The sequence below is a fragment of the Halorientalis regularis genome, from assembly GCF_023698535.1.
Lineage (GTDB): Archaea > Halobacteriota > Halobacteria > Halobacteriales > Haloarculaceae > Halorientalis > Halorientalis regularis.
In genome coordinates this window covers 1-57,252 of the sequence record NZ_JALJCL010000005.1, presented here as the reverse complement: position 1 = coordinate 57,252, position 57,252 = coordinate 1, and the positions used below count along the sequence as shown (strand labels likewise).

Sequence of the window (57,252 nt, the reverse complement as noted above, 5' to 3'; positions counted from 1 at the left end):
ACGGTCCGCGGATGGCCTCGGACCTGGACGTGTTCGTCCCGCCAGAGGACGCCGTGGAGTTCTGTCGGGCCGTCGCGCAGACGTTCAAGGAACTGGGCGACCGGTCGAATCGGGGCGTCTGCCGGATGCGCTACCTCGTCGAACAGCTCGGGGCCGAGGCGTTCGAGGACGCCGTCCGGGACCGTTGTGCCGTCGCCCTCCCCGAGCGAGGGGCCGACCTGACCGAGGGATACCGCGGTGACCACGTCGGCGTCCACGACCAGCGCGAGGACGGGCTCCGGTACGTCGGGTTCAACGTCGTCGGCGGTCGGATGGGCGGCGACGAGTTCGCTGCCGCCGCCCGCGCCGCCCGCGAGTACGGCACCGACGAATCGACCGTCCGTCTGGCTACCGACCAGAGCTTCCTGCTCACCCACGTCCCCGAGGCGAACGTCGACGACCTGCTGGCGGAGCCGTTCGCCGCCGACTACCAGCCCGACCCCGGCCCGTTCGCGCGAGGCGCGGTCGGCTGCACGGGGAGCGAGTTCTGCAACTACGGCATCGTCGAGACGAAAAAACGGATCAAGCGGTGGGCGCGCGAACTCGACGAGCGCATCGACACCCCCGAGGACCTCGACGTGGTGCGGATGCACCTGTCGGGCTGTTCGGCCTCCTGTGCCCAGCCACAGATCGCCGACATCGGGTTCCGGGGCGAGACGGTGCAGGTGGGGCGTGAGCCGCGAGACGGGACCGGCGATTCGGCCCCGGACGAAGACGACGACATCGTCGAGGGGATGGACTTCGGCCTCGGCGGGAGCCTCGGGTCAGACAACGCCTTCCTCGACTGGGTGGAGACCGCGGTGCCAGCCGACGCCGTGATCCCCGCGCTCGAGGAACTGTTCGCGGCCTACGTCGACGAGCGCGAGGCGGGTGAGCGATTCTACGAGTGGACCCGTCGCGTCGGGAACGACCGCCTCCGGGGGATCATGCAGCGAGCGGACGCGAACGTCGCCGGCGGCGTCGCCCACGAGGAGGGGACTGCCGATGACTGACGACGCCGAGCCGCCCGCCGACGCCGCGCCCGAACTGGCCGAGGACGCGGCCGGCCGTGACGGTCCCCTCCCCGGCGTGCCCGGGGGTGGCGACGCCCATCGGAGCGACGGCGACGACTGCTGTACGACCGGCGAGTGTGGGTGTGGACGGTCGGCGGACGCTGCCGCGACCGACGGCGCGTCACCACGCCGGGCGGACGGCGGTGCGACGCCGGCCAACGTCGACGCCGACGGGAGCCTCGGTGACGTCGAGTTCACCGACCCCGCAGAGGGCGTCAGCCAGGACGTGGAGAACGGGCCGCCGGACGAGCGCGTGAACCCACCGGCGGGTGCCGAATTGGACACGCCCGGGTACGGCGTCCGCGCGGAGATGAACGACATCGAGACGCCCGACGAGAAGACCTGGTTCATGGAACTGGACGAGGCGGTCATCCAGGACGGCCGCTGTATCCAGTGTGGGACCTGCGTGGCGGCCTGCCCCTCCGACTCCATCGGCGTCGGCGAGGACGACCTGCCCGAACTCGTCAAGATGTGTACCGGCTGTTCGCTGTGCTGGGACTTCTGCCCCCGCGGCGGCCTGCGCTACGAGCGCCAGTGGAAGATCACCGGCGGCGAGGACAACGTGAAAGGCGCGGGCGACCCGATCACGGAGTTCTCCGCGCGAGTCGAGGACGACTGGCGGGCGGACGCACAGGACGGCGGACTGGTCACGTCGATTCTGATTCACCTGCTGGAAGCCGGCGAGATCGACGGCGCGTTGATCGCCACCGAGTCGGCGGACGAGCCCTGGAAGGCCGAGAGCTTCCTCGCGACGACGCCCGCGGAGTGCATCGCGAACGCCGGGAGCTTCTACAACCAGACGCTGGCGCTCGGCAACCTCGACCTCGACCGCTGGGCGCACAAACTCGACGTGCCCGTCGATGAAGCCTCGCTCGCCCTCGTGGGCACGCCCTGTGAAATCGAGGGGATCCGCGCCCTGCAGGACTTCGAGTGGGACTACGCCAGCCAGGAAGCCGGCGTCCGCGCCGTCGAGTACACCATCGCGCTGATGTGTACGAAGAACTTCAACTACCACCGGCTCATCGGCGAGCAACTGGAAGAGAAGCGGGGAATCGCCCCCGACGAGATCGGCAAACTCGACGTGCTCGACGGGGAGATGCGGGTCTACGACCACGACAGCGGCGAGATTCTGGTCGAAGACGTGGAGAGTTTCCACGACGCCGCGCTCAAGGGCTGTGACGAGTGCGCCGACTTCACCGGCTACGCCGCGGACCTCACCGTCGGCTCCGTGGGGTCGAGCGACGAGTACTCCAGCGTCATCGTCCGGACCGAGCGGGGGATGGAGGCCTGGGAACTGACCGAACCCGACCTGGACTACCACGACCTCGAGGACCGCGGGGCCATCGGCGGCCTCCAGTCCTGGGACAAGAAGAAAGCCTTCGAGTCGCTGGAGCGGCCGTTCGACCCCGACGCGCCGCGGTTCATCGACTACACCGACCACGCGGAGCAGTACGGGACGACGGTGAATCCACACGAGAGCGACCACTGAACGGTGCCGTCCCCCGGAGGCGCCTATCGACACGCTCTCCCTAGACGTCGGCCTGCTATTGGCACAGTTCGATCAGCCTCCCGAGCGGGTCCGGGATTCTCGTTGCGCTGCCCCTGAACCGAAGCAGTACCCTCGACTGTCCAGTAAGTTTATATTAGATGGGGGATAGAAAATCGACAACTGGGGTCGCGTAACGTCGACGCCGGAACGGGGAACGATACATGGGACTACGGGCATGGCTCGGTCGACGGAACGTCGAGAGACTGTTCCTGCTCACGTGGGTGCTGGTGAGTGCGATGGTCGTCTTTACTGTGGGGGTATACACCTACGAGATCCGTCCTATCGTGCGGATGTTACAGGTGACGACCGTTCTCGGATTACTGGCGGGGACGCTCGGATTCGCCGTGGTCCTCGACGCGCTCGGTCTCGGAAAGGCGATGGCTCTGACCTACGCGCTGTCCATGGGGATATTCGCGTATCTGCTCCTGTTCTCACCGTCTGGGTCCGCACTCGTCGACGGTCTGGACCGGCTCGTGTTCACCTCGGGGCCGTTCCGGGGTGCCGAAGTCGTAAGCATCGGAACAATCATGCTTCTCCCGCCAGCGATTCTCGCAGTTGGATCTCTGCTCGTTCTGGTCGTCCCGTGGACCTCTTTCAGGTCGGTCGGAAACGGCGGCTCGATTGCAGGGGCCAGTATCTATGCGATTGCACTCATCGCGGTGTTTTACTTCCCGCTTCACGTCTTCTACCTGGGTGATATCGTCTGGGCTCCGGCCTGTCGACCCGTCTCTCAATCATGCTATCTGCACCTCACTCTCGAGGTGACGCTTATCGCCCACATCGTCTCCCTGGTCATCTCACTGCCCGGTCTCTTCGGAGTCCTGTCAGCCCCTTCTGGTTCGGGACCGTCCGACGACAGGGGATCCGAACCGACCACCACCGATGAAACCGTTGCGGACTGGCCGATGGCGGGCCACGATACGGCGCGGACGGGGGCCGTTCCCGGGAAGGTCGGTCCGGTCTCCGAACCCGGGACGGCCTGGCAACGGCTTCCGGACGGGGGATCGGTCGCCGAGGCACCCGTCGTCGACGACGGGACGGTCTACGCCGTCTGTGACGACGACAGTCTGCTGGCCGTCGATCTGGAGTCCGGTGCGGTCGAGTGGACCGTCGACCTCGACGGCGAGGCATCGACGCCCCCGGTCGTCACGGACCGACTGGCCGTCGTCGGGACCGACGACGGCGTCGTAGCGGTCCACACGTCCGACGGCGAGGAACAGTGGACGGCCGCCGGTGAGATCACGTCGCTCGTCGCCGCCGACGAGATTTACGCCGGAACGACCGAGTCCGTGCTGTCCCTCTCGAAACACACCGGGCGACAGCAGTGGCGGACGGCCCTCGACGCACGTGTGACCGACCTCGCAGTGGGTGACGGGACCGTCTACGCCGCGACGCGGGACGGCATCGTGGCGGTCCCTGACGGTGACGGCGACGCACGATGGAGCGCGGATGCACCCGGTCGGACGCCACGTGTCAGCCTGGGATCGGTGGTCGTCGCGTCGGGTCGTGACGGCATCCGGGCACTGGACCCCGAGACGGGGGACGAACGGTGGTGTGACGAGACGAGCAGCGGGTCCTCCACCGTCGCCGTCGCACACGGGCGGGTGTACCAGACGACTGTGGAGGCCGTGCGAGCGCTCGACGAGGGGACAGGCGACCAGGAGTGGCGGACGCTCGTCGATGCGACGACGGGCCCGTCGGTCGTCGGGGAGACCCTCTACGTCGGAACCGACGGTGATATGGTCGCGCTCGATACCGCCGACGCCGGTGCTTACGAGTTCACACACCCGGTGGCCGGTGCGATGTCGGCTCCCGCTGTTGTGGGAAATGCGCTCGTCGTTCACGCTGCCGACGGCTCTGTGACCTGTGCCACTGGCGAACTCGCCCCGGCCAGCACGGCCGATGCGACTGCGGAGACGACTGTCGAATCGGACGCCGACGGGTCAGACTCGGAGCAGCACGACGAGGATCGGGAGGCGGAACCAACCGACGCCGACCGGGGGGCCGAACCCACAGATACGGAGCGAGACGAGGCGCCAGCGGCCACCGCCGAACCGACGACGACGGCCGAGCGATTCGCCGACGACTGTCCGGCGTTCGAGTTGGCACGGGTCCTCGACGACGAGGGGCCAGTCCACTTCTACGACGGGCGCTTCGTGGACGAGGTCGGCGTGACTGACGCCGGAGTATACGTCCTCGCGCCCGATATCGCCGCCGACGAGGCGGCACGGTCGGCGTTCACGGGTGCGGTTCGAGAGTGGCAGAGCATAAGCAAAAACCCGCACATAGCGACCGTCTACGGGAGCGACACGGAGCCGCGACCCTGGGTCGCGTTCGATTCCGGGACTGCGAGGCTCGACGAAGCGATAACGGATCTCGACGGGACCGACCGGTTCGAGGTCGTGAGTGACCTCGCCGAGGCGATCCGGACGGCGGGACTGTACAACTTCGCCCACGGCGGACTCACACCGGAGGCCGTGTTCCTGACCGACGGGGAGGACCGACCGGAGGCCACTGTCGCCGGTTGGGGCGTGCTTCGGGATGTCCGAACGACCACGGACGGATCGGTTCCACCGACGCCCTACACCGCCCCCGAGCAACTCGACGGGGACGACGCCGGCTCCCGGACCGACGTGTATCGGCTGGGTGCGATCGCGACACAAGTACTCACGGGCGACCGGACGGGCGAGCGGGTCGATCACCTCCCGAGAGCGATCCGTGACGGAACGTTGTGGCCGTCCGACGATGCGGAAGCGTTCCTCTCACCGCCCGTTGCCGAGGCGATCCGCGAGGCGATGGCGGTCGACCCCGACGAACGGATCGCGTCCCCCTACGACTTCAAGCGGCAACTCCGCGCCGCCATCGAGGGATGACCCGTGATTCCCCGAGACGGTCGGTTCGAAGAATGTCGTGGGCTTCGGTGCGTCCGCCCGAAACAAAGTCTTTAACGAACGAACCGCGTAGGGGGTAGCAAATGGTACTCGACGATCTGGGGAGTTCGCTCCGGGGGACGCTCGACGATCTCCGGGGGAAATCCCGCATCGACGAAGCGGACGTAGCGGAGGTGGTCAAGGAGATCCAGCGCTCCTTGCTCCAGGCCGACGTGGACACGGAGCTGGTGATGGAGCTGTCGGACAACATCGAACAGCGGGCCCTCGAAGAGGAACCGCCCAGCAGCACTTCCGCCCGCGACTGGGTGCTCCGAGTCGTCTACGAGGAGATGGTCGATCTGGTGGGCGACTCCACGGAGTTGCCCCTCGAAGAGCAGACCATCCTGCTCGCCGGCCTCTACGGGTCAGGGAAGACCACCACCGCGGCCAAGATGGCCTGGTGGTTCTCGAAGAAGGGCCTGCGCCCCGCGGTCATCCAGACCGACACCGACCGCCCCGGCGCGTACGACCAGGCCAAACAGATGGCCGAGAACGCCGAGGTCGACTTTTACGGCGACCCCGACGCCGAGGATCCCGTCGAGATCGCCGAGGCCGGCCTGGAGGAGACCCAGGAAGCCGACGTGCGCATCGTCGACACCGCCGGTCGTGACGGTCTGAACCAGGAACTCATCGAACAGATCGAGCGCATCGACGACGCCGTGAACCCCGACCGGAACCTGCTCGTGATCGACGCCGCGATGGGCCAGTCCGCCAAGGACCAGGCCCGCGAGTTCGAGGAGGCTATCGGCATCGACGGCGTCGCCATCACCAAGCTGGACGGGACGGCGAAAGGTGGCGGCGCGCTGGCGGCCGTCAACGAGACCGGCTCGTCCATCGCCTTCCTCGGGACCGGCGAGACGGTGCAGGACATCGAGCGGTTCGAGCCCTCCGGGTTCATCTCCCGCCTGCTCGGGATGGGCGACCTCAAACAGCTCACGGAGCGCGTCGAGCGCGCCATGGAGGAGACCCAGGACGAGGAGGACTGGGACCCCGAGGACCTGATGGAAGGGGAGTTCACCCTCCGGGACATGCGCCACCAGATGAAAGCCATGGACAACATGGGGCCGCTCGACCAGGTGATGGACATGATCCCCGGCATGGGCGGCGGGCTGATGGACCAGTTGCCCGACAACGCCATGGACGTGACCAAAGACCGGATGCGCTCTTTCGAGGTCATCATGGACTCGATGACCGAGGACGAACTCGAACACCCCCGCTCCATCGGGCAGAGCCAGATCAAACGCATCGCCAGGGGCTCGGGGACCAGCGAGGACCGCGTCCGCGAACTGCTCGAACAGCACAAGATGATGGCCAAGACCCTCAACCAGTTCCAGGGCATGGGCGACGCCGACATGGAGCGGATGATGAAACAGATGCAACAGGGCGGCGGCGGCCCCGGCGGCCCCGGCGGCGGCATGGGCGGCATGGGCGGCGGTGGCGGGCCGTTCGGCGACTAGAGCGACCGCGTTTTTCCGACGCTCGGAGTCAGATGCCGTTCAATACGTCTCGGCTGGCACGTTTAGCGTCTCGAACCGTCGACGCGGTCGGTGAGAACGGCGTCGTCGAGGATGTCGGCCATCGCCGCGATGTACGCGTCGTTCGAACCGACGCCCGCGTTCCCGCCCGTCCGGTCGTCGGCCCCGGCGAGGAGTTCGCCGGCGACGCGAGCGACTCCCTCGTCCACCTCTATCCGTGGACACCCGAGCAGGCGGTTCCGCACCTCCGCTCCGCTTCCGCCGTATCGCGCCGTGCCGTCGCCACACCGTAGTACGTTTCGGCGACGACCGGCGTCGGCAGCCACTGCATCTCTCCCCGCTCGACCAGTTTTGTCGCCTTGGCGAACGCGTCCGGATCGCTCGTCAGCAGGTCGAACAGGTACGACGAATCGAGAATCACGAGTCTTCGCCCTCGCTCTCGAAGGCACCACGAGCAGCGTCGAATCGACCACGGTCACGGCCCTGGAGATCGGAAACTGCTTCCTTCGCTTCGTCGGCCTCGTTTTCGACAAGGATACCCGCTACGGCTTCGGGATTCGGGCCCCGCGTCATCCGCCGGAGCGTCTCCTCCATCGTCTCGTCGTCCCGCCTGTGGCCACGCAACCACTCGTGGTATTCCTCCGAAACCCGGATCGTCTCGACCATGCGTATATCCGAATGTACGAGTTCGCAGAATTGAATTTCGCCTCGCTATCCCTCGAACCCCTCCTCCGCGGTTCGTCCCCCGAACCGGAACACACCGTCCCCCTGCACGACCTCGCCGTCGACTTCGACCCGCGAGTCCGCGCTCGTCCCATCGTATCAACTTCGATATCGATTCCACTAGACCCCGAAGCTCTGGAGCCACGATTCTGCCGTCGGTGGCTCCACGGTGTCGAACGTATTCGAAAACGAAGACGTTCGGTGTTTTACCTCACGAGAGTCACGTTCGATAGTACTCCGATTTCCGTGACGCGGTGTCCGAGATCGGCGCCCGAGTCGCTCCAGCGTGGCTCTGCGGTGGTGGGCGTTATCGACGAGGAAGGTTACCTGCTCGACCTGCTGTTTCCCGCGGAGTTCACGGAGACACAGCACGGTCAGTGGCGTGATCCTGGCCTAAAACGGCCGAAAGCGGAGGAATTCATCGGTCTCGGGATCGACGGCGTACAGCCAGTGTCGTTCGCCGCCGACCTGAATCACGGTCCCGTCGACCGCGATCTGATTCGGAGCTCCGTCGCTGGCTGGCTGTAGATCGGCCCTCTGAACCCAGTCGTGAACGGCAGTGCGACTTCGGTCGACACCAGAATCATCAAGAAACCATTTAGTATCTGAGAGTGACAGTTCGGCAAGCTGGAGCCGAATACCCACTTCAACTGCTCGGGTGTCGGCTCGCGCCCCACGAACTCCGAGCCGATCCACCCGGTAGACTCGCCGAAGCGGTCTCACTCGGCCACAGGCATCCGAACCGACGACCGCCTCACTCCTGACTTACCACGGCCTGACAGAGACGAACAAGATTGATGAACGGAATCGCGACTCGGAACCGAGAGCTCGTTAACTGTCGTGGCGGTTGGCTCGACCGTCCTGTGGCGGGTCCACTCACTCTTCGATGCGAAGGGTCGCATCGAGGACACCCTCGCGCAGGGTTCGTTCTTCGAGTTCGACCAACTCGTCCCGTGGGGTGTCGAGTGTCGCGAAGTGGTTCCCGGCCAGTTCACCGGCTGGACTCTTGAAGCAGGTCGGGCCACAGGGAACGAGAATCTCCTGTTCGTTCCGGTAACCCGGGTACAGTAGGAGGTCGCCGTACGACGGGTAGACGGTGTGGTTCTCGCGCGGGATCTCGGGAAGGTCGATCTCGTCGATGTTGATCCAGGCGGCGTGTCCGCTCCATCGAACGTGCATCAACTCGGTGTCGAGCGGCGTGAACTCCCTGACTGCGGCGACCGACTCCGGTGCCGCCTCGGGAAGCAACGTCGCCGACAGCACGTCGCCGTCGACGACCAGTTCCAGTTCGCTCATGCTGGTCGCTCCGGCGAGTGCACGATGGAGTCTTCGACTTGCGATACGATCGCTCTGCTCCGAATATGTGGGGTTGGCGTCATCTGTTGTGTCATCGGTGATCGGAATCTTCGTCGCTCGCGAGCGTGTACAGTGCTTCGGTGAGCAGGCTGGTGGTGACGGCACAGTCGTGCCAGTCGGTCCACTCGAGGGGGTTGTGCGAGTGGCCGCCGTCGGACGGGGCGAACAACAGGCCAGTGTCGGTGACGGTGGCGACCTGCATCGTGTCGTGACCGGCCCCAGAGTGTACGTCGGCGGTTTCGACGCCGAGTGACTGGCCGGCCTCGTGGAGTGCAGTTCGGCAGGTCGCAGCCATCTCTGCTGGCGGGACGTCGTAGGGGCGGTCGAGTGTCGTCTCGACACCGCGGTCGGTTTCGAGCGCCGTTAGTGTCTCCTCGGCACGAGTGACGAGACGATCGATCACGGGTTTCTCGACGTCACGGATGTCGATGCTGAACTCGACCTCGCCGGGGACGACGTTGACGACGCCGGGGTCGACCGACAGTTCACCGACCGTCGCGACGGTCGTCCCGGTACTCTCGGCTGCGGTTCGCGCCGCTCGCTCCACGGCGAGGACGAACTCGCTCGCGGCCGCGAGGGCGTCGGTTCGATCCGCCATCGACGTCGTGCCGGTGTGATCGGCGGTGCCCTCGATCGTCCCGTGCAGCCGGGTCGACCCGGCGATCGTCGTCACGACGCCGGCCGTGACTCCCATCTCTTCGAGTCGGTCGGTCTGTTCGACGTGGAGTTCCAGCCACGCGTGCCAGTCGCTGGCGTCGAGTCGCTCCTCACCGTGGAAGCCGATATCCGTCAGTGCTTCCCGGAGCGTCTCCCCGTCGTCCGTGCGGTCCAGCGCCGTCTCCGTCTCCGTGAGGCCGGCAGCGACCGACGACCCGAGGACGCCGTCCGCGAACCGCGTTCCCTCTTCACCGGTGAACGAGACGACCTGGATCGGCCGGGTCGGCGTAACGCCGGCCTCCTGCAGCGCTCGAACCGCCTCGAGGCCCGCGTAGACGCCGAGCGGGCCGTCGAAGATGCCTCCGAAGGGGACCGAATCGAGGTGACTCCCGACGGCGACCGGCGCGGCGGTCGGGTCACACCCCTCCGGGAGCCACGTGCCGGCGACGTTCCCGACGGCGTCGACGGAAACGTCCAGTCCGGCGACGATCATACGGTCGACCAGGTGTTCCCGGGCCCGCTGGTTCGGCTTCGTCCCCGGAAGCACCGTCCGGCCGCGCCCCTCGTCGGTCGGGACGGCACCGAACTGCGCGTTGTCCTCTATATCGCGCCTGAGGCGGTCGCCATCGATCGGGAACCGAGACGCTATCATGGGGCCAACCCGGCGGCCGCGCTCGTGACCGCGTGGCGCTCGCCGATTCGAATCGGTTCGGCTCGTCCCATCGTGGCCCGAGTCCCTGTGACCGTCACTCCGTTAACTCCCCCTGTAGGTCGTGTACCCGCCGGGGGACAGCAGGAGCGGGACGTGGTAGTGTTCGTCGGCATCGTCGACGACGAAGCGTACCGGAACCGTCTCCAGAAACGTCGACCCACTCGAGCGCTCACTGTAGTAGGTCCCGACGTCGAACTCCAGTTCGTAGGTGCCGGGCTCGATCTCCGTCTCCGTCAGGAGCGGGTCGTCGAGACGTCCGTCGTGGTTGGTGGTCCCCCGACTGATCGTCTCTGGGTCGCCGTCGGACGGGAGCCGTGTGAGCGTCACCACGACGCCCTCGGCCGGTCCCTCGCGGCTCGTGTCGAGGACGTGTGTCGTCAACCCCGCGCTCATTCTTGTCCAGCCTCCTCGAGGTCGCTGTGGTCCATCGAGAACTGCTGGAACCCGGTGGGTCGGGGCGGCTCACGGAGTACCTTCGCGTCACCCTCCAGATCGTCGCGAACCTTCAGCCAGGTCCGATTGTTCGCCTCGAAGCTGACGGACTCGAGCTGGGGGAACCGTTCGAGCGTGCGCTCGCCGATCCGGTAGATCAGGTCCTGAATCGAGTTCACGTCGAACTCGTCGAACACCACCTGTGCGATGTCCGACACCTGCTCGGGCGGGACGTACCGCTCTGGCTCCTCACCCAGCGCGTCGGCGGGCTCGGCGTACGTCCAGTAGATATCCAGACCCACGTACAGCGTCCGGTTCTCCCGCTCGGGCAGGGTCGTGTACTCGTCCTGGACGTAGCCGGTGAAGGAGTTGTCCTTCACTTTCACGAGTTCGATATCGGTCACGCCGCTTTTCTGCTCCTCGACGACCGGGCCGTCGTCGCCGCGGCTGAGGACGACGTGCCCGAATCCGGACTCACCCTCGGCGACACGGAAGACGAGGTCGCTCGGCTCGAACCCGTCGTCGCCGGGGACCATCCGCTCCTCGAACGGGAGTTCGTCGGCCGAGACTTGGACGGTCTCCATCTGTGGATAGGTCTCCAGGAACTCCTTCCCGACGAATTCGAGGAATCCTTCGACCGTTGCGCCCTCGTACTCACCCATGTGGTGGTGGACGAAGTTCTTCATCGTGTCCGTCGCGACCACCGCGCTGTTGTCGCCCTCGCTGAACGACGGCAGGAACTCCTCCCCTTCGACCTGGACGCGAACCTCCATGCCCAAGAGGGTGTTGTCGCGACCGTCGAACTCCGATTCCGGAATGGTTCGCACACCCTCCAGCGCGGGGGCGTAAGTCCGATAGACCGCGACATGTTCCTTCCCGTAGTTCATCGTCCGTTCCTGACCGGAACTGGGTCCGTCGTCTGCCATCCGTTATCGACCCCTCCGGGCGCGTCCGACGTGCGCTTTGCCGCTGTGCCGTCGCTTCACAGTTTGCGTTCTGCCTACCGTCATTGTCCGGTTCGACCTGCCCACGCAGGGTACAAAATATTTTGTCTTGTCCGTCTATCACACTCTGATCGTCCACGTTGCACAAATAAATACACAGTATTCGCCACGCTGTGGCAAAGGAACCAAAGGAATCGACAGAAAGGGCTCCGACAGCGTGGCCTCGCTACTGTGCCCACGTCGGGCGCGGATAGGTCGTGTAATCCGGGGACGAACCGACCGCCGGGACGAGACGGGGGCCGTCGCCGGGGAACTGTGCTACGCGAGCAGTTCTTCGAGACGTAACCGTGCGATCCGGTGAACCTGGTCCAGGGCGGTCCGAAACTCCGCTGCTTCCGTGTTCTCGATCCGGTCTTCCATGGCCGCCTGGATCACGTCCGGTGACTCGTCTTTGACGGCCATGATGAACGGGAAGCCAAAACGCTCTCGGTAGGTCTCGTTGAGTCGCTGGAACGTCTCGTACTGATCTGGCGAGAGCGAATCGAGACCGGCCGATGCCTGCTCCGCCTCGGAGGCGTCGGTCATCTCGGTGCGGTCGCCGAGGTCGGGATGTGCGCGCAGGAGTTCGAGTCGCTTCGATTCCGGTGCCTCACGGACGACACTCCGCATGGTCTCGTGGAGGTCGTCGACGGAATCGAACGGTCGGTCCGACCAGCTCCGCTCGGCGACCCACGGCGAGGTCTCGTAAATCCCGCCCAAGACCTCCACGAAGGCTCCCTCGTCGAGTCCGTTCAGGTCCTCGATCGTATATTCACTCATCAATCGGTAGTGACCACCCACTCGCCACTTAATCACTCGCATCGGCCTCCACTCGTACCAGCATCGGTGTCGGCCGTGGTAGCTGTGGCACAGATGTGTGCGCCTGTGTGTCGAGAGACACGCCAGTCCGGCCACCGACGCGCGTCGGCTGTATCCGGGAGAGATATCGAAATTATTTTCATTCTTCGGCCAATAACCATACGTATGATTGAATCTGGAACGACAATCGAGATACACATTCGAATATTATGTGTATTACCGAAGGTTTGAAATAATCTGGTTTGACAGTAGTTCCCATGGCAGGTTCCGAAACGAACGAGGGTAGTTCGGTCGTGCTGTACGATATCGAGGATCGACCACCGCTCGGGGAGGCGATACCGCTCGGCATCCAACACGTACTGGCGATGTTCCTGGGGAACGTCGCGCCCCCGTTGATCCTCGCGGGCGCGGTGGGGTCCGTCACGGGCGAGACGACGTTCCTGGTTCAGATGGCGTTGATCGTCGCCGGTGTGGCGACGCTCATCCAGGCGTTCCCGATCGGACCGGTCGGAGCGAAACTCCCCATCGTCATGGGAACGAGCTTCGCGTTCCTGGGGCCACTCATCGCAGTGGGGAACCAGTACGGACTCGCGGCAGTGTTCGGTGCGGCACTGATCGCCGCACCCGTGGAGATGGTCATGGGCGTCTCGCTGGACCGATTCCGGGAGTACTTCCCACCGCTCGTGACCGGCATCGTCGTGATGCTCATCGGACTGACGCTGATCCCGACCGGCATGAACTACGCGGCCGGGGCGTCAGCCGGGCCGTCGGCACCCGGGTACGGATCCTTCACGAACCTCGGACTCGCAGGATTGGTCCTGGTCGTGACCGTCGTCCTCAATCAGTTCTTCGAGGGATTTCTCCGAGTCATCAGTGTCTTCGTCGGCATCATCGTCGGATACGTCACCGCACTCGCGCTGGGCGTCGTCGACCTGTCGGCCGTCTCGTCGGCCGGGTGGGTGACCGTCCCCGTGCCGCTGAAGTACGGAATCGCCTTCGAGCCCAGCGCGATCGTCACCGTGGCGTTTCTCTACGTGATCACCGGCATGGAGACCATCGGTGACATCTCCGGGACCGTCTCCGCCACGGGCCGGGACGCAACTCAAAAGGAGATGCGCGGCGGCCTCCTCGCCGACGGCGTGATGAGCGCGTTCGGGGCGATCTTCAACGCGCTCCCCAACACGTCGTTCTCACAGAACGTCGGGCTCGTCAACTTCACGGGCGTCGCGAGTCGCTACGTCGTCGGCATCGGCGGGGTCGTCCTGCTGGTGCTCGGGTTCGTTCCGAAAGTGGGCGCCGTGGTCTCCGCGATGCCCGACGCGGTCCTGGGTGGCGGCGCGTTGATCCTGTTCGCGATGATCTTCTCGTCGGGGGCTCGGATCATCACGCAGAACGTCACGCTCGACCACCGCAACTCGACTATCCTCGCACTGTCGATGGCGCTGGGCCTCGGCGTCGCGTTCCGACCCGAAATCCTCCAGCAGTTCCCCACTGAGATTCAGACGCTGTTCGGCTCCGCGCTCGTGACCGGCGGCTTCACCGCGCTGGTGCTCAACGTCGTGATACCCGGCGGTGGCGTCGGTTCGGGGCCGACCGAGCACACCACCGGGCTCGCGCCCGAGACGCCGACCAACATGGAGGAGGACATCCCCGACCCGGCGCCCTCCCCCGACGACGACTGAGTCCCGGCACACGGAGCACGACACCTCCGACACACCCGGACACGCCCGCTGTGTGGGTCGAAGCTATGAAGATTCACGATGGAGTTGGCTCCCCCTATGAGACCGATTCACGATGCAGACAGCGGGAACCGCGGTCAGGTGGCCGGCGTCGTCGGTCGCTCCCCCCGGACCGCTGTCGCTTTCGAGAGTCCCGTCGAGCGCACGTCCATTCCGGGAGCCGACCGAACGGGGCGCCACTCGTAACCGATGGCCGGCATCGATACGCTGCTCACCGGCGGGACGGTCGTGACGGCCGAGACCACCGTCGACGCCGCGGTCGGCATCGACGACGGGACTATCGTCGGCGTGGCAAAAGAACGCATCTTCCCCGAGGCGGACCGTCGGATCGACGTCGACGGCAACCTCGTCCTCCCCGGCATCGTCGACCCGCACGTCCACATCGCCGGCTACAACTCGATCGACTCGTACGAGACCGGCTCGAAAGCCGCCGCTGCCGGCGGCGTCACGACCTTCATGAACTTCGCGTGGCAAGGGTGGGACGACGGCGACTGGGACACGACGGCGTCCCTGTCCGATGCCGTCGAACGCCACCGCGATCAGGCGGCCCCCGTCATCGATTACGGTCTGCACCCCGTCATAACGCGAGAGACGGCTGCGGTCCTCGACGAACTGCCCGAACTCGTCGACGACGGCGTGACCTCGTTCAAAATGTTCACGACCGACGACATCCGGCTGTCCAACGGGTTCATCGGGGAGGTGTTCCAAACACTCGCGGACCTGGGGGCCGTTGGGATGGTCCACACCGAAGACTACGCCGTCTGTGAGCAGCGCACAGAGGCGGTGAAGTCGACGCCGTCCGGCGAGTCACCCGCCAGCTATCCACGGTCACGACCCGACTACGCCGAGGCGATGGCAGCCGACTCGGTCGCGCGACTGGCCGCCGCCGCCGACGCGAAGTACTACGGGGTCCACACGACATCGGAAGCGGCCGCCGACGCGATAGCGTCGGTACGGACCGACGGCTCGAACGTCAGAGCCGAGACCTGTACGCACTACACCGTCTTCGACGAGTCGCTGTACGAACGCCTCGGGAACCGCGCCATCATGTCCCCACCGCTCCGGACACAGCACGATATCGACGCCCTGTTCGAGCGCCTCCGGGACGGGACGCTCTCGGTCGTCTCGACCGACCACGTCCCGCTCCCGCGCAGTCGCAAGGAGGGCGGTCCCTGGTGGGAGAGTGCGTTCGGCGTCAACGGCCTCCAGCGCAGTCTCCCTGTGTTCCACGACGAAGCCGTCACTCGACGCGACTTCTCCTATCCCGAACTCGTCGAACTCATGTGTACCAACCCGGCGCGCACGTTCGGTCTCCCGAAGAAGGGCCGGATCGAACCCGGCGCCGACGCCGATCTCGTGGTGTTCGACCCCGACGAGACCTACACGATCTCGGCGGAGCGCAACCACTCGAACGCGGATTACTCGATCTACGACGGCCGGGCGGTAACGGGACGGGTCCAGCAGACGTTCGTCCGTGGAACGTTGGTCGCTGACGATGGCGAGATCGTCGCCGAACCGGGCCACGGTGAGTTCCGACGCCGTGTGCTACCAGGCTGGGACTGACGGAACCGCGGCTCAGTTCGACTGCTCTTTCATCTGTCTGGTGATGTACCCGGAGATACGGTTGCGGACGCGTCTGGACTCGACTTCGGTCAGGTTCGCCACACGGTGTTTGTTCTCCTCGAAATCGTCGGTGAACCGATCCGGGTGGCGCTGTATGAGCGTCTCTCCGATGTCGATGATCTCCTCGGAATCCAGCGTCACGTTCTTCGGTTGCTCGGCATCGCGGATAGTTCTTTCGCGTCGTCAAAGGCGGGGAACCGCCGGACGGACCGATTACTCGGCGTCGAGTGCGGCCCTGATCTTCTCGGCAGTGATCGGGAGGTCGTCGATGCGAACACCGACTGCGTCACGGATCGCGTTGCTCAACGCTGGCGGCACGCCGTTGGTCGGAATCTCGGCGACGGCTTTCGCCCCGAACGGCCCGCTCGGTTCGTGCGTCTCCACGAAGATGGGCGTCAGTGGCGGCTGGGTGTCGGCTTTCGGGATGCCGTAATCGCCGAACCCGACGACCTCGGGCTGGCCGTCGTCGTCGAACGAGAAGCCACTGCCCACGGCCAACTCGTAGCTCATGTGCATCGCCCCGGTCACCTGTCCCTCGGCGAGGTCGGGATTGATGACGGTCCCACAGTCGATGGCGTACACGAGGTCGTGGACCTCGAACTCCCCGGTCCGCTCGTCGACGGTGACGTCGGCGAACTGGGCGCCGAACGGTGGGGGTGATTCGGGCGTGCTGTGGCTCGCCTCGCCCATCACTTGCGCCCGTTCCTCGTCGCCGTAGATGGACTCGTATCCGATCTCCTTGAGCGAGACCGACTCGCCGGACCGCTCGGCGTACACCGCGCCGTCGCGGGCGGTGAGCGTCTCGCGGGGCTCCCCGAGCAGTCGTGCGGCGAAGTCGAACAGTTGTTCGCGGGCGTCCTGGGCCGCCTTCTTCACCGCCGTGCCCGTCACGTACGTCGTCGAGGAGGCGTAGGCCCCGTAATCGAACGGGGAGATGTCGGTATCCGAGGGCTGGACGAGGACGTCCTCGGGCGGGGCGCCGAGGATTTCGGCCGCGATCTGTGCCATCGCAGTGTCGGCACCCGTTCCGATGTCCACGGCACCCGTCTGGAGGATGAACGAACCGTCTTCGTTCATCTTGATGTGTGCGGCGCCGAGTTCGTCGTTCGGAACGCCGCTGCTCTGGATCGTCAGCGCGGCGCCGATGCCCCGGTGAAGGTGGGGCGCGTCCGGCTGTTCGACGTCGCCCCAGCCGATCGCCCGTTTCCCCCGTTCGATGCACTCGTCGAGACCACACGACCGGATCCGGCGGCCTCCGCCTCTGATCTCCCCGTCGCCTTCCTTGAGGATGCTCGAAGCGACGTCGAGGTCGCCTTCCCCGATGACGTTCCGGGCGCGGAATTCGAGTGGATCCATCCCGAGCTCACGGGCGACCGCGTCCATGTGTCCCTCCAGTGCGAAGTGGCCCTGCGGTGCGCCGTAGCCCCGCATCGCGCCGGCGACGGGGCGGTTCGTGTGCGCGGCGGTCATCTCGAGTCGGATGTTGGGTGTGTGGGTGTACAGGGCCAGCTGTTTCTTGCCGATGGCACCGGACGCCGTCAGTCCGTGGGACCCGTACGCGCCGGAGTTCGTGAGCACGGACATGTCGATCGCTTCGAGGTCACCCTCGTCGGTCACGACGCTGCGGACCGTGATCGAGGCGGGCCGACGGACCCGCATCGCGTGGAACTCCTCTTTCCGTGTCGCCTCCAGTTTGACCGGGCGGTCGATCGCCATCGTGAGCGCCAGCGCGATCGGTTCGAGGACGATGGACTGTTTGCCGCCGAAGCCGCCACCGATACGCGGTTTGGTCACACGGATATCCCGAATCGGCACGTCGAACAGCCGTGCCAGCTGTCGCCGTGCGTGATAGGGGACCTGCGTGCTCGTGACGAAGTGGTACCGGTCGTCCTGATCGCGCCGTGCGATGGTGGTGTGCGGTTCGCCGACGCAGTGGGACTGGTGTGGCGTCGCCCACTCCGTCTCGACGACCGTCAGGTCCGACCGGTCGGCCGCTGCCTCGAAGGCGCCATCGACGTCGCCGATCTCGCCCTCGGCGTGGGCCTCGATGTTCCGCTCGTAGTCGGCACCGGGCTGGTGGTTCTCGACGCTCTCGGGGTCGTGGATCCGCGGTGCGTCCGGTTCGATCGCCGCCTCGGCGTCCAGCACGGCGTCGCGTTCGTCGTAGCTGACCTCGATGGCCTGCACGGCGGCTCTGGCGGTCGCGACGTCTTCGGCGGCGACGGCGGCGATCGGATCGCCGACGTACCGGACCCGTTTGCGCAGGACGCGCAGGTCGTACGGTGACGGCTCGGGATAGGACTGGCCCGCCGAGGTGTAGGGATCGTTCGGCACCTCGGCCGAGTCGGGTGTGATGACGGCGTAGACACCGTCCATCTCCTCGGCGGCGCTCGTGTCAAGTTCCGTGACCACGCCGTGGGCGATCTCCGAGCGGAGTACTTTCCCTGCCGCGAGGTCCGGGAACTCCCGGGCGTAATCCGCCGTGTACTTCGCCTCCCCGGTGACGATCTTCCGCGCGTCGGCTTTCTCCTCGCGACTCGACACGGCGGTGAGTTCGTCGGGGCCCCGCCTGTTGTCCGGCCCTTCCTCGAACTCCACGGGTGGTGCGGCGTCGGTCTGGGACGCCCCGTCCGGCGTCGACTCCTCGTCTCCCTCTTCCGTCCGACTCATTCGCCGTCACCACCGGGACAGTCACTGCAGCCCACACACGATCGGTTCGACGAGACGGGACGGCCGCCGTCGGAGACCACCGCCCCATCGTTCGACAGCCGCATCGCGGCGTCCTGGACCGCGTCGACGATCTTCTCGTAGCCGGTGCAGCGACAGATGTTACCCGACAGTGCCTCCCGGATCTCCCGCTCGTCGGGCTCGGGATTCGATTCGAGTAACTGCGTCACGCGCATGATCATCCCGGGAATGCAGAAGCCACACTGCAGCGCCGCGTTGTCGACGAAGGCAGCCTGGACGGGATGCAGTTCGTCCTGCGTTCCCAGGTTCTCGATGGTCTCGACGGTCGCACCCTCCACGCGAGCGACCGGCTGGAGACACGACTTCACCGGCTCCCCGTCGACGGCGACGGTACAGAATCCGCAGTCACCCGTTCCACAGCCGCGTTTCGTCCCCGTGTAGCCGGCACCTCGAAGCGCGTCGAGCAGCGTGTCCGACTGGGCCGCGGTGAGCGTTACGTCTTCGCCGTTCAGCGTGAGTTCGACGTCCATGGGTGTCCCGTCAGCGACCCCCTTCGAGAGCGCCGTTGCGGTCTCGGTCGTGGATCGGGACACGCAGCGGGCCAACTCTTCCCGCCGACGTCGCGTCCGTACTCGATATTCCTACGTCTCTCATGGTACGCCGTACTCGTGAGAGGGTTTTCAATCTTAGCATCGAAAACAGGGACAAATCGCTTGTTTTTGGGCATATACTCATTTGTTTGTAAATCGTCGATCGATTCCGGCTGGGGATGCCGGCCCCCACCGGTGGGCAGGCATCGACGACGGTGACTCTCCCGAGAAGGCTATCCCACAGCGTGGGGTCCAGGGCTGACCGCCGCCACCGGTGCCACAATGCGGACACATCCGTGGATCCTGTGGCAACGTCGTGCCAGCGGTTCGTCGACTGGGCCACGATCGGGACACAGGGGCAAAGAGCGCCACGGCGGAGTGCCCACGACTCGGCAGTCACCCCTGACCGGATGGGCACGCGGACCGCAAATATACACCCTAAGTCCGTTAAATCACATCCCCCGACAGCACCACAGGAGCGACGGGTCGGGGACGGACCGTACACGGACCGTAACAAACTATATTAGCGGGCGGCGGATTGGACGAGACGATGACTACGGACGCTAGTTGCAAGGTCGATCGGGTGATCGAGACTTACGGACTCACGTCGGCCGATCCGGTCTTCGACTCTATCGACGAGGGGCTTCTGTCACGCTGGACGGGTGCCGGCGAGCGCTCGGCGGTCGGCTACCGATCGCTCACCGAGTGGTTCAACAAACGGCTGCTGAAGACGGTCTACGACGACCACGGCCGTGACACGCTCGGTGCGACCGTGGACAGCGACTACGAGGTCCTCCAGAGTGACGACGAACTGGTCGTTGCCGAACTGGCGGAGAGTCTGCGTGCCGATGGGATCGACGCCGACGACCTCCGGGGGGCCCTCGTCTCGTGGGGCACCATGCGAACGCACCTGCAGGACTGTCTCGACGGGCAAAAAGAGCCACAGACGGCCACCACCGACTGGGAGGTCGAGAGCGTTCGGAAGGCGATCGGGGTGACCGAATCCAAGGTCGAATCGGCGCTCTCTGCACTCGCCCAGAAGGAACGGCTCGCCGGCGGTGGCACTGCGGACATCGAGGTACAGGTGCAACTGGGGTGTGACGCCTGTCCGACCCGGGTTCCGTTCGACGTCGCGCTCGAGCGCGGGTACGTCTGTGAAACACACCACGCACAGCCGCTCTCACGGGACGCACGATGACCTGGAGGGTCGACGTCGAACGGATCGCAGGCATCCTCGCGGGCAGTGCGACGATCGACCCCGGCGTCAACGCCGTCCGGGGCTCGAACTGGCAGGGTAAATCGAGCTTCATCGAGGCCCTCAAGGCGGGATTGGGCACGTCGACGGAACTGACGGAGGGCGCCGATAGCGGGCGTGTCGAGCTACGGACCCCGGACGGGACAGTCACCGTCGACCTGGTTCGGGAGAACGGGAGCGTCGTCCGCCAGGGGACGCCGTACCTCGACGCCGAGTACGACCTCATCCGCGCGGAGCTGTTCGCCTGTCTGGACGAACGAAACGAGATCCGCCGAACGGTCCGACGCGGCGAGAACCTGGAGGACGTACTCATGCGCCCGCTCGACTTCCAGGATATCGACGAACAAATCGCCGATCTGAAACGCGAGCGCGAACAGGTCGACGCCGAACTCTCCCAGGCCGAAGAGGCCAGCAAGCGGCTCCCGTCGGTCCAGCGGACGGTCGAGAACCTCGAAGCGGAGATCGAGGAGTTGCGAGAGAAACGCGAGAAGATAGCGTCCGCCGACGAGGACCGAGACGACGACGGGTCGACCCAGCGTGCGCTCAGTCGGGCACAGACCGAACGCAACGAAGCCGAACAACGGGTCGAGCGACTGGAGGCGAGCATCGAACGAACCGAAGAGCGACTCGAGGACCGTCGCGAAGAACTGGCCGAACTGGCGGTGCCCGACGACGACGTCGAGGAGCGGCTGGTAGCGGCGCGAGAGCGACTCTCCGAACACGAACGCGACCTGGAGATCCTCCAGTCGCTGTACTCGGCGACCGAGCTGGTCCTCGACGAGAACCGGGTCGCCCTCGTCACGGACGTCCAGCGCGATCTCGTGGCCGACGAGCTCACCTGCTGGATCTGTGGGCAGGATACGACCCGAAGCGACGTCGAGTCACAACTGGACGCGCTGGGGGACGAACTCACGGACCGGAGAGCGACGACCGAATCGCTCCGGTCGGAAGTCGAGGACCTCGAGAACAGGCGCGAGGAAATCCAACAGCGGAAACGCCGGCAGGCGGATCTCGAAACCGAAATCGTCGATCTCGAAGACACACTCGCGGACCGGGAGGAGAGCCTCGAGTCGGCCCGGGAGCGACTGCGGGAAGGGACCACACGTGTCGAGGAGCTCTCGGAAGACGTCGACGAGACGATGGAGGAACTGTCCGACGTCGAGAGCGAGATCAAGTTCCGCGAAGCCGAACTGGACGATTCGCAGGCGGAACTGGAACAGCTCCAGGCCCGGGCCGACAGGCTCGACACGTTGCGGGCCGAGCGCGAGGACCTGACTTCGGAGATCGAGACGCTCCGGAACCGAAAAGACCGGATCCGACGCGAAGCCCGCGAGGCGTTCGACGAGACGATGCGGGAGATCATCTCGCGGTTCGACACCGGCTTCGAGACGGCACGGCTCACGGCCGATTTCGAGATCGTCGTCGCACGCGACGGGCGCGAGGCGAGCCTCGACGCCCTGAGTGAGGGGGAACTCGAGTTGATCGGGTTCGTGGCCGCCCTCGCGGGACGGGAATCATTCGACGTTGACGAGTCGGTGCCACTGTTGCTCGTCGACGGCGTCGGCGGCCTCGACGACGCGAACCTCCACACGCTCGTCGAGTACCTCCAGGACCGCGCGGAGTACCTCGTGTTCACCGCGTACCCCGAGTACGACGCGTTCGACGGCCACGAGATCGATCCGACCGAGTGGACCGTCGCGAACGAGGGCCGCGTCTCCATCGACTGAACGACCATCGAGACCCGAGAGATTGCGTAGCGGTCACCTCCGATTCACCGCTGTGCCCCGTCCCGCGACGCCGAGTCGCCCATCGCGAACGTCGTCACCACCACAGCCACCGTAGCTTTGTGGACGATCGTATTATTCTACTCCGAGTTTGTTCCAAATTCACATCGTAATTCGCAGAGTTGTAGAAGATATTGAGGAAAATATGGCCGAAGACAGGATATAATAGTATCACTGGCCTCAGGTACTGCACATGGCTGTTAGTAACGCCTTCGAAGAACTGTCGGCTGTGGTCGCCCGGCTCGAAGCGGCGGACGCCGATGTCCGCGCGGCGACAGTCCAGGAGTCAGAACTCGGTCCCGGTGGTGAATTGACCGCGAAACTCACGGTAGCGGTTCCACTCTTCGCCGCATCGTCGCTCGGCGACGGCATCACGATCGAGGCCGAGAATGCCGACGTACAGGACCAGCGCGTGTCGGTCGATCTCACGGTGACGGTCCCGGTGACCGACGACGACCCGGCAAACACCCTGGCGGGGCTGGTCGACCAGCCGAACTCGGCGGGCCGATCCGACAGTACGCCGGCGTACAAGGATCGCGACGCGCTGGCGACTGCGTACGCGGAGTGTGACACGTTCCCGGAGATGACGACGGCACTGGGTGTCGACGTGACGTCCGAAACCGTCCGCAGACACGCGATCAAGTACGGAATCCACGACCCCGACGACAGCACCCCGCGAGCGGGACAGGACGGCATCCTCGGCGAGGGCCAGGGCACCGAGACGGGCGAGGATGCCGAGGCGGCGGAACCCGGCGCCGTGGCCGGACCCACCGCCACGGGTTCGGGTGACTCGGGCACGGCGGAAGCGCCTCGGAGCGAGGACGAACGTTCAGCGGCGGACGAGACGGCCAATCAGGCTGGTGACGCCCCAGCGAACTCGTCAGAGTCGTCGGATCACGGTGCGCACGCGTCGTCGCAGGCTGCGAAGCCGGTGCTGGACTCGCCGCTCGCGGACCGTCCGGTCGCGGAATTCCTCTCGAAAACGGGCGAGAAGGACCAGGAGACCACCGCCGTCACCGACGGATTGGGTGTCTCGTCGGACCTGACGGTCGGGAAACTCACGACGGCGATCAACCGGTCACGCACGGTTCACGAGGCGAAACAACACCTCGACATGAGTGGGAACAACGCTCGCCAGTTGTTACAGCGACTCGATCTCGTACAGTTCGTGTCACACCCGCTGGCGACCGATCAGATCGAGGTCTCCCCGGAGGAAGTCGTGCGCCGCATCGACCCCGAGCGAGCCTGATCCCGTTCACGACCGACACGGTCGCTGACGAGTAGTGACGACGCCGGATCTCGACCGGGGACGACACGTTCACACCCAGAGACCGGTACCCAACACCATCACTCGTCGGTGATCGAGACGACGACGTTTTTTGTCTGTGTGTAGTTTTCCAGGGCCTGTTGGCCTTTGGCGCGGCCGATCCCGCTCTTCTTGTAGCCGCCCGACGGTGCCTGCTGGGAGGCAAAGAGGTACTCGTTGATCAGGACGGTCCCGGCTTCCAGTTTCCGCGCCATCCGGTGGGCGCGGCTCACATCGGTCGTCCACACGAGCCCGTACAGACCGTACTCGGTGTCGTTCGCGCGGCTGACGGCCTCCGACTCCGAGCCGAACTCGGAGACGGTGACGACCGGCCCGAAGATTTCGGTACAGGAGACCGGTGCATCGTCGGCCACGTCCGCCAGCAACGTCGGTTCGTAGAAGTACCCATCGCGATCGAGGCGAGCGCCACCGGTCAGCAACGTCGCGCCGTCGGCCAGCGCCGATTCGACGAACGACTCGACGCGGTCGAGGGCGGCCGCGTCGATGAGTGGTCCGATCGTGTTCCCGTCGATTCCCGGCCCGACGTCCATCTCCTCGACGGCCTCGACGAGCATGTCCGTGAACGAGTCGGAGACGTCTTCGTGGACGAAGATCCGGGTCGGTGCGAAGCAGGTCTGCCCGGTGTTCCAGAAGGCCTTCGCCGAGTCCGCGGCCGCCCGTGTCAGATCGGCGTCCGGGAAGACGACGTTCGGGCTCTTCCCGCCCAGTTCCAGGTGGACCGGCGTGATGTGCTCCGCCGCCGTCTTCATCACCTCCCTGCCGGTCTCCGTCGATCCCGTGAACTCGATGTGAGCGACGCGATCGTCGTCGGTGAGCTGGCGGCCAGTTCTCGCTTCACCACCGGTGACGACGTTGAACACGCCGTCCGGGATCCCGGCCTCCGTGGCGATCTCTGCGAGCGTGAGCATCGACAGCGGCGCTCGCTCGGGTGCTTTCGCGACGACCGTGTTCCCGGCAGCCAGCGCCGGCGCGACGCTGCGTGCGGTCAAGACCAGCGCGGCGTTCCAGGGCACGACGTGTGCCGTTACGCCGTAAGGCTCCCGTATGGTGTAGTCCAGCACGTCGCTGTCGCCGTGGATCGGGATCGTCTCACCTTCGATCTTGTCGGCGATGCCCCCGTAGTAGTCGAAGTACTGGGCCGTCTTTCCCGCCTGTGCCTCCGAGGCACCCAGCGACCGCCCCATCTCGAGGGTCTCGGTCCGTGCCAGCCGGGAGACGTTCGCCCGAATCCGGTCGGCGAATCGACCGAGCAGCTGACTGCGCTCGACCGGGTCGAAATCGGCCCAGGTGTCGGCCGCCGCGTCGGCCGCGGCGATGGCCGCCTCGACGTCGTCCGGTGTGGCCACTGCGACCTCGCCGATGGCCGCTTCGGTGGCGGGGTTCAGGATCTCGAACGTCGCTCCTGTCGTTCGCTCCGCACCGTCGATCCAGTTCCCGACGGTACCGAACTCCATGTTCGTCATTCGATGTTCGGTTCGCCTGGCGGTTTCATAGTGGTATCGGGGAAAAGAGACCACACACTTCGAATTGGATCCGGTCGTGGGAGCAGTACACGGCGATGTGGGGCACGGGGACTCAGTCCGGGTCGTCACACGGCACCGGCTCCGTCTCGAACGTCGATTCCACGTCGCCACTCGAAAAAAAGCCCAGCAGGCGGGCCGTCTCGGTTCCCGTGTTCCGGACCGAGTGCGGGACGTCGGCCGGGACGACGGCCAGATCTCCGCTCACAGCCGTCGTCGTCTCGTCGTCGACGGTCGTCTCGACGGTGCCGTCGATGACGTACACGAGTTCGTCGACGCCGTCCCGGTGCCGCCCGATCATCGTTCCCGGTTCGAGTTCGTTGTAGACGACGGTGTAGTCCGTCGCCTCCGCCACCGTCTCCCCTGGTCTGTCCGCGGTGAACGGGAACGTCCCCAGCCACCGGGCACCGTCGATGCCCTCCTGTTCGACCGCTTCGAGTGCGAGCGAATCGAGTCGCAACGGGTCCATACCCCATCGTTCTCGGGCCGGCTGTTATGCGTTCGGGTGCCACTGTGCCGGAGCCGGGTTTGGCACATCCGACACAGGTGTTGGAACGGATCCACGGCCGTCGTGGTCGGTGTCGACGTTCGTTCACGCCGCACACGTCCCGTGCCCCCCGTACTGTTTAGTCGCGGCCCGTCCCAGCGGGGATATGGAGACGCGTTGCACCTGCTGGGCGAAGCGTCGCGACTGCCGACCGAGCGCGTCGGCCCCGTCACCGCCACAGTCGAACGGGATGCCGAAGTGGTGTGCATGAGTGGGTACGAGTACGTCGTCGTCGGCGGCGGGTCGGCGGGGTGCGTGCTGGCGAACCGGCTCTCGGCCGACGGTGAGGACGTGTTACTGCTGGAAGCCGGGCAGGACTGGCGAGCCGACACCGTCGACGAGACGGTGCTGACCGGGAACTTCATGGACCTGCTGGCGGCCGACCGCATGGTGTGGCCGGAGCTCGAGGCCACCCTGAGTAGTGCGAAGCCGCCCGAACGGTACTACGTCGGGAAGGGGCTCGGCGGTGGGTCGGCGGTCAACGGACAGCTGTGGCTCTGGCCGCCGCTCGCCGATTTCGACCGGTGGGTCGCGGCGGGCTGTGCCGGCTGGTCGGCCGAGGAGATGGCCGGTCGCCTGCGACAGTGCGAGGCCGACGAACTCGGCGACCGGGCCCACCACGGACGGGACGGGCCCACGCCGGTCTGGCGGCCGCGACCGGAACGCGACGAGTGGGGGCCGGTCGATCACGCGTTCCGGGACGCAGCGGTGGCGCTGGGTCACCCCGTCGCGCCCGATTTCGACCTGAACGCACCCGACACGACGGGACTGGGGGCGACGCCGCGAAACGTCGAAGACGGAGTGCGGGTGTCGACCAAGCAGGCGTATCTCGACCCGGTCCGGGAGCGCGACAACCTGACCGTCCGGACGGGTGCGCTGGTCGACCGTGTCCGGTTCGACGGACGTGTCGCGACCGGCGTCGAGGCCCTCGTCGACGGGACCCGGCAGTCCTACGAGGCCGACACCGTCGTCCTCTCGGCCGGCGCGATCTACACCCCGACGATCCTGGTCCGGTCGGGGATCGGGCCGCGGGCGCAGGTGGCGGCGGTCGATGCCCCCCTGCGCTCGGCTCGACCCGGACTCGGTCGGGTGATCGATCACCCGCTCCTGGCGCTGTCGTTCCCACTGGAGCCGGACGCTCGCGTCGACGACCCGTCGGGATTTTTCGCGTCGACGATCCTCTTCTGGCAGGCCGACCTGCCCTACTCCCGACCGCGCGAACTCCACGCGCTCGCACGGAACTTCACCGAGACGAACAGGGAGGGAGCCCAGCGCGGTGGCCTGGTGATCGGGATGTTCGACACCCACTCGCAGGGACGGGTCGAGGTCACCTCGGCCGACCCGCGGGACGACCCAGCAGTCGACGTGGGGATGCTCTCGGATCGCCGCGACCTCGTCCGGCTCCGCGAAGGCGTCAAACACGCCGTCGAACTGCTGGACACGGAGCCGATGCGGTCGATCAGGGCCGGCCCACCGGTCCTGGAAACGCACGACGGGAGCGCCGAACCGATCGACGTCTCCGACGACGCCGCGCTCGAAGACCAGATCAAACGTAACGTCGCCCAGTACTACCACCCGGTCGGCACCTGTCGGATGGGTGCGCTCGACGATCCAGGTGCCGTGGTTACGCCGCAGTGTCAGGTCGGCGGCGTCGAGGACCTGTTCGTCGTCGACGCGTCGATCATGCCGACGACGGTGCGTGCCCACACCAACCTCGCGACGGTCGCGCTCGCGGAACGGGCCGTCGAGTTCCTCACCGTCTAGGGTCGGGGAGCGTCTGGAGTTCGGATGCGGTCGCCCTCGTCAGAGGGGGCCTTCCACCGGATCGTCCTCGGGGCCGAAGGGCGTCCGGAACCACTCGGAGAACACGTAGGTGTCGGAGACGGAGGTCAGTGCACGGAGACTGCGCACGCCGAGGTTGATGCTCGTCCCCCGCGCCGGCGTCTCGATCTGGATCGCCTCGCCGGCCTCCGTGTGGATCTTCCGGACCGTCGTGTGGGAGTACTCGTTCGAGATCGAGACCTCACCGCCCGAGTCGTCGGGATCACCGCCCGTGAGCGGGACCGGATCGGGGTCGTCCAGACCGCCGATCACGTCCGCGAGGACACCCCGTTCACGCTGCCAGGAGAGCCCCTCCAGCAACAGGGAGTCGAGTTTGATATCGTCGTCTCCGTCCGTGATCTCCAGTCGCTCGCCCTGCGAGACCAGCTTCTGGACCCGAACCGTCCCGTGCTCGTCGGTGACCGTCAGGTTGGCGTCCGCCGGTCGGTGGACACTGCTGTACTGTCGCGACATGATCAGAGAAGCGGGAGCGTGATGTTCTTCGTGTTCAACACGGTGTGGTCGAGGTACACCGTCCGGTCGGCGATCCGGAAGCCGTCGGCGGTCTCCCTGAGGACGGTGTGTCGCTGTGCGGACAGCAGGTCGTGGTCGGGTTCGTCACCGTAACTCCGGAACACGTGCTGGTTGTTCGAGACGGTCAGTTCGTCGCCCTCGGCGTCGAGGATCCGCACGTTGCCGACGACGTGTCGCACCCGGGACCGTGGGTTCTCGGACCAGGCGTACTCCTTCTGAAGCCGACCGACACGCTCTCGGATCCGTTCGATCCCCTCCCGGAGGTAGTACGAGCGCGAACTGAACTCGTCCTGTTCGGACCCGGGGTCTCGTGAGGCCCGGACCGGCACCGAGATCGTGAAGTCCTCCGCCAGGAGTTCGAGCCACTCCTCCAGTGCGAACGTGTCCAGCAGGTCCGTCTCCCTGTAGATGAACGACTCCGCGCGGTGACGGGTTTCGGAGTCCACCGCCGGTCGGGAGTGCTGGGTACTCATCGTTCACCCTCCGGGTTCGCGGCTCCGGACATCATCTCACACCACGCCTGGTAGAACATCCGCGAGTTCCGTTCGTCGAAGTAGCCGCCCTGCCAGGTCGTCTCTGCGGGCCCGTACACCGGATCGTCGACCGTCTCCGTCAGGTCCGTCATGTCACCCATCCCCTGTTGCATGTTCCCCTCGGTGCCGCGCAACTCGTGGGTCAGCGCGCCGCTGCTCTCGGAGATTCCCTCCCAGACCGTGAGGTCGTCAGACTCGAACGCACCCGCGGGGCTGAGGCTGTTCCAGCCGCTGTGGGAGTCGTCGAGGAATTCCTCGTCGTCGGCGAACTCCTCGGGGACCAGCCACCAGCTGATCGTCTCCGTCTTGCCACAGCCGCGGGGCTGCCACTTCCGGAGACAGACCCACGGCCCGCCCCACCCGCCCGACTGGATGCCGTGGATGTAGGAGGTGTTCGGGAAGATCGTCCCGAAGTGGAACACCGACCGGGCGAACAGGTCCCGCTGTTCCTGAGTCAGATCCTCGTGCATGCGCTCTTCGATCTCCTCGGGGTAGCCCATGTACGTGTCCGGGTCTTCGGAGAGGTAGTAGGCGGCACAGTGGGAGTCGGTACAGCTGAGATACGCCGCTTCGAGGTAGTCGTCGAGTTCCTCCCACGGCCCCAACTCGAGTTCTTTCGTCTCCAGGGAGGCCTGGTGGGTCGTGAGGACGTGATAGGAGTCCCCGGAGAAGTTGTCGGCCGCGGTCTTCCAGTCGTAGTCGGCTTCCCACCGGTGGGGTTCGCCCACGACCGTCAGCCCGCCCTCCGTCGCGTTGAACAGCACGTCCAGGTACCAGGTGAAGTCCCCGAGATACTCCGTCAGCGACGGCCCCTCGTCGGCGATGCGACCGAAGATGAGGCCGTGATACGTCGCCAGATTGGCCTCCTGTAACTGGATCTCTTCCTCGTCCAGGTCCTGATAGGCCTCGTTCATGTGGGGCATCCCCTGGAGCGTGCCGTCGTTCTTGTAGGTCCAGCCGTGGTACGGACACCTGAAGTGAGACGTGTTCCCCGTCTCCGCGGTACAGAACTGTGCGCCGCGGTGCATACAACTGTCGAGGAACGCGTGCATCTCCCCGTTCTCGTCCCGGGTGACGATGAAGGGGTCCTCGCCGATGTACCGGCGGGCGTAATCACCGGGCTCTTCGAATTCGGATGTGTGACCGAGGTACACCCAGGCGCGAGCGAACACGCGCCGGAGCTCCGCCTGATACACTTCCTCGTCGTTGATGATCTCCATCGGGAACCGCCCGCTGTCGAGCCCCGACTCCGTCCGCTCGACGAGCCGGTCCGTTCGACTGGGGTCCGAAGACTCAGTTGCCATCACGGTGTAAAAATTTTACAGGATACTTATTACTTCTCGTCGCAAACTCGACCAATAGTGCAAACAAATCGGGGCTGTTTCCCGCAATAGGTTGAATAACAGAACCGAGCCGGACACACTCACTGTGGCAACCCGACCGTGGGAGGCACGTCGACTCGGGAGGATGAGTCGTGGGCGGACCAGTGTGCCGCTTGTGGCGTGGCGACACGCGGCCCGACACAGCGATATACGGTCCGCCGGGAGATACCCGGCCAGGGGAGCACGCTCGTTCGGCTTCGAACGCACAAATTCGACGAATTTGTGTATTCACTCGGTTTCCGCAAAGGTACGTTTATTGTCGGCCGGCAGGAAGCCACGTCCAGACAGACGATGACAGAAGTACTCGTAGCAGGCGGCACAGTGGTAACTGTCGACGACGAGAGTACGATCTACGAGGACGGCGCCGTCCTGGTCGCGGACGACGAGATACAGGATGTCGGACCGACCGCGGAACTCGAATCGAAATACGACGCGGACGAGACCGTCGACGCCACCGGACAGGTCGTGATCCCGGGGCTGATCAACCTCCACGTCCACTCCGGCTTCATTCGGGGGCTCGCCGAGGACATGCCGGTCTGGGAGTGGCTCGTCGAACACGTCGACCCGACACACCGCGCGCTCCGCAGGGAGGACGCCCGGGCAGCCTACGAGCTGTGTTACGCGGAGATGGCGAAAGCGGGCATCACGTGCACGCTGGACATGTACCGGTACATGGAGGAGGCCGCCGAGGTGGTCGACGACTACGGGCTCCGGGCGGTCCTCTCGCCGTACGTCGCGGACCGGGACGGGTTCGAGTACTTCCCCTCCGTCCAGGACAACGTCGACCTCGTCGAACGGCACCACGACACCGCCGACGGCCGGGTGAAGGTCTGGTTCGGCCTGGAACACATCGAGTACTGTACCGAGGCGGCCTACCGGCGCGTCGCGGACCTGGCGGCGGAGTACGGCGTCGGCATCCACACCCACGGCGAGGAGTCGCCGAAGAAGGCCCAGGAGTTGACCGACCGATACGGTATGCGCCCCATCGAAGTCTTCGAGGACTGGGGTATCCTGGGGCCAAAGACCGTCGTGGCCCACTGCGTGTGGCTCACGAACCGGGAGATCGAGGCGCTGGCGGAGACCGACACGAGCGTCGCACACTGTCCGACCAGCAACGAGAAACTCGCCTCCGGCGTCGCGCCGGTCCCGAAACTGCTGAATCACGGGGTCCCCGTCGGCCTCGGGACGGACGGCATCAAGGAGAACAATCGACTCGACGTGATCCAGGAGATGAAGAACGCGGCGCTCTTACAGAAGGTCCACCGGCTCGACGCGCGGGCGATCCCCGGCGAGCAAGCGCTCCGGATGGCGACGATGGGCGGGGCACGGGCACTCGGTCTCGACGACGAGATCGGCTCCATCGAGGCGGGCAAACAGGCGGATCTCGTCCTGCTGGATTTCCAGCAGCCACACCTGAGCCCGCACTTCGGCGCCGAGAACGTCGTCCCGAACCTCGTCCACGCCGCGATGCCGTCGGACGTGGAGACGGTGTTCGTGGCCGGCGATCGGGTCGTCGACGACGGTGACTTTCTCCACGGCGATCAGGACGCCATCATCGAGAACTACGACGAGAAGGCGAAAGCGCTGGTCGAGCGTCGCGACGACGAGGAGTGGGCCTGAGGGCCTGAGTTCTCGGCCCGTCGACTAGTCCGCCTCGCGACTGTACGCCTGAACGAGCGCCGCCGGTTGTGCGCTGTCGTCGTCCCGGCGCAGGACGATCGTCGCGACGAGGACGACGAGCGTGACGATGTAAGGGTACATCGACATGATCGCGGGGTTGAGCAGGAATTCGATCACCGGGTTGAGCAGGCCAGCCAGCGGCGACTCCGGACCGAGCGCGAGGTCGAGGCTCTGTGACCGGAGCCGAAGCGAGTTGAACAGGGCGAACAGGTACGCCCCGACCAGGAGTCGCCCCGGACGCCAGCGCGCGAAGATGACCAGTGCGACGGCGATCCAGCCCTGTCCAGCAGCGATGTTGTTCGTCCAGATACCGTTGAACGCCAGGGAGAGATGCGCACCGGCGGCTCCGGCGAGGAGGCCACCGATCAACACTGCGAGATACCGCATCCGAAAGACGTCGATACCCATGGTGTCGGCCGTCTCCGGATCTTCGCCAACGGAGATCATCTCCAGGCCGAGGTTCGTCCGCGTGAGCAACCACCAGACCGCGACGACGAGGCCGAGCGCGATGAAGTCGGTCGCCGGCCCCTCGAACACCGTCGGCCCGAGGAGCGGGATCTCCACGAGCAGGCCGCCGATCACTGGCAGGGTCCGGTCCGGGAACCCGGTGAACTGGGCGCTGGCCCACTGCTGTCCGAAGTAGGTCGTGACCCCGGTCCCGAGCAGGGTTAGCATGATCCCGCTGATCGCCTGGTCTGCTTTCAGTGAGATACAGAGGAACGCGTGGATGGTCGCCGTCAGGAGGCCACAGATCGAGCCGACGGCGAATCCGATCCAGTAGCTGCCGGTCATCACGGTCGCGACGACGCCCGAGAGCGCCCCGACGAGAATCATCCCCTCGACCCCGAGGTTGAGGATGCCCGCCCGCTCGCTGATGAGTTCTCCGAGGCCCGCCAGGATGAGGACGGTGCTCGCACTCACCGTCGCGTCGGCGAGTCCGATGAGGAACGAGGCGTCAGTCATCCGTGGTCACCTCGCTTCCGCGGATCGACCGACCGTCGTCTCTGCGGCCGATGGAGACGCTGAGTCGGTACCGCTGGAAGAACTCCGCCGTGATCAGAAACAGGATGACGAGCGCCTGGACGATGTCGATGATCGCCGACGGGACTTCCATGGCGACCGTGACCCGGTTGCCGCCGACGAACAGGAGGGCGAAAAACAGCGCCGCAAGCAACATCCGGAAGACACCGTTACGGCCCAGCAACGCGATCGGCACCGCGGTGTACCCGTAGCCCGGTGCGAACGACGCGTGCAGTCGGCTCTGGTTGCCCGCGATCTCGCTGATCCCCGCCAGCCCCGCGAGCGCCCCGCCGGCGACGAGCGTGAGCAGGTACACTCTGTACCGACTCATCCCGGCCTGTTCGGCGGCGTCCGCGTTCGACCCGACGAAGTTGACCCGGAACCCGAACCGAGTTCGGTTCATCGACACGTAGACCAGCACGACGATCAGCAGTGCGACGAGGAGGCCGACGTGCGCTCTCGTGCCCGGGATCGCCGGGAACTCGGCGGCCGCCGGGAGCAACTCCGTCTGTGGGAACCCGCCGGAGCCACCCTGCATCGGACCCCGGACGAGGTACAGCTGGATGTCCGCGGCGATGAACGTGAACAGGAGGGTAGTGATGATCTCGCTGATCCCCCACTTCGCGCGGAGCCAGGCGGGAATGAACGCCCACAGTCCGCCCGCGATGGCCGATCCGAGCAGTATCACGGGGATCACGAGTAACTGGGGCAGGGTGACGTTGATGGCGATCCACGTGCCGACGATCGCCCCCGCGAGCAGTTGCCCTTCCGCACCGATGTTCCACAGGCCCGCTTTCATCGGCAGGTAGACACCAAGCCCGACGAGTATGAGCGGCGTCGCACGCACGAGGACGTTCGAGATAGTCGCGACCGTTCCGAAGGGACGCAGGAACATCTCGACGTACGCCGCGATCGGATTCACGCCGATCGCGACCAGCGCGACGACACTGACGGCCAGTGCCGCCGCGATCGCGAACAGTGGCGTCCCGTAGGCGATCCAGGAGGGCGTTTGCTCCCGCGCGTCGATTTCGATGTCGACCAGCATCACTGCTCACTCCGGCCACCGTCGGCCGCGCGTCGCGTCGCCGCGTCCGCCGGGTCCGCGTCCGCCACGGCCACCTGAGCGTCGCCACCGCCGTTCATCTCGACGCTCACCTGTTCTCTGGTGGTCTCCTCGGGCGTCGTTCGCAGCACGATCTCGCCCTCGTAGATCACCAGCAACCGGTCGCTGAGATCGAACAACTCGTCGAGGTCCTCCGAGAACAGGAGGACCCCGGTGCCGCGATTCCGCTGTTCGAGCAGGCGCTCTCTGACGAACTCGATCGCGCCGACGTCGATCCCGCGAGTGGGCTGGTTCGCCACGAGTAGCTCCGGGTCCCGCGCCAACTCCCGGGCGAGGATGAGTTTCTGGAGGTTCCCCCCGGAGAGATCCTTCGCACAGTTTGCGGTCACGTCGCTGACACCACGAACGTCGAAGTCGTCGACGAGTTCCGAGGCGAAATCGCCCACACTGCCGTAGTCGAACAGGACGGAATCGCCGAACTGCTCGTCCCGGAAGTCCTTCATCACGGCGTTGTGCATCACCGACAGGTCACCGGCACAGCCGTGTTCGTGCCGGTCCTCGGGGACGAACGAGACACCCTGCGCGACGAACTCCTCGGGCGGCGCGTCGGCCAGCTCCTGACCGCTGATCTCGATCGTCCCGGCCGTCGGATCCCGGACACCGGCGACTGTCTCGGCGAGCTGTTTCTGCCCGTTGCCGCTGACGCCCGCGATTCCGACGATCTCCCCCGCGTCGACGCGGACGTCCACACTCGACAGTTTGTCGACGCCGCGGTCGTCGATGGCGCTGACACCGGTCGCCTCCAGCACCGGTTCGCCCACGGTCGTGTCCGGTTTGTCGATCTCGAAGAGCACGTCGCGTCCCACCATCATCCGCGCGAGTTCCGATCGGTCGACGGTCGCCGTCTCGACGGTGCCGATGTCCTCCCCTTCCCGAAGCACCGTCACCCGGTCGGTGACCGATTTGACCTCTTTGAGTTTGTGCGTGATGAGAATGACCGAGAGCCCGTCGTCGACGAGTCGCTCCAGCGTCTCGAACAGCCGCTCTGCCTCGACCGGCGTCAGTACGGCCGTCGGCTCGTCCAGAATCAACAGATCGACGTCCCGGTACAGCGCTTTCAGAATCTCGACGCGCTGGCGCTGCCCAACGTCGAGTTCCCTGACGGGCGCGGACACGTCGATGTCGAACCCGTACTGGTCGGCCAGGTCACTGATCCGTCGTTTCGGTCGGTCGAGACCGAGCGAGAACCGTGACGCGACCGCCTGCACGGGGCCGGAAGACCGGAGGGTCGCCAGCGGGCCATCCCCCAGGTTCTCCTGGCGGAACGGAGCCGCCGGCTCGCGGCTCCCGAGGACGATGTTCTCCGTGACACTCAACCGCGGGATCAGCTTGAAGTGCTGGTGGACCATCCCGATACCCGCGTCGATGGCGTCCTGTGGCCTGTCGAGGCGCAGTGGCTCCCCGTCGAACCGAATCGTCCCCTCGTCCGGCGCGTACAGCCCATAGAGAACCTTCATGAGCGTACTCTTGCCGGCACCGTTCTCGCCGAGCAGGCCGTGGATCTCGCCCCTGCGAACGGTGAGATCGACGTGGTCGTTGGCGATGACCCCCGGGAACGTTTTTACGATCGACTCCATTCGAAGAAGGTCGTCGGTCATGACGGTCACTGATGGCTGAATATACGACATCCACATATAATTTCTTCTGTTGGCAGAACCTTTGCGGTCAATATGTCTTCGTTTGTAGCGTGTTGTGCCGGAAACCACTACAAACTCTAGACAGGCCCGACGGTGTCGGGGTGATGCCGTGACGGCACAACACCAATTTCCGGCTCGCACGCTCACGATGCCGGACTTCGTCGACACCGTCACCGGCCGACTGAGTACAATAGACTGCCCCGATACGAGATGGGCTGTGAGATGGCGACCGTCTTCATTCGATCGCATCGTCGCGCACGAGAGCATCGATTACGGCGTGTCGAAGCCGACAGTTTCGATATCGTCAACCCCGCCGTCGAGATCTCGTGAGACGTGAGGAAAGGCGAGTTTCGAAACGAATGTCTCGGCGTTCCCGTACTCTGTCGGGTAGTGTGGGGCGACCAAACGGAGTGTGTCGCGGGTAGGCTTATTCCTCGCGGGCGGGGACGCTCGGTATGGACGTCGTCATCCGCGACGCGACGGTGCGAGACGAGTCACAGCCGGTCGACATCGGCATCGAGGGCGAGTACGTCGAGTCGGTTCGCCCGGAAATAGCGGCCACGGCACCGGTCGAGATCGACGCCGGCGGGGGGCTCGTCCTCCCGTCGTTCGTCGACGCGCACTCGCATCTGGACAAGGCCTACTTCACCGACCTCGCCGAGCCGCCGACGGACGGGACGCTTCCGGAACTGATAGAACTGACTGGGCAGATCAAACGGGATCTCACCGTCGCCGACGTCCGGGAACGGATCGAGCGAGCGACCCGCGCCGCCGTCGCGAACGGCACCACGAAGATCCGGACCCACCTCGACGTCGGCGACGTGTGGGAACACAGGAGCGTGGAGGCCGCACTCGACGCCAAAGCGGCACTCTCGGATATCGCGGACATCCAGACGGTCGCGATGCCCCTCGTCCTGAGCGGGGACCGAAAGGGGCTGACGGAGGCGGACATCGATCGCCTGGAGACGGCACTGGAGATGGGTGTCGACGCCGTCGGTGGCGAGCCGAACAAGGAGGACACGGCCGAACTCGAACGAACGACCATCGACGAGTACTTCCGACTGGCCCGGGCCTACGACGCCGAAATCGACCTCCACGCGGACGGCCTCAACTCGACCACGGCTCGGACTGCCGAGTACATCGCGCGGAAGACGATCGACGAGGGGATGGAGGGCCGAGTCCAGGTCGGCCACGTCAGTGCGCTCTCGTACTACGACGAGTGGCATCGCCGCGACGTGATCGACCTGTTCGAACGAGCCGACCTCGACGTGGTCACGACGCCGAAGGAAGACCAGATCGTCGCCGACCACGATACCACAGCCGTGACCGACCTGTTCGACGCAGGTGTCACGCTCTCTGTCGGCCACAACAACATCGCCGGGACGATCAGTCCCTTCGGGAGCCTGGACATGCTCGAACCCGCCTGGTTGCTGGCCCACGTCGTCGGGATGCGAACCCCGTCCGACGTGGGACGACTCCTCGATAGCGTCACGCACAACCCCGCGAGTGCACTGGGACTCGACGCGTACGGGCTCGCACCCGGGTGCAAGGCAGACCTCACGGTCTGTGCGGAGTCGGACCCCATGGAACTGTTGCGGACGCGCCGTCCCCGTCCAGTGGTTCTCAAAGACGGTGCCGTCGTCGCCTCCTCGTCGACCGCGACGACCGTCGGTCCCGACGGTGAGCACGAACTCTGAACGGACGCGAGGGACATACAGCAGGCTGATGTGTGGTCGACGAAAACGAATCCGCCCGGGAGTTCGATGGTGGACAAGAGTGGTGGACGTCCCGGGCTGGCTCGCGTCTCGGACGGCGATGGGTTCTCAGCTACTCGGAACCGACCCCTCCACGCCCTCCACGTAGCTGCCGACGTCCGAGAACAGTTCGGCGTCGCTCCAGCCCTCGAACTTCGTGCCGGTCCAGACGCTTCGCTCGCCGTTCTCGATCTCGGAGCGTTTCGTCTCGACGTCGCTCACGACGTCGTCGGGGACTTTCGGCCCGAAGTCGTCGATGTCGACGATGCCGGTTTCGAGGCCGCCCCACAGGGAGTCCGCGGTCCATTCGCCGTTACGAACGTCTTTGGCGGATTGCTTGTAGAATGGCTCCCAGTTGTTGATCTGGGCTGTCGCGTAGTACTCGCCGGCCTGTTCGGCCATCGACGTGTTGACGCCGAAATTGTACGCCTCTCGCTCGGTGGCGGCCTGGAGCGCGGCGGGCGTCACCATGTTGCTCCCGATCGCGTCGGCACCCTCGTCGGCGAGGGCGTTCACCGCCTGTCTGGCTCCGGACGGGTCGGCCCAGCCGTTCAGGAATCGAACTTTTGTCGTCGCGTCCTCGTTGACTGCCCGTGCGCCGACCGTGAACGCGTTGATCTGGCGGATGATCTGTGGAATCGGGATCGGGACGACCATGCCGAGCGTGTCGGACTCGGTGAGGTGGCCGGCGGCGACGCCACAGAGGTACCATCCCTGGTAGAACTTGCCCATGTACCGTCCCATGTTCTCCGCGGTCTCGAACCCGTTGCAGTGCTCGAAGGTGACGTCGGGATACTCTTCGGCCACCTGGAGCATCGGGTCCTGATACTCCGTCGTGCAGCCGTACACGATGTCGTATCCCGAGTTCGCGTACTGCTCGAAGACCGACCGGACTTCGTTACCCGGGACGCCGTCGGAGTACTCCGTCGTGATCCAGTCGAACGAGTCGTCCACGGCCAGCCGACCGTTTTCGTGGGCACGGGTCCAGCCGACGTCGCCCAGGTTCGTCTGGTACACGAACGCCGCCTGCAACTGATCGCCGTCCCCGCCGCCGCCGCCGGACAGCTGCGAACACCCGGCCAGCCCCAGCGCACCGAGTACGCCGGCCGACCTGATCGCGTTCCGTCGCGTTAGCTTTTTTCTACTCATTCGTTTCACTATATGGAGTTAGTTGCCCGCTATCTTCGCTCATATCTCTATTTGCTCCACACTCGCAACGATATTCGGAGATACATAAAAATATCTCAATATGGGTCGTTTCTGGCCGCGACACATCTCGAAGCACCCGTTCTGGCGCAAGTGGGCCACAAATGTGCGAACACTTGCCCAGACGGCGGTGGGAGCGAGTGCCACGTGTGTGCGGTGACGAGACAGTGGAAGCCGGTACAGATCGGTGTTGGAACTGGAGGCTACAGAGTGGCGAATTAGTGCGAGAGTGTTTGCTTTTTGCGATCAAATGTGGATGTTTGATTTGGTATCTTGCCCTCCGGCACGCTTTTGTACAGCATCGGTGAAACGAACGCTATACGATGAGCACACAAACGGTCAAGACGTTCGACGATATCGAGACCGTCGTCGATCTGGACTTTCATCTGGTGGAAAACGAGGAAGACGTGGTACCGTATCTGGAGGAGCCGTTCCAGGGACTGGTGACCCGGCCCGACGTCGAAGCGCCGAACAACTACAACATGACCAAGTTCTTCCTCGACGGGGTCGGCGGCGACATCGGGCCCGACGCCGCGGCCACGCCGGCGGAGATCAAGGCGGTCATGGAAGAGCTCGGAATCGACCGCGCGACGTTGAACCCGGGTCTCAACCTCAACCTGGTGACGGTCCCGCACGACCGGTACGCCGTCGCACTGGCCAGCGCCTACAACGAGTGGGTGACCGAGACGGTCCTCGACAGCGCAGAGGGGATGTACGGGACGATCCGGATCTGTCTCCGAGACCCCCAGCGCGCGGTCGCGGAGATCGAGAAGTGGCAGGATACCGACGAGATCGTCGGTGTCATGCTGGGCCCGCCGGGCTTCCGGAACCCGCTGGGCCACCCGCGGTTCGATCCGGTCTACGAGGCCCTCGAAGCGGCCGGGCTGCCGCTATTGATCCACAACTCCGTCCTGTCGCTCCAGCACGTGTTCCCAGGCCAGTTCGAGGGCATCAACACGTTCCTGGAGGCACGGGCCGTCGGCCATCCGATGGGGCAGATGCTCCACCTGGCACGGCTGATCGTGAGCGGCGTCCCGGAACGGTACCCCGACCTCGACTTCGTGATTCAGGAGTCCGGACTCGGCTGGATTCCCTACCTGATGCGCAGACTCGATTACTACTACTCCGCCCGTCGCGAGGACGCACCGTACCTCAAACGGCCGCCGAGTGAGTACGTCGACCAGAGTTTCTACTTCACGACACAGCCGATCGAAGGGGCCGAGGATCCGGAGTACGTTCAGCAGATAATCGAGTGGATCGGTCCCGACAACGTGATGTTCGCCTCGGACTACCCGCATTCGGATTTCGACAACTCGAACGCGCTGTACAAGGCGCTCCGGAGCGGATTCGAGCCGGCACAGATCGAGAACATCTACGGCAGTACTGCGCTGGAGGTCCTCGACTACTGACCCATGTCCCGCTCCGACTCCGGGGAGAGCGACCTCCCCCAGAACGCACACCACGTCGGCTCCGAAGCGGAACTGGAGAGGGGTGAGTCGATCCTCGCCGAAGTCGACGGGATCGAAATAGCGGTCTACCATACCGAGGACGGCTATTTCGCCATCAGCAACTTCTGTGTCCACCAGGGCGGCCCCCTCTGTGAAGGACCCGTCACTGGCACGCTCGGCCAGGACGACGACGGGAAACTGTGTTACGAGGAGGGGACACAGGTCGTGCGCTGTCCCTGGCACGGCTGGGAGTTCGACGTCGAGACCGGCGAACACCTCTCGCGACCGGAGTACAGCCAACCGACCTACGACGTCCTCGTCCGGGACGGAGAAGTGTACGTCCGCTGGTGAGGTGCGGATGACCCAGACCGACCCGGAGAGCGACGACGAGTCGAGACCGAAGTGGTGGCAGCGGGCGGTCGATCACTTCGAGGCCCACGATCTCGTCCCGTACCAGCCGCCGCGGTTCGAGGACGGGACGCTCAAGCACACCGTCGAAGCCGAACTCGAGCGGCGCTTCGGTGTGACGATCACGCTCCGGTGTAAGAACGCCGACGTCGGCGACGACTGGACGGTCCTGGTCGACGGTCGTCCCGTCGGGACCGTCGGTCGCTACCGGAGTCGTGACGGCTACACCGTGTACGAGATCGAACCCGACGAGTTCCGCGATCTGATCCGGAGCGCCGTCCACGACGAGTAAACCGGTCGTCGGTCGTGGCGACAGAGACTCGGCTCAGGCGATGTCCGCTCTGTCGACGAGGTTTTCTGCGGTAGCCGTCGCGTCCGCCAGGAACGCCCGGAGTGACCCGTCCAGGGTCAGTAGCTCCCGACCCTCGAGGAGGACGGTGCCGCCACAGAGCACCGTCTCGACCTCCGCGCCGCTGGCACCGTAGACGAGCGCGTGGACGGGATCGGGCGAGGGCGTGAGGTGTGGTCTGTCGAGGTCGACGACCGCGATGTCGGCCTGTTTACCCACTTCGATCGATCCGAGGTCGTCGGCCCGGCCGATCGCCGCGGCGGCGTCACGCGTCACCATGTCGAACGCCTGCTGCGCCGAGACGACACCCGAATCGCGATGGTAGCCCTTGTGTGCGGTCGCGACGGCGCCCGCGTCGGACAGCGGGTTGATCGTGTCGTTCAGGATCGAGTTGTCGGTGCCGATCCCGACGGTCACGTCTCGCGCGAGCATCGACGTGACCGGCGCGAATCCGGTCGCGATTCGCATGTTCGCACGGAAGTTGTGGACGACCGGGGTGTTCGTCTGTGCCAGTAGTCGCACGTCACGTTCGTCTGTCTGGACGCAGTGACCGAGGAGCGCTCGCTCCCCCAGGTACCCGACGTTGCGGAGGTACTCGATGCTCGAGAGGGCGCCCCGCTCGCTCACTTCGGCGTCTGCTTCCGCCACGTGTGCGGTCGTCATCACGTCGTACTCCTCGGCCAGACGGTAGGACCCGCGCAGGGCTTCCGGCGTCGTCGTCGCCAGTGTCGCGGGTGCCGGCCAGACCGACTGTCCGTCCTCGGGCGCGTGGTGGGTCTCGATCAGCGATTCGACGTCGTCCAGGGCCGCGTCCGTGTCGACCACGAGCGCGTCCGGGCCCGGATGGGTCGAGCCGGCGTCACGGGCGGTGATCTCGTCGAACATGCGCTGGAATCCCTCGTCGACGGGCAGGTCCCTGATCCCGGCGCCGTAGATGTTCCTGACGCCCATCTCGTCGTAGACGGCGAGTTTCCGCCGTGTCGGTTCGAGGTCGTCCCAATTCAGAGCGGTATCGTTCTCGACGAACGTCGTCGTCCCGGAGCGGATCGCCTCGACACAGTAGAGTCGGGCCGCCGTCGCGTAGTCGTCGGGGTCCATCTCGAACAGCGCGGCCTGCTTCACGTTGAACAGCCAGTCGTACAGTCCTCGATCCTGGTCGAACGACCCCCGGAGCAAGATGTCCGAGACGTGCGTGTGCGCATTGATCAGTCCTGGAACGATCGCGCCGCCCTCGGCGTCGATCACGCGATCGGGAGCCGTCTCTGCTTCGAGACGCTCCGCCGGCCCGACGGCCGAGACGCGGTCGTCCGTCACGGCGACCGCGCCGTCGGGGACGAGCTGTCTGTCCACGTTCTGCGTGACGACGACGCCGTTCGTTATGAGTAGGTCGGTCATGGTCTGAGGGGTTCGACTGTCGCTCGTCCGGACCTCGGGCGCGAACACCGCTATCTCGGGGGCGACAGGGCCGTCCCGAGTCGGCGGTTGCCCCGGCCATCAAATAAAGACTCTGGGGCAAAAGCGGCGGCACACGTGTGTCGAACAGGCCCGACGGTGACCGCTGTCCTCGCCCTTCCGCTCTCCCTCTCCACTTTCACACATTCAGACTCTTTCGGGCCAAAATATGGGAAAGATGTATGCCACATGGGCCGGTAATCCTACTAAATGGCGACGATACGCGTCCGAGATTGGACGAAAGAGAAAATCAACGAGATCCGGGACGCCGAGTCCCACTCGTCACACGATTCCGTCATCAAGTCGCTGTTGAAAGACCGGGAACTCGCGAAGTTCGCGGGCGAGAGTGCCGAGCCCGCTGGAGAGGCGTCATCGATCGATCGAGACCGGCCGGCGGACAGGGCGATCGACGAGATGGCGGTCGTGGACGAACTGTCGGTGCCGGACAACGGCGTGTTGTTCCTCTGGTGTCCGAACTGCGCGATGGAGATCGCACACATGAACGTGGACGGTGAGATGAACGTCTCCGTGCTCGAGATGGACTGTCCCCACTGTCTCAGCAACCTCGATCAACACGCCATCGTCTCCATCGACATCGGCTACCCACTCGAACGGAAACTCGTCGAGGACGGGCTCCAGGCGGACATGAAGGCCTGTGTCGTCGACTACTGGGACCGGACGCTCCGGAACCGTGCGGAAGACGCCACGGACGAGGGGGTCGGGATCGAACAGCTCGTCTGGCAGTTCGGGCAGTACACGCGGGAGTTCACCTGGGAGTGGCCGACCGACGTCCCGGCGGTGGGGTTCGAGGCGGGGAACACGTACCGGAACACGATGACCGACGAGTACATCGACGTCGTCGAACCGGTCACTGGGAACCGGAACGCGCTCAACTCCTTCGAGGTCAAGCGATACGCTCCCGACACCGATCCCGCCGAGGTCGAACCGGAGATTATGGACAGTAGTACGATCGTCGATCTCATCGTGACCCGGAGCCTGCTGCTGGAAGTCCAGTCTGCACCGGCGATCGATGGACACGGTAACGGATCGGAACAGCTGCGCTAGATCAGTCCCACCGTGACTTGGTCTCGTCCGACTCGGCGCTGACCGGCGAGCGGGCGTGGATCGGGCCCGCACGCTCTGTCAGGTGTTTCGGTGACCGCTCGTGGTGGGCTGCGGTGACTTCGGCGACGATACTCTGTGCGACGTGAAACGGCGTGTCGCCACCGAGATCGAGTCCGACCGGGGTGTACACCCGGTCCAGTTCCTCGTCAGTGAGGCGGTAGCCGTCTTCGGTCAGTGCGGTTCGCAGTTCCTCGAACCGCTTCCGTGGTCCGAGCAGGCCGATGTACTCCGTCGCTGTTTCGAGCAACTCCGTGAGCGCGATACGGTCGTCGACGAAGTTGTGGGTCATCAAGACTGCGTAAGTATCAGCGTCGAACGAGACGACGTTCCGGAGATCGGCGGGCGACGTGGAAACCACACGGTCGGCGGCCGGGAATCGGGCTTCCGTCGCGGCCGCCCCGCGGAACGTGACGACCGTCACTCGGAACCCTACCTGTGCTGCCGATCGCGCGACTGGAGCGATGTCGCGGCCACTGCCGAAGACGACCAGTTCGGGCGGTGCAGTCACGCTGTCGACGAAGACATCGACGTCGCCGCCTTCGCACCGCAGGGAGACGGTGTCGGAGGCGTCCGCCGCCAGCAGTCGGTTCGTGGGGCCTTCGAGCGCAGCCAGCAACTCGTCGGGCCAGTCGAGGTCTTGGAGATACAGGCCGTCGGTTCGCGACTCCGCGGGGAACATAACGGTTCGATCACCACACTCGACCGGCGTCCCGTCGCCGTCGATGACGGTCAGGACGACGGTGTCCTCACCGCGCTCGTACGCCTCGACCACTGGGCGGTAACTCCCCGTAAGCGGTTCGAGCAGGACGTCGATCACGCCGTTACAGCCGACGCCGAGCCCCCAGACGTCGCCGCCGTCGGTCAGGTCGAACCGTTCGACCTGTGGCTGTCCCCGCGCGAGTACCTGCTCTGCCAGCGCGACGATTTCGTCCTCCAGACAACCGGCGGTGACGGCACCTACCCCGTCACCATCCCCGATAACCATCTTCGCCCCGGGTCGGCGATAGGCACTCCCCTCGACGGCGACCACCGTCGCGAGGACGGCGCCGCCCCCGTCGATCGCCTCGCCGACGTTCGCGATCACGTCGGTCTCGGGAGCGCTCCAGCCGCCGTCAGTCACGCTACCCACCTCGCGTTTCCACGTTCCGGTGCCGTTGCTCGTGGGACACGACAGACTGTTGGACGTCGACTCGCTCCGGCGGTCTTCGTAGCCACACTGGCGCTGCCGTCTCGGCTCATGCCGAAACGTCGACGCCGGCACGCTCGGCGGCGCGTTCGAGCGCCTGCTCGGTATACGTCGGGAGCAGGTCCGCGCGATACGCCGCCGACGCCTGGTCGTCGTCGATCAGTGCCTCGGTGCCGATGCCGTCGAGGGCCCGACTCGCCGCGGTTTCGACGGTGTCCGCTCCGAGTCGCTCGCCACGGAGGGCGTCCTCGACGGGTTCGAGGCCGACACCGCGCTCTGTCACGCCGTTGGCCGCGACACGGACCGTCGAAACCTGTCCCCCTTCGACGGTCAGCCGCGCCGCGACGCCGAGCAGGCTGTACCGCATGGTCACGCTCTGCTGTTTCACGTACGCGCCGCCCGTGTTCACGGTCGAGATCGGCACGTCGACCGACGTGAGAAGTTCGTCGGCGGCGAGGTCGGTCGCAGGGTTCGGCGCGAAAAATTCCGCAGCGGTGATCCGCCGCTCACTGTGGGGCCCCTTCGTGACGATGGTCGCGTCACTGGCGATGACCGCTGCCGATAGGTCGGACACCCGCACCGGGTGCGCGAGGTTGCCACCGATCGTTCCCCGGTTGCGAACCTGTTCGTCCCCGATTACACTGACCGCCTCCGCTAGAGCCGCGGCGTCGTTTCGGAGTCGCTCCGCGTCTTGCAACTCCGCGTACGTGGTCGCCGCACCGATCTCGACGACGTCATTTCGCACCTCGACACCACGAATGGCATCGATCTCGCCGATGTCGACGACGACATCGGGATCGGCCTCATCGTTCGTGATCGCCGGCAAGAGGCTCTGTCCACCCGCAAGCATCTCGGCGTCCGGGTGGTCCGCCAGCAGGTCCAGTGCGTGGTCGACGCTCTCGGCACTCAGGTACTCGAACGTCCCGGGGTGCATCACGCATCCGCCCCGTTCGCTACGCCCCTGTCTGGGCGGTCTCCGTCTGACATATCCGTCCGATCGCTGTCGATTATGATCAAACCTTCGTCAAACACACCACTACCACGCTGAAACACGCGTTTGTCGTCTGTGTGGCAGCTCGTGCCACGTCGTGTCTCAGCACAAGTGAACCGACCTGTTATGACCGTGGTCTGCGTGATGGTTCACTGTGTCGCCGGACTACTGTCCCCGTTATATCGACAGCCCCGGGAGTACGTCGAACGATCTCGTCTTCCCTACGACCGAGAATCGATGACTCGGGGGAATCTCCCGGTCGTCGACCCGCCATTCGAGGACGGTGGCAGTCCGGGTATCCGTGATACGGGAACCGTCGTCGGCGTCGTCCTCGCGGCGGGGACCAGCTCTCGGTACGGGAGCAAAAATAAACTCCTCACCGAGTGGGAGGGCGCGCCGATCGTCCACCAGGCGGCGGCGACTATCGACCGCTCCGAGGTCGACACTACCCTCGTCGTCGTCGGCTACGACGCCGAAAACGTCCAAGAGGCGGTCGGCGGTCCTGCCGACGCCGTGGTCCGGAACGAACGATACGCGGCGGGACAGGACACGTCGGTCGAACAGGGCGTCGAAGCGGCCCGTGAGCGCGACGCCGATGCCGTACTCTTCGCACTGGGAGACATGCCGCGAGTCGCCGTCGAAAGTGTGAACGATCTCGTCGCGGCGTACCACCACGGCGTCGGTGACGCGCTGGCTGTCGCGAATGCAGGCAAACGCGGTAATCCCGTACTGTTCGATGCCACGCACTTTTCCGCACTGTCGAACGTGACCGGCGACGTCGGCGGCCGCCAGATCCTCCTCACGAACGACGATTCCGCGCTCGTCGAAACTGATGATCCCGGCGTTCTCGTCGACGTCGATACGCCCCAACAACTCGAAGATATGTGCGAAAGGAGCGATGGTTGAACGAACAGTTCAGCGGGCCAATTCCTGCTCTTCGTTCCAGACCGGTGGGTCCAGATATTGCTTACCGTAGCCGTGTCGCTCACCCTCGGGTTGGGTTCCTCGATATCTTCCATCGAGGGGAGCCGTTCGGCCGTTCTGTAAGCAGTCGACGAGGTGTTCGATGACCTCATTCGGCTTGCAGTCGCCGGATTCGTGCCCGAACCGGGGCGTATCGCACTCCGCACAGACCCACACCGGTCGTCCGCGCTCTCCCCCAACGTCGACTGCCCGGTGTATCGATGACCATCTCCCTCACACTGCCGACAGTGGAGGATCTCTGGGTCGGTCTCGGGGATCGCTTGTACCGGCGAACAGTGCCCGGCACGAGCCAGTACTACTCATCACCGTCTGCGATCTGCCCCCTCGAGCGTGTCGACGTCGTCCCGAGTCACGAGCGGGACTCCCTCGGTCAGATAGAGGTGGGTGTTCGCTCCCGAGTCCTGGACCGTCCGCCCGACAGCCGCCTCGAAGAGTCACTCTCCACCATCGCTGTCGAGAGGGCGCGACCTCGACGACATCGCCCCAGCCAGCCGTGAGTGCCGCGCCGACGAACTCTCGGAGTCGGCCACCGGCTTCACTTCGGCGTGGCGAGCGTTCGTGTCACCGATCGGTGCAGCAGCATCGGCGAGGGTGAACGCCGAGGCGCCGAGCGCGAGCGCATCGCAGCGCGTCGATGCCGCCAGGACCGCAAAGACGACCCGGCCGAACGTCCATTCAGGAGTCTCCCGGTCACTCGCAGTCTCGGTGTTTCCGGCCTGGGCCCACGGGCGATCCGTCGTCTCACCCGCTTTCCGGGTACAGAGCCCACAGCAGGCATGGGACTCCGGAATCGCCCTATCGCAGTCCTGGTAGATCTGGCGGTCGTATTGTTCGCGCTGGTCTCTCCGATCAGGGTGACAGCCTCGCCCGGCGTGAACGCCGGGGCTTCCACCGCAGGCGGAATACCAGCAAGATGCTGGATTGCGGTTTCAAGACGTGTTCGCGTACTGGTCTCCGACTCCGTCCGTGCTCGCACTGCTGGTGAACTCATCGTCGTGGCAACTCTGGTATCGATTCCACCAGACCCCGAAGCTCTGGAGCCACGATTCTGCCGTCGGTGGCTCCACGGTGTCGAACGTATTCGAAAACGAAGACGTTCGGTGTTTTACCTCACGAAAGTCACGTTCGATAGTACTCCGATTTCCGTGACGCGGTGTCCGAGATCGGCGCCCGAGTCGCTCCAGCGTGGCTCTGCGGTGGTGGGCGTTATCGACGAGTAAGGTTACCTGCTCGACCTGCTGTTTCCCGCGGAGTTCACGGAGACACAGCACGGTGAGTGGCGTGATTCTGGTCTAAAACGGCCGCAAGCGGAGGAATTCATCGGTCTCGGGATCGACGGCGTACAGCCAGTGTCGTTCGTCGTCGACCTGAATCACGGTCCCGTCGACCGCGATCTGATTCGGAGCTCCGTCGCTGGCTGGCTGTAGATCGGCCCTCTGAACCCAGTCGTGAACGGCAGTGCGACTTCGATCGACACCCGACTCATCAAGAAACCATTTAGTATATGAGAGTGACAGTTCGGCAAGCTGGAGCCGAATACCCACTTCAATTGCTCGGGTGTCGGCTCGCGCCCCACGAACTCCGAGCCGATCAACTCGGTAGACTCGCCGAGGCGGTCTCACTCGGCCACAGGCATCCGAACCGACGACCGCCTCACTCCTGACTTACCACGGCCGCTCAACTCCACCGAACTTTTCGGTCGGGTCGCCAACGGCGACCACCCCTGGAAAAACTTCGATAACAAAGGCCGGACGCGTACTTCGTTCGTGTCCGGTACACAGTGCCGGTGTCTCCGCAACCGCAATCGCCCTATCCTTCGAACCCGTCTTCGAACCGGAAGACGCCGTCTTTCTGCACGACCTCGCCGTCGACTTCGATCCGTGAGTCCTCGCTCATATCCACGATCATATCGACGTGCTGGGCGCTCTGGTTCTGTTCGTTGTCGTCGCCGACGGTCTCCTTGTAGGCCCGGCCCACGGCCATGTGGACGGTGTCGCCCATCTTCTCGTCGAACAGCATGTTGTAGGTGAACCGGTCGATGTCGCGGTTCATGCCGATGCCGAGTTCGCCCAGCCGTTTCGCCCCGGGATCGGTTTCGAGGATGGATTCCAGCACGTCGCCGTTCTTCTCGGCGTCGTACTCGACGACCTCGCCGTCCTCGAAGACCAGACGCGCCCCGAGGACCTCGCGGCCGTTCTGGTAGACCGGTTTGTCGAACAGGACTTCGCCTTCCACGGAGTCGGGGACGGGCGCGGTGAACACCTCGCCGCCCGGGATGTTGTGGACGTTCGTGTCGTTGAGGGCGTGGTTGCCCGCGACGGACATGGTCACGTCGGTCGTCTCGCCCGAGACGATGCGGACCTGCCGGCCGTCTTCGAGGATCTCGACCATGGTCGACTGGAACTGCTCCTGTTCGTCCCAGTCTTTCAGGATGGCATCGTAGACGAAGTTCTCGTAGGCCTCGGTGGACATCTCGGCCAGCTGGGCGTTGGCGGGCGTGGGGTGCTGGGTGAGCGTCCAGCGGTCGGAGAGCCGTTCGTTCAGGATGGGGCTGTGGGCCTGCTGGTACGCGGCGGTGGTGTCGCTGTCAACGTCGTCCATCTCGGTGACGTTCTCGTTGGCGCGGATGACGACGTGGCAGTCGGCTTCCTCGACCAGCGCCTGCTCGTGGCCAGGAGTCTCGAACTCGACGCCCGCCTGATCGGCCGAGCGGAGGTAGCCACGGATGGCGCGGCCGCTCCGGTTGGTCCGGAGCGTGACGGGGTGGGCACCGCGGTCGCCGGCGAGTTCGTAGAGCGCGACGACCAGGTCGTCGGCGGCCGGTTCGGCCTTGATGACGAGGTTGTCGCCGGTGTCCAGGTCGATGGCGTCTGCGAGCACCTGCGCGTGTTCGCGGATGCGTGGGTCCATGTCACGGGGGAGGGCCGGTTGGCGGTAATCGTTTTCGGATGGCGAGACTCGGCCGCCGGGAGGGTCTCGAAGATGCGAACGGTGAGCGAAGCGAGCGCTTCGGAGACCGATCGTCCCGCGGCTACCGCTTCCCTTTCCCTTCGTTCATCCCTTCTTTGAGTGCCGTGGCGGTCCGGCGGAAAAAGAGGTACACGAGGAAGACGAAGCCCAGCATGACGGCGACCATCCCCCAGAGTACGAGATCGGCCATGTGGCGAGGTAGCCCACGCGAGGGCAAAGTCCTTTTCCTCGGGCCGGCTCGAAGCCGGAGCGACGTAACAAAGTTGATGCCGATTGCTATCATAGCCGGCGAACGATGTCGCTGTTGCCCTCCGAACCCGACACGTCCGCGGCCGAGGAGGCCGAGCCGCGCGTCATCGGCGTCGATTCAGAGGACGCCGACGACGTACTCTCGGCGCTGACCTCCGAGACGGCCCGCTCGGTCCTGTCGGAACTCCACGACGACCCCGCCCCGCCCGCCGCCCTCGCCGACCGGGTCGACACCTCCCTCCAGAACGTCCAGTACCACCTCAACAAGCTGGAGGACGCCGGTGCCATCGAGGTGATCGACACGATCTACTCGGAGAAGGGCCGCGAGATGAACGTCTACGCCCCCGCCGACCGCCCGCTGGTCATCATGGCCGGCGGCGACGACGACAAGTCCACGCTCCGGAGTGCCCTGTCGCGCTTTCTGGGCAGTCTCGGGATCCTCGGGATCGCCAGCCTCGCGATCCAGGCGGCCGTCGGCGACGGTGGCTTCCTGACCCCGACCGGGAACCGGGACTCCGCCGGTTCCGAATCGGGGGCCGCACCGCCCGCCGGTAACGACACCGTGACTGCGACGGGGACACCCGGAGCGGAGAGCTACCGCTCGACCGACAGCGACGGCGGTGGCATGGAGGCCGCCGACGTGGGCAGTCAGAACGCCACCGAGGCACCCGCGCCGACACAACCGGAGACAGCCAGGCCCGAGGCCACCGACGGTGGGACCTTCGATACCGCCACCGAAGCCGCGCGAACGGCGACCGAGACGGCGGCTTCGGGGGCGGGCGACGCCGTGGCCGGCGCGCTCTCGCTCCCGCCGGGGTTGCTCTTCTTCGTCGGCGGCGTGACCGCGCTGGCCGTCGTCGCGGGCGTCTGGTACCTCACGGACTGATCGCGCCCCGTCGCCGGTCGGTGGGTGACCCGACCCCCCTCCCTCGTTTCGCCCGTAGCTAAAACGGCCGTTTGACCTTTCGCTGGCTACTTTTAAATAGGGTCTGTAGTGTGGGGTGCGCCCGCTCGCTTCGGCCCTCCCCACGAGACCTGACTCGTCTCCGACTCGTCTCCGAAGCCCTCCGGACTCGTTTCGGGCGCGTCCGCCTTTTCAGACCGTAAACTCCTCGAAGACGGTGCCGTCCGGGTCGACCAGTCGGCCCTCGACCGCGTCGCCGTCGGTCTCCAGTTCCGCGTGGGCCGGTCGGTACCGCCGGGGCTGGGCGTGACTGCCGGGATTCAGCAGCGTCACGCCGTCGCCCTCGTGGACGCCGGGCCGGTGGGAGTGGCCGAAGACAACGAGGTCGGCGGCTTCTTGCCGGCCCAAAAGCGAGAGGGCGGTGTCCGTGTGTTCGTGGCCGTGGACGACGACCAGTCGGAGTCCCTCGTGGTCGACGACGCGCCGGGCTGGCAGGCGGTCCTTGACTGCGGGGCGGTCGTTGTTGCCGACGACGCCGTAGAACCGGTCGGCCTCGGCCTGAAACGCGTTCAGTACCGATTCCGTCATGAAGTCGCCCGCGTGGACCACGGCGTCGGCCTCGCGGACGGCCTCGCGGGTTCGGCCGTCCAACCGGTGGCCATCGCGGCCGTGCGTGTCGGAGACGACGGCGAGCATGCCCGCGCGTACGACGGGGCCGTGTAAACCTCCGACGGATCGCGGTGGACGGCCGAACTGCTCGGTTCCAGAACAGCTTTGCGTCTGCCGGGGGAGCCACTCCGTAATGGCAGGCAACAGCAAGGGGGTCGTCATCGCGGCGTTGATCGCCAACGGGGCCATCGCGATCCTGAAATTCTTCGGGTATCTGCTGACGCTCAGTCCGGCGATGCTCTCCGAGACGTATCACTCGATCTCCGACACGGGCAACCAGGTGTTCCTGCTGATCGGCATCCGCTACGGCGCGCAGGACGCCGACCGACGCCACCCGTTCGGCTACGGGAAGGCCCAGTTTTTCTACAGCTTCCTCGTCTCCGTCCTGCTCTTCGGCATCGCGGGCTGGGAGTCGGCCAAGCACGGCTACGACGCCCTGGTACACGGCACTCACGAAGCGGCCCGCCAGCCGACGATCCCGTTCACGGACATCACGCTCACCTTCCCGCCCGTCTACGTCAACTACGCCGTCCTGATCGGGGCCATCGTCTTCGAGACCTGGGCGTTCTACAAGGCCCGCAAGGAACTCAAACGTCAGATCGACGTCCACGGCTGGAGCGGCTACCGCGAGGCGTTCCGGAAGACTTCCGACGTGACCACCCTCACGGCGTTCACCGAGGACTTCATCGCGCTCGCGGGCGCGGGCATCGCACTCTTTGGCATCTACCTCTCGCGGGCGACCGGGAACTCGGTCTTCGACGCGGCCTCGGCGCTGCTCATCGGCCTCATGCTGATGGGCTTTGCCATCGCGCTGGCCTGGGAGAACAAACGGCTCCTGCTCGGCGAGAGCATGCCCGCCGACGACGAGCAGGAACTACGGACCCTCATCGCCGGCTGGGACGGCGTCGACGAACTCGTCGACTTCCGCACCGTGTACTTCGGCCCGGGCGAGGTGATGGTCGCGACCGAGGTGGCCTTCGCCGACGACCTCACCGCCGACGTGCGCCCCGACGTGATCGACGACATCGAGGCCGCCATCCGCGAGGCCGAACCCCACGCCAACCGGATCTACGTCGAACCGGTCGACTGAGCTACCGGAACGCCGAGTACCACGTCTCCGTGTGCATCACCGCGACGACGAGCCGGCCGGCCGTCGGATCGGAGAGGGTCGGCTGGAGTGTCTGTTCCGGCCCGCCGCCGGAGCTGTACCTGACCGGCGGCCCGCGGCTGGCGACGGCCACGTTCGCGTCCGCGTCCAGCGAGGTGTTCAGCGGCAGGTACGTCTGGAGCGACTCGTTGTAGACGAACACGGCGAGGCCCCCTTCCTCGGCCCCGCCGGGAAGCGCGGCGGGGTCGTAGCCGACCCTGACGGTCGCGTTCGTGACCTGCCCCTCGATATCCAGGTCGATCAGCGGCGACGCCCGCGACTCGTCGACGTGGTCGCTCCCGAGCACCGCGTCGTTGCGGAGTCGTTCGACGCTCGCCTCCACGTCGGTGCCCGTCACGCGAAAGCGCGTGTCGAGGTCGGCGTGGTCCACGACGGTCGTCACCGGCCCGGCCGAATCGGTCGTCCGGAGGTCGGTCAGCCAGCTGGGTTCGGCGACCGTCGTCGCCTCGACGTTCGAGAGGTCGAACCAGCGCGAGACGAGAAGCCCCACGGTCGGCCGCTCGCTCTCGGGCGGGACGTACTCCCCGCTCGTGTAGTTGTGGATCAGGCCACGCTCGTCCACGACTGCCCGGCGATAGGGGAGCGCCCGGTCCGCGCTCTCGTAGTCGAGTCCGGCGGTGAGGACGTACCGCCGCTCGCCGTCCCGCTGGATCGTGTCGGTGACCGTCAGCGATTCGACGCCGACCAGCGCCTGCCGCCCCGTCGGCACCGCGGTCCGGTTGGGCTGGGCGACCGTCTTCGTCACCGGCCCGTCCTCGAACCGGACGTATTCGCGCCCCTCGCGAGCGTACAGCGCCACGGCCTCGCCGCGGAGTGGGTGATACTGGAAGCGTTCGACCTCGAACAATCCCTCCTCGGCCCTGACGACCGTCGACGCGCGCTCGCGTCCGCCGCCGGGGAGGCCGAATCCGGACCGGAACACGTAGCTCTCGTTGGCCAGCGCGGTCTCGTGGGCTGCCACCAGTGCGGACGCCTCGATCTCCGCGCCGACCGAGAGGCCCAGACCCGTCGTCTCGTTCGGTTCGCCCTCACCGGCCGTGGGTGTCGTCGTCGGGGTCGCGTCGTCGACCGTCGGCGTCGGACCGCCAGCGCCGCCGGAACAGCCCGCCAGCGCGACCAGCGCCAGACAGCACGCGGCCAGCAGTCTCCGGTCCATAGACTGTCACAACGAGCACGGGAAAATCAGTGCTGTGGACGCCGAGACTTTTTGTCCGGGAGCGAACAAGGGGAGAGTGTGTCGACCGACGGAGACGAGGCCGGCTACCTGCGCTTTTTCCCCTACGAGGAGCCCTACGACCACCAGCGCGACGCGATGGCCCGCATCCACGACGCGCTGGGCGAGGGCTCGGATGTCCTCTTCGAGGGCGCGACCGGGACGGGCAAGACGCTGGCCGCGCTGGTGCCGGCCCTGGAGTACGCCCGCGAGGAAGACAAGACCGTCGTCATCACGACCAACGTCCACCAGCAGATGCGCCAGTTCGTCCGGGAGGCCCGCGCCATCACCGAGCAGGAGCCGATCCGGGCGGTCGTCTTCCGCGGGAAGGGGTCGATGTGCCACATCGACGTGGGCTACGAGGAGTGTCAGGCCCTGCGTGACACCACCCGCGAGATCGTCGAGAAGGAACGGGACCTGGCCGAACTGAACGAGCGCGAGGAGACGCTGCTGGAGGAGGGGCAGGCCGGCAGCGAGGAGGCCGCCGAGGCCCGCGGGGCGGTGCTGGAGGAACTGGAGGCCGTCGAGGAGGACCTCGAGGACCTCCGGGAGAACGGGAACACCTGCGACTACTACTACCGGAATCTCACCGCCGACACCGACGCCTTCTACGAGTGGCTGTTCGCGGACGTCCGCGAGCCAGACGACATCTACGAGTACGCCGAGATGGAGGGCTTCTGTGGCTACGAACTCCTCAAGGAGGGGATGGAGGGCGTCGATCTGGTGGTCTGTAACTACCACCACCTGCTCGATCCGGGCATCCGCGAACACTTCTTCCGGTGGCTCGGGCGCGATCCGGAGGACGTGATCACGGTCTTCGACGAGGCCCACAACGTCGAGGACGCGGCCCGGGACCACGCGACCCGGACGCTGACGGAGACCACGCTGGACGGCGCGCTGGACGAACTCGCCGAACAGGACGATCCCCAGGCCGAGGCCGCACAGAACGTCGTCCGGGCGTTCCGGTCGGCGCTGATCGAGACCTACGACGACGCGCTGGGCTTTGGCGAACGCGAACGGATCGAGGAGAACTGGGAGGACCTCACCGTCGCCAGCGAGGACGGTCGCGACGACCTGACGATCAACTTCCTGCAGGCCTACACCGGGCCGGGCTACGACGTGGACCTCCAGGCCGCGCTCAAGTTCGGTCGCGCCCTCGACGAGAAGTACGAGGAGGCCTACAAGAACGGCGAGGCCAGCACCCGCCAGGACTGTCAGACCCTCCAAACTGTGCAGTTCGTCACGGCCTGGATGGACGAGGGGACCGAGCAGGGGCACTACCCGGTCGTGAGCGTCCGCCGGGACGAGCAAAGCGGCGACGTGTACGGCCGGGCGGAACTCTACCGGTGTATCCCCCAGGAGGTCACGCGGTCGCTGTTCGACGAACTCCACGCCAGCGTCCTGATGAGCGCGACCCTCCGCCCCTTCGAGGTCACCGAGGACGTGCTGGGGCTCGACGACCCCGAGACGATGGCCTACGGCGCGCAGTTCCCCGAGGAGCGCCGCCGCACCTACGCCGTCGAAGCGCCCGCACTCTTTTCCAGCGAGCGCGACGACCCCGCGGTGCAGGCCACCGTGACGGACGTGCTCGAGGACGCGATCAGGTTCACGCCCGGCAACACGCTCGCCTTCTTCCCGAGTTACAGCGAGGCCGAGCGCTACCACGACCGGGTCCAGGCCGACGCCGAGTGGTTCCTGGACGAGCCCGCGACCAGCGCGAAAGAACTCCGCGAGGCGTTCACCGACAGCGAGAACGGCGTCCTCTTTACCTCGCTGTGGGGTACGCTCACGGAGGGCGTGAGCTTCGACGACGGCGACGCCCGGACGGTCGTCGTCGTGGGCGTGCCCTACCCACACCTGGACGACCGGATGGACGCCGTCCAGGAGGCCTACGACGAGACGTTCGGCGACGGCGGCGGCGGCGAGTGGATGGGCACGGAGGACGCGGGCTGGGCCTACGCCGTCGAGATTCCGACCGTTCGCAAGACCCGGCAGGCCCTGGGACGGGTGGTGCGCTCGCCCGAGGACTTCGGGGCGCGCGTGTTGGTGGACAAACGCTACACGAAGGTCGGCGAGCAGGAACTGGGCAACTACACGGTCCGGGAGACGTTCCCGCCGGAGGAGCGGGCGGAGATGATCGACATCGGCTCCGAGAAGCTGAAGTTCGCGATGTTGAATTTCTACGGCGACATGGACGCCTGGGACGGGGCGCCGCCGAAACCGTAGGCTCAGGCCGGCAGCGAGACGCCGCTGACCTGCGTGATGCGCTCCGAGTCCCAGAAAATGAGTTCGTCGACGGTCCACTCGATGGGGTCGATCTCCCGGGCCTGCAGTTGCTCGGCGGCGGCCGGATCACCGCCGCGGGCGATTGTGACGTGGGGACTGTAGCCGTCGCCTTCGATGTCGTCGACGGGATCGAATACCGTACAGAGGTGGTCGTGGAGCGCGTGGAGGCCCTCGCTCTCGACGGCCAGGTAGACGACGGGGGAACTGCCGACGGGGGCCTCCTCGAAGATCTCGATCCCGGTGATCCGGGCGTCGAACGGGGCGGTGCCGGCGAGCGCTTCCCGAGTGCGGGCTTCGAGGCGGGCGTACTCGCTCGGGCCGTCGCCGCCGAGTCGCTTGACACCCAGCGTGTGGCGGCCCCGGTCGCGGGTGTGTGCGGTCGGCAGTTCCGTCGCGAGCTCGCCCGCGAGGGCGGCGACGGACGATGGGACCGGAACGTTCAGACTGTACACGCGTGTCTCCAACCACGGCCCTGGCGGTCAAAGGACTGCTGGTCCCGACCGCTCAGAAGTTCGCGATGAACAACAGTCCTGCCGAGACGAACCCCAGCAGAACCAGCAACAGCGGAAACAGCGGAACCACGATTCCCCAGTAGCTGGCCAGCCCCTCGAAGATGACCATCAACTGGAGTAACCCCAACCCCAGGAAGATAAAGAGGTTTCTGACCTTCGTCGCCGTAACACGGCCCTCGCTGGCCGTCGTAACTTGCCCCTCGCCCATATCGGTGATATCTACCGGTTTCAGCTTAAATCCCATGGTTCGACAGGCGACAGGCGCGGTCGTCAGATGCGGTCGAGGAAGTAGAGGACGATGAGGGCGACGACCACCAGCGCGAGGACGGGGCCGGCGAGGCCGACGACGAAGCCGACCAGTTCCTCGACGACTTCGACGACGAGCAGGACGATCACCAGCACCAGCACGATCTTGATACTGAGGGCTAAAACTTCATGGAACTCCAGCCACGAGAAGAGGTATGGCGAGGCTGGAGAACGTCTCTGTCGAAGACCTCCGCCAGATCTTGGCGGAGGTCGATGAAGCCGACGCAACAAAGCGGATCATGGTTGCGATCACCTACAAGGAGATTGACGATCTGACGCAAACAGATGCTGCCGACCTCTACGGATTTTCCAGTAGTTGGGCCTCAAAGTGGTTCACCCGACTCGAACGGCTCGCCGACGAGCCGTTCGAGGAGGTTGTCTATGACAAACCACGAGACGGCAGGCCGTCCGAACTTTCTGAGAAAGAACACGAGCAGTTCGTCGAGGCTCTTCACGAGTCACCCGAAGAAGTCGGATACGACGCGCCCGCGTGGTCTGTTCCATTGGCGCGTCACTATCTTTCTGAGGAATTCGGCGTTGAG

General features: G+C 65.6%; 50 protein-coding genes and 3 pseudogenes (1 of these 53 only partly in view). 21 read left to right on the top strand and 32 right to left on the bottom strand.

Annotated elements, in window-relative coordinates:
• The 4 genes from MU521_RS07660 to MU521_RS07645 form a co-directional block, all read left to right on the top strand.
• Positions 1-1,031, top strand: the 3' portion of a protein-coding gene (locus tag MU521_RS07660) for a nitrite/sulfite reductase (protein WP_092690649.1). Its footprint begins 706 nt before the window's first position; the window shows 1,031 of its 1,737 coding nt (coding positions 707-1,737); its start codon lies off the left edge, out of view; the stop codon is at positions 1,029-1,031.
• Complete coding sequence (locus tag MU521_RS07655) at positions 1,024-2,580, top strand: Coenzyme F420 hydrogenase/dehydrogenase, beta subunit C-terminal domain (RefSeq protein WP_092690652.1); 1,557 nt, start codon at positions 1,024-1,026, stop codon at positions 2,578-2,580. The genes MU521_RS07660 and MU521_RS07655 overlap by 8 nt, the downstream gene beginning before the upstream one ends.
• Before the next feature lie 221 nt (positions 2,581-2,801).
• Positions 2,802-5,513 (top strand): outer membrane protein assembly factor BamB family protein, encoded by a 2,712-nt coding sequence (locus tag MU521_RS07650; protein ID WP_092690654.1) that lies wholly within the window; start codon positions 2,802-2,804, stop codon positions 5,511-5,513.
• Positions 5,514-5,614: 101 nt separating this feature from the next.
• Positions 5,615-7,027 (top strand): signal recognition particle protein Srp54, encoded by a 1,413-nt coding sequence (locus MU521_RS07645; protein WP_092690657.1) that lies wholly within the window; start codon positions 5,615-5,617, stop codon positions 7,025-7,027.
• A 62-nt stretch (positions 7,028-7,089) separates the two neighbouring features.
• Here the strand turns inward: MU521_RS07645 and MU521_RS07640 are convergent, their stop codons facing one another.
• The 9 genes and pseudogenes from MU521_RS07640 to uraD all read right to left on the bottom strand — a co-directional run bounded on the left by MU521_RS07640 (position 7,090) and on the right by uraD (position 12,688).
• Positions 7,090-7,254 (bottom strand): hypothetical protein, encoded by a 165-nt coding sequence (locus tag MU521_RS07640; RefSeq protein ID WP_245681159.1) that lies wholly within the window; start codon positions 7,252-7,254, stop codon positions 7,090-7,092.
• A 2-nt stretch (positions 7,255-7,256) separates the two neighbouring features.
• Positions 7,257-7,466 carry a PIN domain-containing protein gene (locus MU521_RS07635; protein ID WP_245681160.1) on the bottom strand — a complete coding sequence of 70 codons (210 nt, stop codon included), beginning with the start codon at positions 7,464-7,466 and terminating at the stop codon, positions 7,257-7,259.
• Positions 7,463-7,711, bottom strand: a complete 249-nt coding sequence (locus MU521_RS07630; RefSeq protein ID WP_092690659.1) for a hypothetical protein — start codon at positions 7,709-7,711, stop codon at positions 7,463-7,465. The genes MU521_RS07635 and MU521_RS07630 overlap by 4 nt, the downstream gene beginning before the upstream one ends.
• 177 nt (positions 7,712-7,888) lie before the next feature.
• Positions 7,889-8,460: pseudogene (locus MU521_RS07625) on the bottom strand (transposase domain-containing protein).
• Between the two features lie 184 nt (positions 8,461-8,644).
• Positions 8,645-9,064, bottom strand: a complete 420-nt coding sequence (locus MU521_RS07620; RefSeq protein WP_092690661.1) for a DUF3830 family protein — start codon at positions 9,062-9,064, stop codon at positions 8,645-8,647.
• Positions 9,065-9,155: 91 nt separating this feature from the next.
• Positions 9,156-10,433 carry a Zn-dependent hydrolase gene (locus MU521_RS07615; protein WP_092690664.1) on the bottom strand — a complete coding sequence of 426 codons (1,278 nt, stop codon included), beginning with the start codon at positions 10,431-10,433 and terminating at the stop codon, positions 9,156-9,158.
• A 102-nt stretch (positions 10,434-10,535) separates the two neighbouring features.
• Entirely contained in the window at positions 10,536-10,886 is a 351-nt protein-coding gene (uraH, locus tag MU521_RS07610) for a hydroxyisourate hydrolase (protein ID WP_092690667.1), read from the bottom strand.
• Entirely contained in the window at positions 10,883-11,851 is a 969-nt protein-coding gene (gene pucL / locus MU521_RS07605) for a factor-independent urate hydroxylase (protein WP_245681161.1), read from the bottom strand. The genes uraH and pucL overlap by 4 nt, the downstream gene beginning before the upstream one ends.
• Before the next feature lie 336 nt (positions 11,852-12,187).
• Entirely contained in the window at positions 12,188-12,688 is a 501-nt protein-coding gene (uraD, locus tag MU521_RS07600) for a 2-oxo-4-hydroxy-4-carboxy-5-ureidoimidazoline decarboxylase (RefSeq protein ID WP_092690670.1), read from the bottom strand.
• Positions 12,689-12,984: 296 nt separating this feature from the next.
• Here uraD and MU521_RS07595 point away from each other — a divergent pair, with 296 nt between their 5' ends.
• Both MU521_RS07595 and MU521_RS07590 read left to right on the top strand, forming a co-directional pair.
• A complete protein-coding gene (locus MU521_RS07595) occupies positions 12,985-14,409 on the top strand; it encodes a uracil-xanthine permease family protein (protein ID WP_092690672.1) in 1,425 nt (474 codons plus the stop codon).
• Positions 14,410-14,655: 246 nt separating this feature from the next.
• The gene (locus MU521_RS07590; RefSeq protein ID WP_092690675.1) at positions 14,656-16,029 is read left to right on the top strand and encodes a dihydroorotase; all 1,374 of its coding nucleotides are present in this window, start codon (positions 14,656-14,658) and stop codon (positions 16,027-16,029) included.
• A 12-nt stretch (positions 16,030-16,041) separates the two neighbouring features.
• Here MU521_RS07590 and MU521_RS07585 read toward each other — a convergent pair whose 3' ends face one another.
• The 3 genes from MU521_RS07585 to MU521_RS07575 form a co-directional block, all read right to left on the bottom strand.
• Complete coding sequence (locus MU521_RS07585) at positions 16,042-16,230, bottom strand: 30S ribosomal protein S17e (RefSeq protein ID WP_092690678.1); 189 nt, start codon at positions 16,228-16,230, stop codon at positions 16,042-16,044.
• Between the two features lie 72 nt (positions 16,231-16,302).
• A complete protein-coding gene (locus MU521_RS07580; protein WP_092690681.1) occupies positions 16,303-18,759 on the bottom strand; it encodes a xanthine dehydrogenase family protein molybdopterin-binding subunit in 2,457 nt (818 codons plus the stop codon).
• Positions 18,756-19,307 (bottom strand): (2Fe-2S)-binding protein, encoded by a 552-nt coding sequence (locus MU521_RS07575; RefSeq protein ID WP_092690797.1) that lies wholly within the window; start codon positions 19,305-19,307, stop codon positions 18,756-18,758. The genes MU521_RS07580 and MU521_RS07575 overlap by 4 nt, the downstream gene beginning before the upstream one ends.
• Positions 19,308-19,917: 610 nt before the next feature.
• On the opposite strand from MU521_RS07575, the gene rdfA reads away from it, so the two are divergent.
• The 3 genes from rdfA (at position 19,918) to MU521_RS07560 (ending at position 23,655) form a co-directional block, all read left to right on the top strand.
• Entirely contained in the window at positions 19,918-20,565 is a 648-nt protein-coding gene (gene rdfA, locus MU521_RS07570; protein WP_092690684.1) for a rod-determining factor RdfA, read from the top strand.
• Complete coding sequence (locus tag MU521_RS07565) at positions 20,562-22,349, top strand: archaea-specific SMC-related protein (protein ID WP_092690688.1); 1,788 nt, start codon at positions 20,562-20,564, stop codon at positions 22,347-22,349. The genes rdfA and MU521_RS07565 overlap by 4 nt, the downstream gene beginning before the upstream one ends.
• 250 nt (positions 22,350-22,599) lie before the next feature.
• Positions 22,600-23,655, top strand: coding sequence for a DUF8073 domain-containing protein (locus tag MU521_RS07560; RefSeq protein WP_092690691.1), 1,056 nt, complete (start codon positions 22,600-22,602; stop codon positions 23,653-23,655).
• Positions 23,656-23,753: 98 nt separating this feature from the next.
• Here the strand turns inward: MU521_RS07560 and MU521_RS07555 are convergent, their stop codons facing one another.
• Together MU521_RS07555 and MU521_RS07550 are read right to left on the bottom strand one after the other, a co-directional pair.
• Positions 23,754-25,196 carry an aldehyde dehydrogenase family protein gene (locus tag MU521_RS07555; protein ID WP_092690693.1) on the bottom strand — a complete coding sequence of 481 codons (1,443 nt, stop codon included), beginning with the start codon at positions 25,194-25,196 and terminating at the stop codon, positions 23,754-23,756.
• 112 nt (positions 25,197-25,308) lie between these two features.
• Entirely contained in the window at positions 25,309-25,722 is a 414-nt protein-coding gene (locus tag MU521_RS07550; protein ID WP_092690695.1) for a cupin domain-containing protein, read from the bottom strand.
• A gap of 195 nt (positions 25,723-25,917) precedes the next feature.
• Here MU521_RS07550 and MU521_RS07545 point away from each other — a divergent pair, with 195 nt between their 5' ends.
• Positions 25,918-27,564: a GMC family oxidoreductase gene (locus tag MU521_RS07545; protein WP_092690698.1), complete on the top strand. Its 1,647-nt coding sequence runs from the start codon at positions 25,918-25,920 to the stop codon at positions 27,562-27,564.
• Between the two features lie 39 nt (positions 27,565-27,603).
• Here MU521_RS07545 and MU521_RS07540 read toward each other — a convergent pair whose 3' ends face one another.
• Genes MU521_RS07540 through MU521_RS07530 form a run of 3 tightly spaced genes read right to left on the bottom strand, consistent with a single transcriptional unit; the run spans position 27,604 to position 29,992 of the window.
• Positions 27,604-28,095: a hypothetical protein gene (locus MU521_RS07540; protein ID WP_092690701.1), complete on the bottom strand. Its 492-nt coding sequence runs from the start codon at positions 28,093-28,095 to the stop codon at positions 27,604-27,606.
• Between the two features lie 2 nt (positions 28,096-28,097).
• The gene (locus tag MU521_RS07535; RefSeq protein ID WP_092690704.1) at positions 28,098-28,628 is read right to left on the bottom strand and encodes an aromatic-ring-hydroxylating dioxygenase subunit beta; all 531 of its coding nucleotides are present in this window, start codon (positions 28,626-28,628) and stop codon (positions 28,098-28,100) included.
• Complete coding sequence (locus tag MU521_RS07530) at positions 28,625-29,992, bottom strand: aromatic ring-hydroxylating oxygenase subunit alpha (protein ID WP_092690707.1); 1,368 nt, start codon at positions 29,990-29,992, stop codon at positions 28,625-28,627. The genes MU521_RS07535 and MU521_RS07530 overlap by 4 nt, the downstream gene beginning before the upstream one ends.
• 399 nt (positions 29,993-30,391) lie before the next feature.
• On the opposite strand from MU521_RS07530, the gene MU521_RS07525 reads away from it, so the two are divergent.
• Positions 30,392-31,690, top strand: coding sequence for an amidohydrolase family protein (locus tag MU521_RS07525; protein WP_217630126.1), 1,299 nt, complete (start codon positions 30,392-30,394; stop codon positions 31,688-31,690).
• Positions 31,691-31,714: 24 nt separating this feature from the next.
• Here the strand turns inward: MU521_RS07525 and MU521_RS07520 are convergent, their stop codons facing one another.
• From MU521_RS07520 to MU521_RS07510, 3 genes are read right to left on the bottom strand one after another with little or no spacing between them, the layout of a single operon-like run.
• A complete protein-coding gene (locus MU521_RS07520; protein WP_092690712.1) occupies positions 31,715-32,713 on the bottom strand; it encodes an ABC transporter permease in 999 nt (332 codons plus the stop codon).
• The gene (locus MU521_RS07515; protein ID WP_092690714.1) at positions 32,706-33,815 is read right to left on the bottom strand and encodes an ABC transporter permease; all 1,110 of its coding nucleotides are present in this window, start codon (positions 33,813-33,815) and stop codon (positions 32,706-32,708) included. Before MU521_RS07515 ends, MU521_RS07520 begins: the two co-directional genes overlap by 8 nt.
• A complete protein-coding gene (locus MU521_RS07510) occupies positions 33,815-35,491 on the bottom strand; it encodes an ABC transporter ATP-binding protein (RefSeq protein WP_245681163.1) in 1,677 nt (558 codons plus the stop codon). The genes MU521_RS07515 and MU521_RS07510 overlap by 1 nt, the downstream gene beginning before the upstream one ends.
• Positions 35,492-35,985: 494 nt before the next feature.
• Between MU521_RS07510 and MU521_RS07505 the strand changes: the two genes are divergently transcribed.
• The gene (locus tag MU521_RS07505) at positions 35,986-37,227 is read left to right on the top strand and encodes an amidohydrolase family protein (protein WP_092690716.1); all 1,242 of its coding nucleotides are present in this window, start codon (positions 35,986-35,988) and stop codon (positions 37,225-37,227) included.
• A gap of 126 nt (positions 37,228-37,353) precedes the next feature.
• Here the strand turns inward: MU521_RS07505 and MU521_RS07500 are convergent, their stop codons facing one another.
• Positions 37,354-38,433 carry a BMP family ABC transporter substrate-binding protein gene (locus MU521_RS07500; RefSeq protein ID WP_092690719.1) on the bottom strand — a complete coding sequence of 360 codons (1,080 nt, stop codon included), beginning with the start codon at positions 38,431-38,433 and terminating at the stop codon, positions 37,354-37,356.
• A gap of 380 nt (positions 38,434-38,813) precedes the next feature.
• On the opposite strand from MU521_RS07500, the gene MU521_RS07495 reads away from it, so the two are divergent.
• From MU521_RS07495 to MU521_RS07485, 3 genes are read left to right on the top strand one after another with little or no spacing between them, the layout of a single operon-like run.
• Positions 38,814-39,899 (top strand): amidohydrolase family protein, encoded by a 1,086-nt coding sequence (locus MU521_RS07495; protein ID WP_092690721.1) that lies wholly within the window; start codon positions 38,814-38,816, stop codon positions 39,897-39,899.
• A gap of 3 nt (positions 39,900-39,902) precedes the next feature.
• Entirely contained in the window at positions 39,903-40,289 is a 387-nt protein-coding gene (locus MU521_RS07490; protein ID WP_092690724.1) for a Rieske (2Fe-2S) protein, read from the top strand.
• Positions 40,290-40,296: 7 nt separating this feature from the next.
• Positions 40,297-40,638 carry a hypothetical protein gene (locus MU521_RS07485; protein ID WP_092690727.1) on the top strand — a complete coding sequence of 114 codons (342 nt, stop codon included), beginning with the start codon at positions 40,297-40,299 and terminating at the stop codon, positions 40,636-40,638.
• 33 nt (positions 40,639-40,671) lie between these two features.
• Here the strand turns inward: MU521_RS07485 and MU521_RS07480 are convergent, their stop codons facing one another.
• Positions 40,672-42,090, bottom strand: a complete 1,419-nt coding sequence (locus MU521_RS07480; RefSeq protein WP_092690802.1) for an amidohydrolase family protein — start codon at positions 42,088-42,090, stop codon at positions 40,672-40,674.
• 267 nt (positions 42,091-42,357) lie between these two features.
• Between MU521_RS07480 and MU521_RS07475 the strand changes: the two genes are divergently transcribed.
• The gene (locus tag MU521_RS07475) at positions 42,358-43,212 is read left to right on the top strand and encodes a hypothetical protein (protein ID WP_092690730.1); all 855 of its coding nucleotides are present in this window, start codon (positions 42,358-42,360) and stop codon (positions 43,210-43,212) included.
• A 1-nt stretch (position 43,213) separates the two neighbouring features.
• Here MU521_RS07475 and MU521_RS07470 read toward each other — a convergent pair whose 3' ends face one another.
• Entirely contained in the window at positions 43,214-44,392 is a 1,179-nt protein-coding gene (locus MU521_RS07470; protein ID WP_092690804.1) for an XdhC family protein, read from the bottom strand.
• Positions 44,393-44,507: 115 nt separating this feature from the next.
• Entirely contained in the window at positions 44,508-45,392 is an 885-nt protein-coding gene (locus MU521_RS07465) for an FAD binding domain-containing protein (RefSeq protein ID WP_092690731.1), read from the bottom strand.
• A gap of 294 nt (positions 45,393-45,686) precedes the next feature.
• On the opposite strand from MU521_RS07465, the gene MU521_RS07460 reads away from it, so the two are divergent.
• Positions 45,687-46,355, top strand: coding sequence for a nucleotidyltransferase family protein (locus MU521_RS07460; RefSeq protein WP_092690733.1), 669 nt, complete (start codon positions 45,687-45,689; stop codon positions 46,353-46,355).
• 1,091 nt (positions 46,356-47,446) lie between these two features.
• On the opposite strand, the pseudogene MU521_RS07455 reads toward MU521_RS07460, so the two are convergent.
• The 3 genes and pseudogenes from MU521_RS07455 to MU521_RS21440 form a co-directional block, all read right to left on the bottom strand.
• Positions 47,447-48,027 (bottom strand): annotated as a pseudogene (locus tag MU521_RS07455) (transposase domain-containing protein); the annotation flags it as partial.
• Positions 48,028-48,242: 215 nt separating this feature from the next.
• The gene (locus MU521_RS07450; protein WP_092690736.1) at positions 48,243-49,343 is read right to left on the bottom strand and encodes an aminopeptidase; all 1,101 of its coding nucleotides are present in this window, start codon (positions 49,341-49,343) and stop codon (positions 48,243-48,245) included.
• A 121-nt stretch (positions 49,344-49,464) separates the two neighbouring features.
• Positions 49,465-49,593: a DUF7859 family protein gene (locus tag MU521_RS21440; protein WP_281187032.1), complete on the bottom strand. Its 129-nt coding sequence runs from the start codon at positions 49,591-49,593 to the stop codon at positions 49,465-49,467.
• A gap of 105 nt (positions 49,594-49,698) precedes the next feature.
• Between MU521_RS21440 and MU521_RS07445 the strand changes: the two genes are divergently transcribed.
• The gene (locus MU521_RS07445) at positions 49,699-50,538 is read left to right on the top strand and encodes an ArsR/SmtB family transcription factor (protein ID WP_092690738.1); all 840 of its coding nucleotides are present in this window, start codon (positions 49,699-49,701) and stop codon (positions 50,536-50,538) included.
• Positions 50,539-50,748: 210 nt separating this feature from the next.
• On the opposite strand, the gene MU521_RS07440 is transcribed toward MU521_RS07445, so the two are convergent.
• Positions 50,749-51,252, bottom strand: coding sequence for a metallophosphoesterase (locus MU521_RS07440; RefSeq protein WP_092690741.1), 504 nt, complete (start codon positions 51,250-51,252; stop codon positions 50,749-50,751).
• Between the two features lie 106 nt (positions 51,253-51,358).
• Here MU521_RS07440 and MU521_RS07435 point away from each other — a divergent pair, with 106 nt between their 5' ends.
• Entirely contained in the window at positions 51,359-52,315 is a 957-nt protein-coding gene (locus tag MU521_RS07435; protein WP_092690744.1) for a cation diffusion facilitator family transporter, read from the top strand.
• A 1-nt stretch (position 52,316) separates the two neighbouring features.
• Here MU521_RS07435 and MU521_RS07430 read toward each other — a convergent pair whose 3' ends face one another.
• Positions 52,317-53,549 (bottom strand): hypothetical protein, encoded by a 1,233-nt coding sequence (locus MU521_RS07430; RefSeq protein WP_092690747.1) that lies wholly within the window; start codon positions 53,547-53,549, stop codon positions 52,317-52,319.
• A 78-nt stretch (positions 53,550-53,627) separates the two neighbouring features.
• Between MU521_RS07430 and MU521_RS07425 the strand changes: the two genes are divergently transcribed.
• Entirely contained in the window at positions 53,628-55,832 is a 2,205-nt protein-coding gene (locus MU521_RS07425) for an ATP-dependent DNA helicase (protein WP_092690749.1), read from the top strand.
• Positions 55,833-55,834: 2 nt separating this feature from the next.
• Here MU521_RS07425 and MU521_RS07420 read toward each other — a convergent pair whose 3' ends face one another.
• The 3 genes from MU521_RS07420 to MU521_RS21435 all read right to left on the bottom strand — a co-directional run bounded on the left by MU521_RS07420 (position 55,835) and on the right by MU521_RS21435 (position 56,812).
• Positions 55,835-56,344, bottom strand: coding sequence for a 2'-5' RNA ligase family protein (locus tag MU521_RS07420; RefSeq protein WP_092690752.1), 510 nt, complete (start codon positions 56,342-56,344; stop codon positions 55,835-55,837).
• Between the two features lie 52 nt (positions 56,345-56,396).
• Positions 56,397-56,612, bottom strand: coding sequence for a hypothetical protein (locus MU521_RS07415; RefSeq protein ID WP_092690755.1), 216 nt, complete (start codon positions 56,610-56,612; stop codon positions 56,397-56,399).
• A gap of 62 nt (positions 56,613-56,674) precedes the next feature.
• On the bottom strand, positions 56,675-56,812 hold the full coding sequence (locus MU521_RS21435; RefSeq protein WP_432613032.1) for a DUF7554 family protein: 138 nt from the start codon (positions 56,810-56,812) through the stop codon (positions 56,675-56,677).
• 53 nt (positions 56,813-56,865) lie between these two features.
• On the opposite strand from MU521_RS21435, the pseudogene MU521_RS07410 reads away from it, so the two are divergent.
• Positions 56,866-57,252, top strand: a pseudogene (locus MU521_RS07410) (IS630 family transposase); the annotation flags it as partial.

What these genes read in the sequence shown, in the direction of transcription:
- MU521_RS07645 (WP_092690657.1), top strand. Translation starts at nt 5,615, where the DNA reads ATGGTACTCGACGATCTGGGGAGTTCGCTCCGGGGGACGCTCGACGAT.
- MU521_RS07550 (WP_092690695.1), bottom strand. Translation starts at nt 25,722, where the DNA reads ATGGACCCGTTGCGACTCGATTCGCTCGCACTCGAAGCGGTCGAACAG.
- MU521_RS07415 (WP_092690755.1), bottom strand. Translation starts at nt 56,612, where the DNA reads ATGGGCGAGGGGCAAGTTACGACGGCCAGCGAGGGCCGTGTTACGGCG.
- pucL (WP_245681161.1), bottom strand. Translation starts at nt 11,851, where the DNA reads ATGGCAGACGACGGACCCAGTTCCGGTCAGGAACGGACGATGAACTAC.
- MU521_RS07430 (WP_092690747.1), bottom strand. Translation starts at nt 53,549, where the DNA reads ATGGACCGGAGACTGCTGGCCGCGTGCTGTCTGGCGCTGGTCGCGCTG.
- MU521_RS07565 (WP_092690688.1), top strand. Translation starts at nt 20,562, where the DNA reads ATGACCTGGAGGGTCGACGTCGAACGGATCGCAGGCATCCTCGCGGGC.
- MU521_RS07450 (WP_092690736.1), bottom strand. Translation starts at nt 49,343, where the DNA reads ATGGACCCACGCATCCGCGAACACGCGCAGGTGCTCGCAGACGCCATC.
- MU521_RS07495 (WP_092690721.1), top strand. Translation starts at nt 38,814, where the DNA reads ATGAGCACACAAACGGTCAAGACGTTCGACGATATCGAGACCGTCGTC.
- MU521_RS07475 (WP_092690730.1), top strand. Translation starts at nt 42,358, where the DNA reads ATGGCGACGATACGCGTCCGAGATTGGACGAAAGAGAAAATCAACGAG.
- MU521_RS07510 (WP_245681163.1), bottom strand. Translation starts at nt 35,491, where the DNA reads ATGACCGACGACCTTCTTCGAATGGAGTCGATCGTAAAAACGTTCCCG.
- MU521_RS07560 (WP_092690691.1), top strand. Translation starts at nt 22,600, where the DNA reads ATGGCTGTTAGTAACGCCTTCGAAGAACTGTCGGCTGTGGTCGCCCGG.
- MU521_RS07650 (WP_092690654.1), top strand. Translation starts at nt 2,802, where the DNA reads ATGGGACTACGGGCATGGCTCGGTCGACGGAACGTCGAGAGACTGTTC.
- MU521_RS07535 (WP_092690704.1), bottom strand. Translation starts at nt 28,628, where the DNA reads ATGAGTACCCAGCACTCCCGACCGGCGGTGGACTCCGAAACCCGTCAC.
- rdfA (WP_092690684.1), top strand. Translation starts at nt 19,918, where the DNA reads ATGACTACGGACGCTAGTTGCAAGGTCGATCGGGTGATCGAGACTTAC.
- MU521_RS07465 (WP_092690731.1), bottom strand. Translation starts at nt 45,392, where the DNA reads ATGCACCCCGGGACGTTCGAGTACCTGAGTGCCGAGAGCGTCGACCAC.
- MU521_RS07505 (WP_092690716.1), top strand. Translation starts at nt 35,986, where the DNA reads ATGGACGTCGTCATCCGCGACGCGACGGTGCGAGACGAGTCACAGCCG.
- MU521_RS07440 (WP_092690741.1), bottom strand. Translation starts at nt 51,252, where the DNA reads ATGCTCGCCGTCGTCTCCGACACGCACGGCCGCGATGGCCACCGGTTG.
- MU521_RS07480 (WP_092690802.1), bottom strand. Translation starts at nt 42,090, where the DNA reads ATGACCGACCTACTCATAACGAACGGCGTCGTCGTCACGCAGAACGTG.
- MU521_RS07435 (WP_092690744.1), top strand. Translation starts at nt 51,359, where the DNA reads ATGGCAGGCAACAGCAAGGGGGTCGTCATCGCGGCGTTGATCGCCAAC.
- MU521_RS07520 (WP_092690712.1), bottom strand. Translation starts at nt 32,713, where the DNA reads ATGACTGACGCCTCGTTCCTCATCGGACTCGCCGACGCGACGGTGAGT.
- MU521_RS07530 (WP_092690707.1), bottom strand. Translation starts at nt 29,992, where the DNA reads ATGGCAACTGAGTCTTCGGACCCCAGTCGAACGGACCGGCTCGTCGAG.
- MU521_RS21440 (WP_281187032.1), bottom strand. Translation starts at nt 49,593, where the DNA reads ATGGCCGATCTCGTACTCTGGGGGATGGTCGCCGTCATGCTGGGCTTC.
- MU521_RS07595 (WP_092690672.1), top strand. Translation starts at nt 12,985, where the DNA reads ATGGCAGGTTCCGAAACGAACGAGGGTAGTTCGGTCGTGCTGTACGAT.
- MU521_RS07590 (WP_092690675.1), top strand. Translation starts at nt 14,656, where the DNA reads ATGGCCGGCATCGATACGCTGCTCACCGGCGGGACGGTCGTGACGGCC.
- MU521_RS07615 (WP_092690664.1), bottom strand. Translation starts at nt 10,433, where the DNA reads ATGATAGCGTCTCGGTTCCCGATCGATGGCGACCGCCTCAGGCGCGAT.
- MU521_RS07575 (WP_092690797.1), bottom strand. Translation starts at nt 19,307, where the DNA reads ATGGACGTCGAACTCACGCTGAACGGCGAAGACGTAACGCTCACCGCG.
- MU521_RS07655 (WP_092690652.1), top strand. Translation starts at nt 1,024, where the DNA reads ATGACTGACGACGCCGAGCCGCCCGCCGACGCCGCGCCCGAACTGGCC.
- MU521_RS07555 (WP_092690693.1), bottom strand. Translation starts at nt 25,196, where the DNA reads ATGACGAACATGGAGTTCGGTACCGTCGGGAACTGGATCGACGGTGCG.
- MU521_RS07460 (WP_092690733.1), top strand. Translation starts at nt 45,687, where the DNA reads ATGACTCGGGGGAATCTCCCGGTCGTCGACCCGCCATTCGAGGACGGT.
- uraH (WP_092690667.1), bottom strand. Translation starts at nt 10,886, where the DNA reads ATGAGCGCGGGGTTGACGACACACGTCCTCGACACGAGCCGCGAGGGA.
- MU521_RS07515 (WP_092690714.1), bottom strand. Translation starts at nt 33,815, where the DNA reads ATGCTGGTCGACATCGAAATCGACGCGCGGGAGCAAACGCCCTCCTGG.
- MU521_RS07540 (WP_092690701.1), bottom strand. Translation starts at nt 28,095, where the DNA reads ATGTCGCGACAGTACAGCAGTGTCCACCGACCGGCGGACGCCAACCTG.
- uraD (WP_092690670.1), bottom strand. Translation starts at nt 12,688, where the DNA reads ATGAGTGAATATACGATCGAGGACCTGAACGGACTCGACGAGGGAGCC.
- MU521_RS07580 (WP_092690681.1), bottom strand. Translation starts at nt 18,759, where the DNA reads ATGAGTCGGACGGAAGAGGGAGACGAGGAGTCGACGCCGGACGGGGCG.
- MU521_RS07445 (WP_092690738.1), top strand. Translation starts at nt 49,699, where the DNA reads ATGTCGCTGTTGCCCTCCGAACCCGACACGTCCGCGGCCGAGGAGGCC.
- MU521_RS07500 (WP_092690719.1), bottom strand. Translation starts at nt 38,433, where the DNA reads ATGAGTAGAAAAAAGCTAACGCGACGGAACGCGATCAGGTCGGCCGGC.
- MU521_RS07490 (WP_092690724.1), top strand. Translation starts at nt 39,903, where the DNA reads ATGTCCCGCTCCGACTCCGGGGAGAGCGACCTCCCCCAGAACGCACAC.
- MU521_RS07620 (WP_092690661.1), bottom strand. Translation starts at nt 9,064, where the DNA reads ATGAGCGAACTGGAACTGGTCGTCGACGGCGACGTGCTGTCGGCGACG.
- MU521_RS07630 (WP_092690659.1), bottom strand. Translation starts at nt 7,711, where the DNA reads ATGGTCGAGACGATCCGGGTTTCGGAGGAATACCACGAGTGGTTGCGT.
- MU521_RS07485 (WP_092690727.1), top strand. Translation starts at nt 40,297, where the DNA reads ATGACCCAGACCGACCCGGAGAGCGACGACGAGTCGAGACCGAAGTGG.